The sequence below is a fragment of the Diaminobutyricibacter sp. McL0608 genome (genome assembly GCF_039613825.1).
Classification (GTDB): domain Bacteria; phylum Actinomycetota; class Actinomycetes; order Actinomycetales; family Microbacteriaceae; genus Diaminobutyricibacter.
Window position 1 is genome coordinate 452,466 of the sequence record NZ_CP154826.1, and the last position, 57,671, is coordinate 510,136.

Sequence of the window (57,671 nt, forward strand, 5' to 3'; positions counted from 1 at the left end):
AGCGTCCTACTCGTCCCGATTGAAGTCGACGATCTTGATGTCGGCTGCCTCGATCTCTCCATCGCTCAATTCGAGGCGACAAAATGGGCAGCGAAGGTCCCATTCCCACACTGGGTCGAGAAGTTCTTCGCCACCCGAGTAGTAGTGTTCGACATCAACGAGATTTTGGAACAAGCGCGCGGCGTTGCCACACGCTGGACATACGACTTGATCTACCTCGTCATAGTGATTCTCGAGCTCCGAGAATGTCGAAAGCAGGTCAGGATCGGGAGTGTTGCGAGTGTGCAGCCTCGCCATCGTTATGCGAAGTTCGACTCGGCTTTTCATTTCTTGGAGCGACAACTCCTGCTTAGTCAGAACTTCGGCGGGAAGGTCAATACCCGCGGCTATCAGTGCCCGCAACCATGAGGTCAGGCGGCCTACTGTGTCGACAATGCTGTAGGGGGCAATACCCATGTGGACTGCGGCATTTCGAGCTGCAAGTAGTTGTTTTGCGGAGTCCTTCACATCGACACCGAGCAGCAAGCAAGCTTTAGTAGCGGAGGCGCCGGCGTCGAGAGTCCGAATGTCCTTGAGCCCCTTTGGCGATTGGTTCGGGTCCATCACGGATTCCCAATGCTTAGCGTTGAACTGACCGTCTAGCACCAGCGTTGGATGGTGGCTCGCAAGGATGCTCTTACTTGAAAGCTCGACGCAAGCCCCCGCGTGCTCGGCTGCGACTAGGCGGGCGAATTCGTCGGCGGTTCCCTGATCGCAGGTCAGCACCTCAAGCGCATGCTTCGTGGCCACGTGCAGAAGGTGTTGCGCCAAGGGCGATGCGTCGAATGCCATTTGATCAAGATATCGGTCCAAATCGGCAGGATCACTGGCACGGACTCACTTCATCGTGCTCCGATCTTCGAACTATCACGTTGACGCTGAGCTGTAGGAGATCCGGTCTACGACCCAAGACCGTATTCAAGAGTCGGGGCGGACTTAGGCGACTGGTCACTGACGTTATCCGCGATGCAAAAGGCAGGCCGAATTGCTTTGTCTGACGACCCGGACGCCTTCACGACCGGGTCGACAAAAAGTCTCGAGCGGGGCGGCAACCCTGATCGCACTACGTAACCCTGACATTGGAAGAGACTGATCGTAGGGGTTGACCCCTTTGCGCGGCATGCGTCGCGAAGACTTTGATCACGCCAATTTCGCTTCGAGCTGCAGCGCGGCGCGGTGGTCGGGTGGACACTGGTTGCGTGAGTTTTGATGTGCCGGCGCCACGGCCTTGGGGCGCAACTGGACGTGAAGCGGTAGAGCTCTGTCGCGAGTGGATGCTCTATCTCGGCGCGGTCGACGCTCTTGTCGCCGACGGCCCGGCGAGTGAGGTTTGTGATCTATACAGCTCTCGCTACCTCGCCTGGGTTACGAGCCGTCGGGGGAACCTTGAAAGCGACGTTGTAGAACGGGCAGCAGCCAGCTGCGCAGCTGATGGCCGCCAAGCGTTGGTGTTCATCGCCGGAGGGGTGTTTCCCACGGTGCAAGACCGGGCCGACGCGCTGGCGGTAGGGCTGCTTCGCTTTGACGCGCGCGGCGGCGACCTTGACGGTGCGAACAGAGTCGGCCGTGATGTGGTTGCGAGCGGGCTCGTTGCGGCGTAGCGGCGACCCTCAGCTCAGAGCGGGACCGCTCGAATAGACTGGGGAGTCACTTGCAATCGGGCCCGTATCGGATTGAGCTGAGCGGTTGAAATCGGCACGTGCAGCCGCCCGCGACTTTTCGATTGTCTCCTCCACTACCCGACGCTGCATAGTCTCGACGAGTACGTTTCGAGCCGATCCTTCCGTCGGAGCTACGACGATCGCTACGTTGTTGGCGTTCCCTCTTGTCATGCCCACGTAGAGGCCAGCCGCATCGACACCGGGGCCGACCACTGACAAGTCGGTCGTCTCGCCTTGAACGCCGTAGACGGTCGTCGCGTACGCCAGGTGGAGGTGCGATCCTGCGTAATCATGAGTGATCCTTCTCAAGTCGGTCGAATCACTCGCGGACGCCAACAGCACGTGCTGTGAAGAGACGCTCTTCACCACCCAGTTCTGGCGGTTCTGGACGTCGGTAGTGCTGTCATTGCGGCGAGTCTGAACAATGTCACCGACGAAGAGCTGCTGTCCTCCCTGACCCGACACCGCCTCCGACGTCTGGACTGACCCGTCCGCGATCCGTCGAGCTTGGATCTCCTCGCTGACCGATTGTGCCTCGGCGTGCGTTGCAGTGACTAGCGCGATTGACTTACGTGCCCGCGCCGCCTCGAACCACGCGCCAACCATTGCAATGCGCGCGTCCACCTCGCTGTTCGAAAGCAGGACGTGGCCAGTACGGATCAACTCCTCCGCAGTACGCGCTGCCTCATCTTGGTCATCGGGCCGGCGCAGTCTGAGGCTTAGATCCGCCCACGCTGGGTCCCGGAATCGGTGAATTGTCAGGAGTTCGACTTGGCGCGTCGCGCGACGCCAAAAGAGGGCCATCGCGCCAGAGTGTCCGACCGGAAGTGCCTGGTGTTGATCTCCAACTAGTGCGACGCCCGCTCCTGTACGGCCGACGACATCTAGGAGGGCGTTCGCTGCCTCGAGATCCAGCATGCCAGCTTCGTCGACGACGATTCGATCTCCTGGTCGAATCGCGATTCGTGGACCGACGTACTTCGAACCTGCCGTTGAGTCGAACTCACCAACCCTGAGACAGGACCACTCCACGGCTCCAGCTTGGTTACTGGTCCATCGCCACCCGTAGTCGTGGAGTAGCTGGTGAAGTGACGACGATGCGCTCTCGGTTTCACGCCCTGCGACGGCGGAGGCCTTTTTCGTCGGAGCGACAATAATCATCTGGCGACCACTCCGACGGAGTGCGCCGCCGGCCACTTTGAGCATGGTCGTCTTTCCGGTCCCGGCGGCGCCAGAAATGGCCACGATTCGGTCCGAGCCGGCGATCGAGGACGCACCTTCCAACTGACCCTCGTCTAGCGTGCGATCCGGCTCGATCGCCCTCGCTAATGCTGAGATCTCGGCCTGGGGCGGCACGCTGCCGGGTGCCGAGAGGGTCTCGCTGCGTTGCGCGACTGTGGCCTTGAGCGTGGCGGTGGAGGTCGCCATTCGGCGCTTTACGTGAGCCGGAATGTTCGGCTCGGACAGGAGGGTAACAGTGTGGGTGCGCGTAGCCCGGGAAGCCACTTCGTCGACGACAGCGGTCAGTTGCTGACGCTCGGCGATCACGCCCGTACCTGCAATGGCTCGGATTGCTCCTGCTCGGACATCCATGTCGCTGAACCGACCACCCGTGCCGGTCGAACGGGTGTCCGCATCCACGACCGCTTTCGCAGCCAAGAGCTCGATGTCGAGATCTTCGATTGCCACGGATCGAGGAACAAGTTCACTCCGTGGCCGCGCAATATCAGGATCAGCATGATGTAGTTCGGCCGCGACGATCTCGGCCCACTTGCCTTCATCCAGATGACCTGGCTTGTTAGGCCGGCCGGCCGCCCATGCCCACTGTTCGATCTGGGTCAGCACAGCAGGGGAGGGCTCCTCGTTCTGATGCAGCTCCTTCCATTGACGCAGGTGGGCGGCCCTGTTCGCTTCGATCTGCGCAGACCGCTTCGATAGAGGACGCACCAGATGCTGCAACTGCTCGATTTCCCCGTCCGAGTTCAGGGTGAAGCCCTTCTCGGCCAGCGTCGCGATCCACGCCGGGTCGGTCCGCGAGGCGAGGTCACCTTCGGCGTTGACTACGTTCTGGAACCGCAGCGCTACGCGAGTATCAACATTCGACCACCTCCCGTCCTGACCTTGCACCTTCACATTCAGCCACAGATGGCGGTGCTTGTGCGGGTCCAACGACCGGGAGCGTTCGTGCCGCAATTCGACGACTTCGACCCTGGCGACGTCCTCCCGGATGCCGCCCTGCTTTCCCCGCCTAGCGTTGAGCTCGGACTGCCACAGCTTGATGATGCGATCCCGCAACCGATCCTGCAGATCCTCATACGCGGCCGCCAACTCCTGGTCCAACATCGCTGCGATCGAGAACGACTTCGGAGCGTTAATCGTCGCATCCAGGATCAGGTCCGCGACCGGCGACTCAAGGTCCCGGCCTCGACGCTTCGCTGTGAGCGGGTCGACCCCGTCCACCCAATCCTTAAGCTGGGAGCGGGTGAGCAGGTCGTCGCGGATGGCACCGTTCTCCACGATGTACCGAGTCATGACCGAGTCGGCGTAACCGGCCGCCGCGAGCACACCGTCTGCCGTGCGTGCCGTTAGCGTCGAGTCGCAGACTCCGTTGAAGGCGTACGCGATCGCCTGCTTCACACCCTGGGAAGCCTGTCCGCGTTTCCACCTGGCGACACCACCTCGCACACCTACACGTTCCCTTTGCAGGAGGGTTTTGGCGCGCAAATCGGGAACTCATCTCAAAGAGTGCCTACGTGCATTCGCTTCTAACCCTCGTCTATCGCTCTCGCATTTCTAACTCGTATCTTCCTTAGTCCTTCCTGTCTCCTGCTCTCCATCTCTTTCTTTGGATCTGTCTATTCCCTTGTCGTTCCACTTCGGCAGGCCCGGCCGCAAATTGCCCCCATTGGCAGGTTGGGCCAACTGGGTGCTACTCGTCTGAAGGCCGCGTCCAAGGTGCTCGACCGGCATAGGGCAACTGGGTGCTGCTCGTCCGCATCACATTGGGCGTAATTGTTTCCTAGCGACGTGTGAAGTCAAGGCAGTCTTGTGATTTGGTGCCTCGCGACATCTCCAGCAGGAGCACGCGAGAATCCTTGGCGGTCGATCCCAGGGTGCTTGGCTGAAGGTGTAACCCCCGCACTCATACAGAGCGGTCGCTGCGGACGTGGAACTAGTCAGGAACATTCACAACTTCGCGGCATCACGCGTCGCCGGTTTGTGCTTCCGTGGGGTAGTCGGCGAACGGGTACCCTCGTTCATTGATCTTGTGGTTAATCCAGAACTCGACGGCAGCGGATCGGCCGCCCGTATTGGCAAAGAATGGTTTTACAGTGTCGCCCACGGCCGCCGTTGATTTGCAGTAGCCAAGGATCAGGGCGGAATAGCCTTCGAGCGTCTGGCGTTCCTCGACGAATGCATGTATGGATGGAGTCCACACCTTGACTGGCTCCGACTGGCGTAGATTTTGCAACTCCCACGATGGTGCACTGGGGTCGGCGTGGTGCGAAACATCCAGGACGTCCGGCGCGCGGACAACCTGATTGAGAAATTCTTGGTCCACTTCCTGCACGGCGACAGCAACGTCGGGGGGGAGTGAGGCAAGGAACGGGGCAACGCGTCTGTAGGCATCACGAGCAACGGACAGTCGCACAGCCAGGAATAGCCTCATTGGCTCGTTATCGTTGTTCGCTATACAGACCTTGACCACGTGGTCTTCTGTGATCGGTCGCTCAGGGCAGCGTCCGATGAACTCAAGGTCGCGAATGAGATCCCTGCCATTGTTCGCAATCGTCATGAGATTTCCGCTCAGCGTTTGCATAACGGCGCGGACGCGTCGGCGCTCAGGAAGTACAACAACCAGCAGGTGAAAGAACCAACCGGTCAGAAACGCCAAGCAGACATCGTAGATGATGGGCAGGGTCCCTATTGGATGCAATCCGAAGAAGACGTCGAGCACCCAACTGATAACTACTCCAGCCGCCGCAAGGACCGCCAGCGCCGACACCATGTGACGAAGTAGATTCCCGTGCATGACAGCCTCACAGCCTCTTGCCATCGAAGTCGTAGGACTCAACATGCTGCCGCTTGCGGTGAGTGTTGGGCGATTCTACCCACTCGATTTTGACCTCGACGGTATATGGCGCGCCATTGTTCGTGATTTTCGCAGTGTGCCACGCGTACTCACCGCGTCGCATGATGCGCCCAAAGTCCCAGTCCGTGAACCCTTCGCTGTGCATGACCGGGCGTGGCCCGGCGACCACTTCCAACCCATTCGGATCGAGGTAGGGGTCCCAGCCTTCCCAGACGCTCCCCGGCTGTCCTTTAACACGTGAAGCGATTGACACCCGCTCGGCTTCACCTGGGCCCGCCTGGCGCACCTCAGCTCTCCAGATCTCCGAGCCGCGGTATTGACCAGGTTGTGACGACCAGTCGAACCCCCAGTGAGGTTTCGATGACGCCCGCTGCCGAGCGACCGAATAGCCGGACAGAAGTAGCGCAGCGACCGCGATCACTGACGTAACCCAGTCGGCTGTAGTCATAGGGAAAGCGTATCGGTGGCCCTATAGGTGAACTCAACTGGGCACAGCCGACGCCTTGCCTCGTCTTCGACAGTGACGGATGTATGAAGTGCAGCACGAATGAAAGCCGGTCTCGAACCATCACATGGTTCGAGACCGGCGCCGCTGTTACAGCGGCTACCACTTGCGGTCAGTTGCTGGTTCCGGGTCTACTTCCATCGACCCGATTGAACTGCCAATCACGATTCTCTCGACGTCGGAGAGCGAGTATCCCCAATCAGCCAATTGAGCAAAGTACGCCGCCTTCGCGACATCTGGGTAGCGCCAGGTGTTCTTGCTCGTGCTCGACTCGATGCCGCCGAGGACGACGGCGAGGCTGACGTGCTGCGCCGTTGTCGGGTTGCTTTCGAGGTATGCGGCGAGTTTGTCTCCGTTCCAAGAGCTGCCTCGTTCGATTCCGAGAAGCTCGTGTGCGAGGGCGTTTCCGCGTTCGGCGGCGGTTGCGACGTCGCGGCGATGGGTGGTGAGTCCTTGCGCGATTACCGTGTTCGCGTCCTTGGGCGGTGTCTTCCGTGCGAGGAATTCGGTGAGCCACTCGCGGCGGACGATTTCCGCGGACGCCCATGCCTTGTTGTTGGCGATCAGGGTCTTTCGTTCGGCTTTCTGTTCGTCGGTCATGGGGCCGCTCGCCGCAGATGAGTTGTTTGCTTTGCGGAATCCGGCTGCTTTGGGGTCTGCGAGGTAGTAGCTGACGGTTGCTTCGTCGCTGGTCCAGTAGACGGTGACGTACGCGGCCCGGCCCTCCGTATCCGCTATGAGTTCCAAGGTGGCCTTGGCCCCGTCGGCGGTGATCAGGTCGCGGATATTGGTGTAGTCGCTGTCGTGGTACCCGGGTTCCCGGTCGAGCACGGTGTATCCCTGCTCGGCGAGCGCCGCTTCGGCACTGGTTTTCAGTTGGGTCCGGCGGTGTTCGTCGCGGGCGCGCTGGGCGGCGTGGGCGAACTGCGTTGGGTCCGAAACCGCCACGTCAATCAGCTGGGCTCGGGCTTCTTCGTCGTCCTCGAATTCGATCAGGACGGCGGCTTGGTCGAGCGTGAGGGTGTGCTTCTGTATCGCGGTTGCGGCAACAGGGTTGTCCGCGACTGCGAGAGCGTTCTTGACGATGGCTTGCTTGGTGCTGGTGCGTTTGGCGATCGTTGGGATGCTGAGGCCTTCGAGGGCGAGCTGGTGGAATGCGGCGGCGCGGTCGCTGTCGGTGAGTGCTTCGCGCTGGTCGTTCTCAACCATCTGTTGCACGATCCGCTCGACGGTCGCGTCGTCGGCAGCGACGATGTAGGCGGGGATCGTGGACAGTCCGGCCTCCCTTGCGGCGAGGGTGCGACGTTGGCCGGCTCGGACGATCAGGCCGCCCTGCTCGTCTCGTCTGGCGAGTACGGGGGTGAGCACTCCGTGGTCACGGATGCTGGCGACGAATTCTTTGGTGAGTGGGCTGCTGGGGCGCACGTTGGCTTCGAGGGTGAGTGTGTTGGGGTCGACGTGCTCGATGGTTCCCTGCGTCGGGGTTTGGGTGTTCATGATTGGGTTCTCCCGTTCAACTTTGTTTTTGCCTGTCTGGCAAGAGAATCGATAGTGAGCGGGAGGGCCGTGAGTGCCGGGTCGTGGAATACCGGAGCGCAGCGAGGATATGCCGCGAAAGCCCGGAACGGTCGGCCTGGAAGCGAGCTACGGTGAACGGTCAGACAGGCAAAACGGCGCAGCCTTACGCTCCGTTCGCAGGTAGTGATCGATGCCGAGGGCGGGGTTTGACGTTTCGCGGGGTCCGGCCGCAAGGGCCGAACCCCGCGAAACTACGAATCTGCCCGGCGCCCTTGAGCCTTACCTAGAGTCGCCCGCGGCCGCCTGTTCTGCGTTAATCAGTCGCGACGCGGGTTGGCTCGAGGATGCTCATGATGGCGTGCACGGCGTGGAGGACGCGGGTGGCGGTGGAGGCGATCAGCGTGCTGTCCGCGTCGGCCCATCCGGCGATGTAACCGATGCTGTAGCCACTGGTGTCGAACCCGGTGAGCCCTGCGACGACGTAGGCGACGGATTCGGCTTCGGTTTCGGCAAGTCCGCGATGGTGGGCGTAGTCGGCGAGATTCTCGGTGTGGCCCAAGAGGATGTGCGCGGTCTCGTGGATCAGGGTTTTCGCTGCATGTTCCGGGGTCAGTGTGTCCTTGACCCCGACTTGACGTCGAGAGGGGTCGGCGTATCCGTTGAGACCACCGGCCAGGGGGCGACGGCTGATCGTCCACCCGGCAGTGCGGAGGTGGTCGGTGAGACGGTCGACGATTCCGAAGTCGTCGGTTCCGCTCAGCTCTTGGACAAGGGATGTTGGATCGGTTTCGCCTTCGATCGGGTCGGTTTGGGCGATGTCGAAGACGGTCAGAATCGGGAACCTGGCGATCGCCTTGTGCTCGGCTTCTTCGTTCTCGGCTGAGTCCGGGTGGTTGCCGGGGTTGGGTTCGGCGACCTTCTGGACGCGGTAGCCGAAGATGTGGATTCCGTGCTCGCCGGAGCGGACTTGTCGCCCTTTGCTCTGCCATGCCCGGTGCCCGGCAACGGCGGTGGCGTCCGGTCGTTGGCTGAGGATGAGAAGCACGTTGTTCAGGCTGTACTCGTGGAATGACGCGGAGAACTGCAGGAACTTGCGCCAGATGTCGGTGTTCCGCAGCATTTCGACCTGATCGATGATGCTCGCGTGCAGAGCTGCGGCGCGTGCTTTCTGCTCAGTGGCGCTGAACCTCCGTGCCCGTGTTGGGGATGTGGTTGTCATTGTTTCGTCTCCTTCGTGGACAACTGTTCTTTGTGCCGTCCGGCAAGGAGCATCGAAATGGAGCGGGAGCACCGGGAGTGCCGGCCGATTCCGGAGGAAATAAGCCCGTCAGGGCGCGTCCGGAATCGGCCGGAGCGGCAAGGTGCGGGAGCGAATTACGATCAACTGCCGGACAGGTCACAACAGACCCGAAAGGGTGCCGGCAGCGCAGCTGCTCAACTTCCGGTGTGCGTGCTGCCGAGCCGGCCAGCCGATCTCGCGGGAAATAGAAGGGTCGCCGGCGTGAGAGATCGTCTGGAAAGGTGACGTGCGCTCGCAGGAGCTTTGACGGAGCCGCCGATGGCGGCGCTGTTTCCACTGGTTTTGTGTGTCTTTCCGTCGGCCGATCGTAGCTCGTTCCCGGTTCTCCGTGCCGGGCTTTCGCGGCATATCCTCCCTCCGCTGTGCTCCGGTCCGGTATTCCACGGTCCCGGCACTGCGTCCCTTTCACTCGCTCTCGATCTCTTCGCCGGAAAGGCAAACAAAAGCTGTCGACCAGGGGAGTGAGTGGGATGCGGGTATTCATCATCGACACCAGAAGCATGGGGCCTGAACTGCAGGGAGGGATGATCGGGGTGGTCGGGTCCAGCAACCCGAGCGTCGAAGAGAAGGAAAAGTGCGTCGACATGGTGAGCCGGTATGCGAGGGATGGGTGGGCGATCGCCGCCGATCCATTCACGCCGATTGGCAGGTTGGCCGCCCTCACGGCGGAGGCGGCATGTGTTCCATTTGTTGCGTTCGAGCGGGCTGTTTCGGCAGGCGCAAGTCCGGTTGCGGTCATCCCATTTGATCCAAGTCAGCCAAGTCTGGGCTGATTCAGGGGAAGTCGGCCTAGTTTGTCCGGGTCTCGCCCTTCGTGACGGGAGTTGCGGTACGAACGCTCGCAGTCGTTGGACCCGCCCGAGCACCGCGATCTGTCGGTGAACGCAAAGGTGCAATGCGCGAATGTGTCGAGACAGTTGTGTTGCATGCGAAGGATGGGTGGTGGGCGATCGCGCCCTATCGAACTGGGTCGAGTCGGCGGTGATGACTGGAGGATTCTTCCGGAGGAGTGGCGCGAAGAGTGTCGGGATGGCGCTCGTTCTGTCGCTCCGGTGCTGGCCGCGTGGGCACGGAAACAACCCCCAAAGAAGCCGCCGAACTGGCCGTGAGCATAGAAGAACGCGCCAGGTGCCTATTGCGGGCGAGCGTGCTACGAGGTCGTAGCCCCGCCTTCGTGCTCTCGGTATACCCCAAGCCGCGTGAGGCGGGAACTGGCGGATATCCCCAGAGACGCCTTCGAGCAGAGGTTGGGTCGGGATCTTGGGCTACATCGTGTTCTTGGCCGCGTAGACGAACTTCGCGATCAAGGTCACATCCTTGACGCCTGGTGCCTTCTCCACTCCGCTCGAGACGTCGACTCCCCACGGGCGACAGCTCATTATGGCGGGAGTGACGTTCCCGGGATTGAGCCCGCCGGCGAGGATCCATTTGCCTCGCGGCGGTCGTAGTTTGAGGCGGGAGAAATCCCAGGTCTGGCCGGAACCCGGCGCGGGGGCGTCTAGCAAGAGAGCCTCTTCGCCCCAGCTTCCAACTGGGAGGCTTCCTCGCGCCTGTTCGGTGGTGGCGCGCCACAGCCGGCTGACGATCGTTCGCGCATCTCGAAACTCGGAAAGATCGTAGTTTCCACCGTGGAGCTGCAGGATGTCGGCGCCGATCTCTTTCGCCAAATGAGCAGCTTGAACCGCAGGCAAATCGTTTACGACGAGAACCTTCTGTGCGTTCGTTCCTACGTAGTTCGCGATCCTCTGCGCAGCTTCGATTGTCACATTGCGTTTGCTGCGTGCGCTGATAACTAGGCCGATTGCATCTGCTCCAGCATCAAGCGCTGCTCGTGTTGCCTCAATGGTAGAGAGTCCGCAGATCTTCACGAACACGTCGCCCCCAAGTGTTGTTTCGTCGACGGAATATGCCGAATGACTTTGGTCCCGTTCGGCGCTAGTCGCGTAGTGCATCGTTGGCTAGTTGAGGATCTATCGCGCGGTAGATCGATGAACGGGCCACCTAGCGCGTCGGCTCCCGCCGCCGCGGCGATCGCGATCGTGGATTCATTGATGCCACCATCGACTTGCAACCTAACCGAGGACTGCTGTGGCCGAGCTGCCCGGGACAGCATACGGATCTTCACGATGGCGCGAGCTATTGGTTAGGAAACGACGTACGGCTTGCCGCTAGCAGCGGGGCCGCGTACGCGCCCCACGAGACCCGCGACCGCGAAGATTGTGATGAGGTACGGCAGCATCAGGAGGAATTCGGATGGTACGGGCGATCCGATGACGCCCAGTACGTTTTGAAGGTTTGACGCGAATCCGAACAGTAGCGCTGCGAGTGTGGCTCGGATCGGATCCCAGCGTCCGAAGATCACCGCAGCCAGCGCGATGAATCCGGCTCCCGCGGTCATCTCCTTGCCGAAGGAACCCACGGAACCCAGGGTGAAGTAGGCGCCGCCGAACCCGACGATTCCTCCAGCCAAGGCGACGTTCCAGAATCGAGTTCGATTTACTTTGATCCCGACGGTGTCTGCCGCCTGTGGATGCTCGCCGACCGCTCGGAGCCGCAGACCCCATTTCGTCTTGTAGAGGCCGATCGTGACGGCGATGACAGCGAGGTACATCGCGTAGATGATGATCGTCTGATTGAACAAGGTCGGTCCGAGGACAGGAATGTGTGACAGCACCGGCAGCGCGATCCGTTCGAACCGCGGGGGAGTGTTCAGCGCTGAGGGGTCGGACGTCAGCGTCTGGGAGAACAAGAACGACGTGATCCCGATGATCAGCACATTCAGAACGACGCCGACGATCACCTGATCCACCAGGTACTTAATGGAGAAGGCTGCAAGGACGAAGGAGACGGATACGCCTGCAGCGGTTGCCCCGATCAGCCCAACATAAGGATTGTGCGTGAGTGATCCGAGCACTGCGGATACGAAGGCGCCGGCTAGCAGTTGCCCCTCGATGGCGATGTTGACGACGCCGACACGTTCGCTCACAACGCCGCCAAGCGCCCCGAAGATGAGCGGGGCGCTGAGGGAAACCGTCCCAAGGAGCAGACCAGGGATGGGGATCGTTTGTCCTGCTGATGTCCAGGTAAGGAAACCGAGAAGGAAAATCGCAGAAAAGAAGGAACTGAGGAGAGTTCCTATTTGGGGGTTCCAGTTCCGCGCCCAGTAGGAGGCGACGGTGAGGGCGAGGAGAAGCACGGCGACAACGGCCCCGGTGGTAGATGTCTGCAGCACGACGGGTGGTAGCTGAATGAAGTCGCTGGCCGTCGAGAGACGGAACGTCGCGTACCCTGCTCGCGAATACATGACAAAGAGGATCGTCGAGGTAACGGTGAAGATCGCGAACGCGAAAGTCGTCTTCCAACTCTGGACGCGTACTTGGCGCGGTTCGACGGCTTCGGTTGGCTTTGCCGAGGCGCTTTGGATGGTGGTGGTCATAGTGGTCATTTGTCTCTCGCTCACTTCGCTGCAGGCAGGGAACTTGTCCGCGTTGTCAGTTGCCGTCGTGTTGCGGCCGGGTTGGGTAGCCGGAAGGCCGCCCTGACGAGTGCTGGCGCGGCGATGAAGAGCACGATCAGCGCCTGGACGACGAGAACCATGTCTACAGGAATGTTGACGACGGCCTGCATTGAGAAGCCGCCCGCTTTGAACGCCCCGAAGAGGGTTCCCGCGATGAAAATCCCTATGGGCCGCGACCTTCCAAGCAGGGCCACGGTGATAGCGTCGAAGCCAATTCCGGCGTCGATCCCTGACCCGAATCCGGAGGTGACTGTTCCGAGGACTTGGGAGATGCCGGCCAGTGCCACAAGTCCGCCGGAGATGAGCATCGCGTAGACATACATGCGTTTGACGTCTATGCCAGCGACGCGTGCCGCGTTCGGGTTGGCGCCCACGGCGCGGAAACGGAATCCCAGCGCCGATCGGTTTAGGAGCCACCATACGAACACCGTTGCAAGGATGGCGAGCACGAATCCGAAGTGGAGGTTGAACTGGGGGCCGAACAGTGACGGCAGAATGGCCGAGGGTTTGATCGGCGCGGAGATCGGGTTGTTCGAGCCGGGAGCTTTGAGGATGGGGGTGCGAAGCAGGTACGACACGAGGTAGAACGCCACATAGTTGAGCATGATCGTGACGATTACTTCGTGGGCGCCGGTCCGTGCCTTCAAGAGTCCCGGGATGCCTCCCCAGAGGGCGCCGCCGATGATGCCCGCCAGGATGGCAATCGCAAGATGCAAACCCCACGGCAAGTTGAGCGTGAACCCTACCCAACCCGCACAGGCGACGGCGATTAGGATTTGCCCCTGACCGCCGATGTTGAACATGCCCACTCGAAACGCGACGCCTACACCGAGGCCGGCGGCGATCAGCGGTGTGGCAAAGGTCAGAGTTTCGGTGAAAGGTTTGATCTGACTGAGGAGGTCAGGTCGATTGGGATTGAAGATCGACCCTTGGAAGAGGGCGGCGTACGCACCCCCAACCGAGTTCCAGATCGCTGTGAAGGTGTCGCCTGGGCGGGCGAAGAAATAGCCGGAAGCCTGTTGGACCTGCGGGTTGGTCACAGCGATGAGGACCCCGCCGACGATCATTGCAAGAACGACTGACAGGATCGAGATCATCACGCTTCCGCCGACAATCTCGTTGAACAGCTGCCGTCCGCGTGAGGGAGGCTCGATAGGGATAGACGTCGAATTTGTTTCCCGGTGGTTCATGACACGGCGCTTTCGGTTTCGAGTTCTGGGGAGGTAATGCCGGCCATCATTTGGCCAATCACTTCCCGAGGGGTGTCACCGGGGACGATGCCAACTATTTGTCCGCGATAGATCACGGCGATCCGATCGGAAAGTGCGACGATTTCGTCGAGTTCAGTGGAGACGACCATGACCGCGACTCCGGCGTCACGTGTCTCCACGATGCGCTTATGCACGAATTCGATCGAGCCGACATCGATGCCTCGAGTTGGCTGAGATGCGACGAACAGTCGCAACTCGCGGCTGAGCTCGCGAGCGAGGACGACCTTCTGCTGATTGCCGCCCGAGAGTCGATCCACGTGCGTGTCGATACCCTGCGATCGAACGTCGAACTCCTGGGACTTCTCTTCCGCGAACGCTCGTAGGCGGGAGATTTGGAGGGTTCCGTATTTGACAAAGGGGGCGCCCTCGGAGCGGTTCAAGATGAGGTTCTCAGCGATGGAGAAATCGCCCACCAGTCCTTCGATCTTGCGATCTTCTGGGACGAATCCCACTCCCGCATCGAGCGTCTCCCTCACCGTACGGCCGAGAAGCTCCTGGCCGTTCAAAACGACGGACCCTTGTGCCTTGGCGCGCAACCCGAGCAGCGCCTCGGTGAGCTCTGTTTGACCGTTGCCCTGGACCCCTGCTATACCGAGGATTTCTCCCGTTCGAACCTGGAAGGAGACCTCGTCCACGACGACCTGACCTTTGTTGTTGACCACAGTGAGGTCCTTCACCGCGAGAGCAATATCTCCCGGCTCAGCCGGGTCCTTCGTCACGGTCAGTTCGACGGGACGGCCCACCATCAGCGAAGCGAGCTCGGCGTTCGATGCGCTTGGAGATGCTTCTCCCACCACCCGTCCGAGCCGGATGACGGTGATCCTGTCCGCGACTTCTCGGACCTCTCGTAGTTTGTGCGTAATGAACACGATGGACGTGCCGCGAGACTTGAGAACACGCATGATCCGCATCAACTCGTCGGTCTCTCGCGGAGTGAGTACTGCGGTTGGTTCATCGAAGACGAGGACACGGGCGTCCCGTGAGAGAGCCTTAATGATCTCCACGCGCTGCTGCACGCCTACGGGAAGGTCCCCCACGAGAGCATCGGGGTCGACGTCGAACCCGAAATGGTCGCTGATCTCGCGCACTTTCGTTCGCGCTGCGGCGAGGTCGAGACGCCCGGCAAAGCCGGTCTCTTCATTGCCGAGCATGACGTTCTCGGCAACTGTGAAGACGGGAATGAGCATGAAGTGCTGGTGGACCATCCCGATGCCGGCCTTAATCGCGTCACCGGGACCCGAGAAATACTGGACCTCATCATTCAGGAGAATCTCGCCTTCGTCGGCCTGGTACAGGCCGTAAAGGACGTTCATGAGGGTGGACTTGCCAGCGCCGTTCTCGCCCAACAGGCACAGGATCTCACCCGCGTCTACCTGCAGGTCGATATTGTCGTTCGCGGTCAGCGCCCCGAAGCGCTTCGTGATGCCACGGAGTTCGAGCTTCATTGCATTGCCAATCAGAAGTGGAGGAGACCAGCGGGCACGAGCGAGGGGGAGCTCGTCCCGCCGGCCCCTCGTGTTGGGACTTGGGCGCTATCCGACGGAGATTGAGCCGTCGATGATTCCCTGCTTGACCTTTGCCAACTCGCCCGCGAGATCCGGGGATACCTTGTTTTCGAAATCGTGGAACGGTGCGATGCTGACGCCGCCGTTTTTAAGGGTTCCGACGAACGGCTCGGCATTGAACTTGCCCTTTCCAGCGGTCGCGACAATGTCCTCGACACCAACAGCGATCCCCTTGAGCACCGAAGTCAGGAGCAGATTCGAGACCGACGGGTCGGTCTTGTACACATCCGTGTCAACCCCGATGAGTGCGATGCTCTTGCCCGAGTCGCGAATCGCCTGCCCGGCGCTCTGATAGATCGGTCCACCGACCGGGAAAAGGACGTCGGCTCCCTGATCGATGATCGACTGAGCGGTGGACTTGGCCGTTTCGTTGGCGGCGAATCCGCCCGTGAAGGAACCGGTCTGCGATCCTCTATTCCAGCCCACAACGCGGACGTTGGCGTTCTTCTGCTTGTTGTAGTAGCTGACGCCGGAGACAAAGCCGTCCATGAATGCGGTCACCGGGGGGATCTGGATCCCGCCGAACGTTCCGATCACGTGCGACCTGCTGTAGCTGGCCGCTGCGTAGCCGGCAAGGAAGGAGGCCTGCTGGGTTTCGAAGCTGATCGGCTTGACATTACGGAGCTTGATCGATGAATCATCGACGATTGCGTAGTCGATCTTCGGATTTGCTGTCGCCGAGGCTTTTGTTGCCTCAGCGAGCTGGAATCCGACGGTGACCATTATGTTGCAGCCCGAATCGGTCAATGCGGTGAGGTTCGACTGGTAGTCGGATTCCTGTGCCGATTCCACGATCTTCTGCTGAGCGCCAAGCGTCTTGGCTGCAGACTTGACGCCGTCCGCGGCGCCCTCGTTGAATCCCTTGTCGTTCAGGCCACCCGTATTGGCGACCATGCAGGGAAGGTAGTGGGATTTTGCGGCCTGTGCCACGTTCGATGGTGCTGCTGCGCACGCGGTGAAGAGCATGCTGACGGCGACGAGCCCGCCTGCAACCGTTAGTGCCTTTGAGAACTTCATTCCGATGCCTCTCTGCTTCGGGTTTGGACTTTGGACTATCAAGCCACGCCGAATTCTTTAGATCAACATTCAAATGATGTGCATTGATAAGCAAAATCAAATTATCTAGCAGTGCGCCATCCGGCTGGGGAGACCAGTCTTCTCAGCAGTTGAGTGACGGCTTAGGACGTGAATTGCTGCATGCTGGCCAGCTTTCGTGCGGCCGCGGCCACCTTGAGCACGGCCGCACGCGGCTCGTCCTTGTGGGTGACCATCGACATCGGAAGCGTGGCCGGTACCGTTAGCGGGCGAGCCACGAGCCCTTCTTCCAGTCGCAGCGTTGTTGCAATCGGGAGAAGGGCGAAGACCCGATTCTCGGCAATGAGATAACTACGGGGGCCCAGTACCAAGGCTCGGCCTGTCATCACCAAAGGATCGAGACCTCGCTCGCGACACAGGTCAAGTAGGGCATCGTAATAGGCCGGATCCTGTTCGCGCGGCCAGACGAGAAGTGGGAGATCCGAAAGTTGGGAAAGGTCGATCCTGGCCTGCTGCGCAAGGGGGTGGCGTGTGCTCAGTGCCACAACCATCGGCTCGTCGTACAGAGTCGAAACCTGGTATCCGTCGCCGACCTTGGGAAAGCGACCGATTCCCAGGTCACATTTGCCGGCCTCGATCGCGGTTGACAACTGGCCTGTATCGACGGGGAATTCTTCGACGGTGATGCCCGAGAGCTCTTCTACTGCACGCAAGAGCGCGGGGACGAAGTGGTCCATCGCGCTGGGGCTGGCGCCGAGGCGAACGGGTGTTTCTGCGTCGGCTCCAAGTCTGTTGGCAATGGCGTCGAGCGCTTTCCCGGCCTCGAGGAACCGCTTGACGAAGGGGAGCAGGTCGTCGCCGGCACGGGTGAGGGCTACCCGACGGGTGCTGCGATCGAAGAGTCGAAATCCCAGCCCTTCTTCAAGTCTGCGGATTTCTTGGCTCACGACTGCTTGGGAAACGTAGAGACTCTCGGCGGCCTTTCCGAAGTGAAGAAGTTCGGCAGCAACGGAAAAGTACTCGGCCTGCCTGCGGGTTATTTTCATAATGTTTTACTATATATCGCACCAGCTTGTTACTGGTTTGAAATAGTTCGTCGTCCTTAGGGTGGACCCACATCGCCAACGATTGGATCAACTCATATGGATATTTTGAATGTTTCGGAAGAGGTTGCGACTGCAGCCGCGGAAGGGCGCCCCGTCGTCGCGCTCGAGTCGACCATCTTCACTCATGGTCTCGTTCGCCCGCGGAACCTGGAAGTTGCTCTCGAGGCCGAGAAGCTGCTTCGGAGCCAGGGTGTGACGCCGGCAACGATCGGTCTCGTGAAGGGTGTTCCGACCGTCGGCTTGTCCACCGCCGAGATCGAAGCCCTTTCGCTTGCCGACGACGCGGTGAAGGTTAGTGTTCGTGACATCCCCACGGCCGTAGCCAAGAAGCTGAACGCCGGCACCACGGTTGCCGGCACAGCCCACCTGGCTCGCCTTGCCGGAGTCGAGGTCTTCTCCACTGGCGGGCTCGGAGGCGTTCACCAAGGTGCGCAGCACAGCTTCGACGAGTCTGCAGACCCCACCACACTTGCGGGCCTCGACATGGTTGTGGTGAGCGCAGGTGTGAAATCGATCCTCGACATCCCGCTCACATTGGAGCGCTTCGAGACGCTCAATCTCGCAATCGTCGGCTACCGCACCACCGACTATCCGGGCTTCTACCTCTCCGACTCCGGCTACGACATCGACTATTCGGTGGAGTCGCCGGAGGAGATCGCGGCTATCGTCCGCGCTCGCAACGCACTCGACATCAAGTCGACCCTTCTCGTTGCCAACCCCGTGTCGGAGGAGCAGCAGCTCGACCCCGTCGTTGCCGAGAGAGTGATCGCTGATGCCTGGAAGGCCGCGGGGGAACGAGGCACCCTCGGCCATGACGCGACGCCGTTCCTTCTCGACTACATTCAGAAGGCCACCAACGGCCGCAGCGTCGATGTGAACCTCGCGATCTACTACGGCAACGTCGCGCTGGGCGGGCAGATTGCGACAGCCCTGTCGCGACAGGGGTAGCAGCAAGCCGGGACGGGGGCTTTAGTGCTAGTTTTCTGCAGCCCCCGTCCCATTCTGTAAGAGTGAAACTGGTGGGCGGTTGGCGCCGGCCGTGGTGAAAGGGTGAATCTGTGTTGGTTGTGGTTGGTGACCTCGTCGAAGACATCGTTGTCTGGCGAACGGGATCTCTTCAGGAGGATACGGATAATCCCGCGGTGATAACGCGCGCCGGAGGTGGCAGCGGCGCTAACACGGCGGCAGCTGTCGCGAAAGACGCACCAGTCCGCTTCATCGGTCGTGTGGGAGAGGACGCGATCGGAGTTCACCTCGCCGATGCTCTTTCTGGCGAAGGCGTAGACGTCAGGGTTCAGCGGAGCGGGCGAACCGGCGCGATCGTGATCCTTGTTGATGAGAACGGCGAAAGGACGATGTTTCCCGATCGTGGGGCGAGCGTCGAGTTGTCGAGCATCGACGAATCCTGGTTCGAAGGTATGACCTGGCTGCACTTTACGTTCTATGGCTTCGAATCCGCATCGTCGGAGCAAGCGCTGCTTGAGGCTAGCAGGCTTGCACATCGGTGTGGGGTGCCAATCAGTGTTGACCTGTCGTCCGTTGCGGTCATTCACTCCCTGGGTCGAGTCAAAGTGTTGTCACTGCTTGACGAGGTTTGTCCATCCGTGATCTTCGCCAATCGCCAAGAGGCGCAGTCGGTTGCACTCCGTGAGCTGGCCGAATCGCTGGATGTGGTCTGCGTGATCAAGCAGGGGGTCGATCCAGTCTTGGTTCTTGACTCCGGGAAGGCCGAGCTGATCCCGACGGTGCCGGTCCCGAACGTAAAGGACACCACCGGCGCCGGTGACGCGTTCTCCGCAGGATACCTCCGAGCGGCGGTCGCCAACTTGTCGGCGGTGGATTGTGCTTTGGCCGGGGTGAAGGCCGCGGCAGAGGTGCTATCCCACCCAGGTGGTCGGGTGCTCAAAAACATCGAAAAGATTGCGTAGACCTCGCATCCAAAGCTTCCCGGTCGCCAGTGTCATGGACGCTGGCGGTCGGGAATCCATGTTCAGGGCAAGGCAGGGCACCCGCCTCGCAACACGACTACATTTGCGTTCAACATCGTGAGTTCGAATGAGCTAAGTGAGCCGACAGAACCCCAACTTCGTTGACCTTATTCGGAGAGGAGGGACTGCGACACTCGGCCGCTCGGCGCAGGGTTCGGCGATTTGTGGTTGCAACTGCTCAGTGGGCTTCAGCGGTTTTCTCGAGGCGACCCCTGTATCCGTTGTTGGGAATTGACCATCGTGTCCTGGGGTGCGCGGTCGCGGGGGCAGGCGCTTTGCCTGCGGTGTCAAGGTCGGACGAGATTGAAAGGCGGACTGGGCGACACATGACGGTGCTCCTCTGTCGTCTGACGACGACGTGCAGTAAGCGTTTCAAAATTGGCTCATGGGATCCCGCCTGTGCAACAGAGCATCATCATGTCCGCGACCTTCTGGGTGATACCTCATACCTGTACGAGGTCGCGCTCGCCGGCTCCGCTGGGCGCGACCGTGCAGTGGCTCGAGATGGCCACGCGGTTCCAGGCGTTGATTAGGATGACCAGCCACGAGACTGCCGCGATCTCCTGAGCCGTAAGTACCGCCTCGACATCAACCGTGTTGTGGACGCCGATCGGGCCGAGGGAGATATTCGTGAGCCGCTCGGCGAGGATGAGCGCAGCCTGCTCCTTGGCGCTGAAATACTGCGATTCCCACCAGGCCGCGACGACCGCGAGCCGGTCGGCGGACTCGCCCTTCGATATAGCGTCGCGCGAATGTAACCTCAGGCAGTAGGCGCAGCCGTTGATCTGTGAAGCCCGAATTCTGACGAGTTCGACCAACAGTGGGTCAAGTCCGGCTGCGGCAGCATTCGCTTGCGCCGTCGCGTCGAACGCAGACAGGCTCTGGTATGTGGCCGGGCTGGCTTTGCCGAGGTTGACGTGTGACAAGGTGGTTCCTGCTTTCCATTTTCGAATAGCGGTGGTGCGCAATGTGCGTAGGGAGCGAGTCCTTCGCTCTCAGGGAACGCCGCCAGCCCATCGAGCGTCGATGGCCGTCCCTCTTGTTCATGTGCCAAGGATGTAGTCGTAGAGGTCGTCGAGGGCATCCGAGACCATCTCCTGATTGGCTCGCCAGTAATAGGTACGGCCGGAGCCGCGGGGGTGCGTTGATCTGTGCCTTGAGATGAGGCCGGCGGCGGCGAGGGTTTTGAGATGGGCGAGTACACCATTTCGGGTAAGGCCGAGCTCAGCCATCACATGGCTGGTGGTGCAGTTCGGTAGGTGTGACAGCATCCGAAGGATTTCAACGCGAGTTCTCCCGGCGCTTACCAGAATGTACCCGGGAGGTAGATCGAGCGGCTCCAAAATGCCAGTCATGCGCTATAGTATATGGCATTGGCGCGGACAGGCGAGGACGTCTAGATGTGTTGACCTGGGCCGGTAGATCTCGAAAGGACCTTGATGCACCCGAACGTGTCAAGACAGCAGTTGGGGCGCAACTGACGTGGTAGCGATTCACATCCGCCATGCCGGGCATTCAACGCCTCGACAGTACAAATTGTTGAGTGGAACGCAAGCGCGAGTCTTGTGTGACATCAGCTCTGATATCGATCGGATCGCTAACTCGATGTTATTTGGTGAACGAGCGGGACGTCACCCGTCGGCGCGAGCCGGTGCAGCTGCGCTAACCATCTTGAGCAGGGGTGTCGGGCGGTGACGACTAGTGTGAATCATCTCAAGGCGACGAACTTGACTGGGGCGGTCGCTCATCACGCTGAGGGTCCAGTATGGTCTGAGGCGTGGGGCGGTCTTCGCTTTGTAGACCTAGATGCCGGGAAGCTTCTTACGTTCGATGGTGTCTCGGTCCACACCCTGCATATCAACCAGCCGATTGCGGCGTTTGTACGACCGCGAGCCTCGGGCGGTTACGTTGTCGCAACCGAACGAGGTATCGGCCTAGCCGAGGGTATGGACCTGGCTCCTTCGCGGTTCATCGATCTCTGGGATGACGCCTCTATCAGGATGAACGATGGCACGGTTGATCCGTGGGGGAGGCTTTGGGCCGGCGGGATGGCATACGACGCTCGTCCAGGAGCGGCGTCGCTTTTTCGCATTGATCCCGATCTCAGTTTCCGCCCCATTGTTGACGGAGTTACTGTCTCGAACGGCATCGGATTCTCGCAGAACGGTGAGCGGTGCTTTTTCGTAGACACGATGACCGGGCGCGTAGATCAGTTTGACGTTCTTGGCGGGGAACTCGCGAATCGCCGACCGTTCGTGACGTTCGATCGAGAACAAGGTCTGCCGGATGGACTAACGATCTCGGCTGACGGATCTGTTTGGATCGCCCTTTGGGGCGGTTCTTGCATTCACGGCTATAGTCCCGAAGGCGACCTGCACACAATCGTTGACTTACCAGTCGGCCAGGTGAGTGCATGCACGTTCGGTGGAGAGCAACTAAGGACTCTTTTCATCACAACCTCCCGACAAGGTTTGGCGGACGGAGTCGATTCGGAGGCAGGTTCTCTCTTCGCGGTCGAAACTGGGTATTCCGGTCTACCGGTGAGCGCTTTCCAGGGCTAGCTATTATTGATTAGCGCTATTCGACATCTGGCCCGGTGAAGGCTTCGATGCGATCAGCAGCCGCTTGGATGTGCTCTGCGATCGTTGCATCCAGGAGCACCTCATCATCGCCGGCAAGCGCCTCAACGATTGCGATGTGCGCTTCACTATGGCCTTGCATCTGCTCAATTTCGAGAAGCTTGTTCGCCATGCGCAAGAAGCCGTTCAATCGGCCGCGGAGTCGGGCAGTCAACTCCACGAGAAGTTGGTGCTCGCTCATCTCCCATAGCGTCTCGTGGAACTGCCGATCGAGCTCGAACATCGTGTCTCGGTCTCCAAGCGTCGCGGCTTTCGTCATTGAGGCCGTGATTTTCCGGAGTTGTTTCTCTGTCTTTGCGGTCCAGCGTTCTTGTACCCTTCGAGCAACAAATTGCTCAAGTACGATCCGAAGGCTCGTAATTTCTGCCAGATCTTTTCTGCTCAGGCTGGCAACGCGTGCGCCTCGGCGCGGCTCGCGTTCGATGAGTCGCTCTTCCGTGAGTATCGCAAGCGCTTCCCGCACGGGGATGTGGCTAACGCCGAGTCGTTCTGCAAGTTTCCGCTCGACGAGTCTGGTCCCAGGTTCAAGCTCGCCGTTTTGGATGGCCGCGCGCAGCTCGTCAATGACCTTAGTCGAGATGTTGTCTTCAGATAGGTTCCTGAGTGGCACCCGTTCTCCTTCCAACGGGCGCGACTCGGCAGCGCCGCGTTCACGTCCGGGCTACATGATATAGAAGATTGCGAGCCCAAGGGCGATGGATTGATATGTCCACCGTCCCCTTCGCAATACGGACCGACGCGCGCGACCCCGAATGCCGGGCCGAGGCTGTCGGGCGCGAATCTGCGACTTCGTTACGGCCGCTGCTTCAGTGTTTGTAACAGCAGCCGAACGAGATGCGGCCTCGGGCGAGCGCGCAATTCGCTCTAGCCCCGAACGCGTCAGCGGCGCCAACGGGTTGAGGAAAGCAAGATTCGCGTGGCGGTTGTTGCGGTGGAGTAGTCGCGTTCGACGCACGCGGCGGTGTCTATTTCAGGTCCCGTTGCCTTGTATAGCTGAGATCAATCTGGTTCGGACGTTGAGATCCGTTCGGCGGCAGTCCTAATGTGGTCAGCCATTGCTCTTCGCGCGATGTCTGGACTGCCGCTCGTGAGTGCTTCAACGAGGTCGTTGTGAGATTGCGCGTGAAGCTTCAACTCGGCTGAGCCCAGTGCTCCATTCGCGGCGAGAAGAAACCCGTTGATGCGCCCGCGAAGCTGCGAGGTGATTGACATCAGGCTGTTGTTGTTAGTCATCTCCCAAAGCGTCTCGTGGAACCGGCGATCGAGTGCGAACATCTCATCAGCCCTACCGTGTTGGGCCGCCACGGACATCTCAGTGACGATAGTTCGCAACGTCGCTTCACTTTGCGGAGTCCACAACACTTGAGCCCGCTCTGCGACATAGACCTCAAGGACAATTCGAAGGTCCGATATTTCAGCAAGTTCGTCGGCGGTCAAGCACGCCACGCGCGCTCCCCGTCGAGGCTCGCGCTCTACGAGTCCTTCCTCTGCGAGCCTAGCGAGTGCTTCACGGACTGGGATGTGACTAACGCCAAGCTGTACCGCCAGTTTTCGTTCGACCAGGCGTTCGCCTGGAGCAAACGTGCCTTCTTCGATTGCAGCCCTGAGCTCGTCCGCGACTTTGTCAGAGATATTTCGATCAGAGACGTTTCCAATCGCCATCGAAACCCCTCCGTTTCTCTCCTTGGATAGTCCGAGGCAGTGCAACCTTGCTACATGTTATAGGAAATGAACAGATGCGATCCCGCACAGGCCCATCCCCCTTGCTCAGGTCGTCCTCGGACGAAGCGTTCAGTGAATCGATGTCGGAGACTTGCCCGGCCGTATTAGAACTTGTTGGCGGATTGGGATAGAAACGGAGATATTGGGCCTTCCCTCTGATACTAATCTGCTATAGCATCTAGCATCAACGACTAGGGTGCAGACTCCCGGCCCCTAGCAATATCAGCTCAGACCTGAAGAGGTCACACAGTAAAGGACCGCCAAATGAAAACTGCGCTAACAAGGACGTCCGCGCTCGCACTGGCCGTGTTGTTCGCCGCCGCCGGCCTGAGTGGGTGTTCATCTGCCTCGGGTGGAGGCGCCTCGCCCGCTAGCTCGGCAGACATTGCAAAGGCGATGAATACGCCGACAACCCTCACATATTGGACGTGGGGTGCGGGGACCGAGTACGAGGTCGCGAAATTCGAAGCGAAGTACCCAAAGATCAAAGTGAACGTCGTAAACGTCGGAGTCGGGACCGCGGAGTATCAGAAACTTCGAGCAGCTATGAGTGCTGGCACAGGAGGCCCTGACGCGGCCTTCATCGAGTTCAACGAGCTGCCATCCTTCAGACTTACCGGCAGTCTGGTGAACCTAGCGCAGTTTGACGCCAATTCAGTCAAGCAGAAGTTCGTTCCTTTCGCGTGGGGCCAGGTTGCGGACTCCGCGGGCGTGTGGGCTCTTCCAGTCGGTTCTGGACCGATGGCAAGCATGTGGCGAACCGACATCCTTAGCAACGCGGGAATTGCAACCCCGCCGGAAACTTGGGATCAATTCGCTCAGGACGCGAAGCAGCTCAAATCGAAAACAGGTGCCGACATCGCGTCGCTAGATTCTGGCAATCCTGCCCAGCTGATTGGACTTCTTTGGCAAGCTGGGGCGCGTCCCTTTAGCTACGACGGAAAGAAGACCGTCGGTGTCGATCTCGATTCAGCAACAAGTAAGAAGGTTGTCGCGTATTGGCAGGGCCTGATCAAAGACGGTCTTGTTAGCACAGGCGCGGCGCTGACGAACGACTGGTATCAGAGTATCAACGGAGGGAAAATCGCCAGTTGGCAGACCGCGGCGTGGGGTCCGGGTGTTCTGCAGGGCGCAGCGGCAAGCACGAGCGGCAAGTGGACCGTCACCGCGCTCCCGCAGTGGACTCAGGGGGCAGATGTAGGAAGCAACTGGGGCGGTGGCGGAGACGTGATTCTGAAGAACTCCAAGAATCCGATCGCCACATACGAGTTTCTGAAATTCATCGATTCCGACGCCGACACCACGCTCCACGATGCCGTTGTTAATGGCCAGTCTCCTGTAACAGAGTCGACGCTCAACAATCCCGAATACACAGACGCTAAGTCTGCATTCCTCGGCGGACAGCAGGTGAACAAGGTCTACGCTTCGATCTCGAGGGCTGTCGGCTCTGACTTCGAATGGCCCCCGTTCATGGACTACGTGTCTTCCGAGTATGTCTCGACCGTAGGGGCCGCCATGACAAGCAACGGGGATATGGTTTCAGCCCTCAGCAAATGGCAGCAGAACGTGGTTGCTTACGCTAAGGATCAGGGCTTCACGGTCAAGTAGCGTCAGCCCAGGGGCGAGGCGCGGCTGATGACGCGCCTCGTCCCCAACTCGATTGGAGACACCATGGTTTCGACTGCGGTGGAAAAGTCGCGCAAGCGCAACGTCCTTCACGGCCCTCAAAGAAGAGCGGTTTGGGGTCTGGTGACACCGTTTCTCCTAGCATTCCTTGCGCTCTTCGTCTCGCCACTCGTCTATTCCGCGTACCTCAGCCTGTTCAGGTCCGAACTAGTCGGAGGCATTAGCTTTGCCGGACTCGAGAATTACACCCGGGTCCTGACCGATCCCAACTTCTGGTTTGGCTTCGGAAGAGTCGCCCTGATCCTGCTGATTCAGGTGCCGCTTGCGCTCGGCGTGGCAATACTCCTTGCGCTCATTTTTGACACCAATCGAGTGCGAGGCGGGAAATTTGCTCGGCTTTCCATCTTCTTGCCATATGCGGTTCCCAGCGTCATCGCAACTCTTATGTGGGGTTACATCTACGGGTCGAACTACGGTCTTGTCACGCAGATACTGAAGTTCCTCGGTCTCGGGCCAGTGGATCTCTTGAGCAGCTCCAACATCCTGGGGTCGATAATGAACATCCTGTCGTGGGAATTCATTGGCTACAACATGATCATTCTCTATTCCGCGCTGCGGGCGGTGCCGACGGACTTGTACGACGCTGCAGAGATAGATGGTGCCGGTCAATGGCGCATAGCTTGGAGTATCAAGCTGCCGGCAATCCGTCCCGCGATTGTGCTCACGATCATGTTCTCGATAATCGGGTCCTTCCAGGTATTCAATGAACCAAACTTGCTCAGTCTGCTAGCGCCGTCAGCAATCGGTTCGAATTTCACGCCCAATCTCTACGCCTACAACTCGGCGTTCAAGAACCAGGATGTGAACTACGCCGCGGCGATCGCATTTCTCTTGGGTCTGATAACCGTGATTGTTTCGTTCGCGTTCCAGACTGCGGCAAATCGAAGGGCATCGCGCTCATGATCGAGCAGACTTACAAATCGGTAAAGCCCGCGCCACGCGCAACGGACCGGTCAATACAGAGGCGAGCTCGCACGGCGGTGCGCGATAGGCGAAGTGCGATCCTAACGGTAATTGTCTGGACTACCTTGCTGTACTTCCTGACCCCGCTCGCCTGGCTTCTTGTCTCATCGACTAAGAGCAATAGTGAACTGTTCTCCACCTTCGGGCTCTCATTCGGCGGGCATCTGATCGAGAACCTCGGGAACCTATTTGTCTTCCAGGATGGCGTCTTCTGGAGGTGGATGCTCAATACGGTCGTCTACGCAGGCGCCAGCGCGGTCGTCGGGACGGTTCTGGCAACGGCATGCGGCTACGCGCTAGCGAAATTTGACTTCAGGGGGAAAACTGCGTTGTTCAGCGTCATCATCGGTTCGTTGATGATCCCGCTAACGGCACTGGCGATTCCCACCTACCTCGTGTTTAGTACAGTTGGGTTGACCAACAGTCCGTGGGCGATCATTCTTCCGTCGATCGTGAGCCCATTTGGTGTCTACCTGATGCGGGTCTACTCGTCTGAAGCGGTGGATGATTCGGTTCTTGAAGCCGGACGTATCGATGGCGCTTCTGAGTTCAGAATATTCTCTGGCATCGCCTTACCTGCGTTGGCGCCGGGAATGGCGACCGTCGCGCTCTTCATACTCGTGGCGACCTGGAACAACTACTTCCTACCGCTGATTATGCTCAACAGTTCTGAGCTGTTCCCGGTAACCGTGGGTCTCGCGCAATGGGAGGCGGCCGCAGGGGTAGCAACGTCGTCTCAGACTCTGTACTCCTTGGTTCTCACCGGATCATTCGTTTCGATCCTCCCCCTCATCGGATCCTTCCTCTTCCTGCAACGATTTTGGCAGTCCGGCCTGACCGCGGGAAGCGTCAAAGGTTGATCTCGAGCGGACCTGAAGGGTGATTTGAACTGTGTTCACATCGAGTAGCGGTCGCCCTCACTTCTGACCGGAATTGAGCTTCGGCAGAAGTATCGGACCACGAGCTCGTGCTTGACGTCAGCGTCGTCGTAGCGTCCATTTTCCTGTTTGATTTAGCAAATATTAGGGAGTCTCATGAATAGTGCCGTCCAACCCAGCCCCGACTATCGGATCCAAGGCCCAATTAGCCACAGAGGGAAATGGTTGGTCGACGCGACCGGACGAGTGGTTCAATTTCGTGGAATCAACCTCATGCGTAGGCTGCCTCCGTTTCTGCCGGAGCCATTCGGCGCAGAAGACGCACGTTGGCTTGCGGACCAGGGTTTCAATAGCGCTCGTCTAGGCCTGATGTACGAGGCCGTCGAACCCGAACTTGACACGTACGACGACCAATACATCGGGCGAATGGTCGAATACAGCAGATTGCTCGCGGACCACGGATTCTTCAATACGATCGACTTCCATCAGGACTCATTTGCCAGGCTCTTTGGCGGTGATGGCTTTCCTTCGTGGGCTGTCGCCAACGCACCGGATCTCGAAGAACGCTGGGCTCACCTCGCGGTCGCTTTCGATCAGATCGATTGTGGCCTGCTCAAGTTCATGCTTCAGATGGAGTTCAACCCGATTCTCCGTCGATCGTGGGACCATTTCTGGTCTAATGCGGAGCTTGAGAACGGGCGGGGCCTGCAAGACCAGTTCATCCGCGCTTGCGCACATGTTCTGAGCGCGTTTTCGAGCGAACAAGCGCGCCTGATCGGGTACTCGCCGCTAAATGAGCCGGTCGTCGGGAATCTTGTCGCGCCTTTGGGCGATCATATTGCGGCCCAGCGGGGACCGTTCTACCAGCGTTGGCTGGACGCAGCACGCAAAGTGGACCCGGACGGCCTTGTCTACCTCTTTAGCGATATCTTAACGGTCGCCGGGAACGGGAAACCCGACCCTGTAAACGTAAGGCACCTTGCTCACTCAGTCGTGGACGAGAACATCGGATTCGAGCGCCACCACTACAACGGTTCTTTCGGTGGAGGGGACCCCGTTTCGCAGCGTGCGCAGTACGAGGAAGATGAGGAGCTCGCCCGCGAGGTGGGCTTGCCTTTCGTGGTCAACGAGTTCTCTGCGAGTGACAATGACAGCAACACTGCGCGCGATGTCGACTACGCTGGCGAGCTCTTTTTGTCATGGATGATGTGGTCGTACTATCCGGAGGGAGAGATTTGCTGCTCGGATTCCGGGCTCCTTCTCGATGACTCCCTGCCGGCGTCCGACGATAACGTGAAGCCTGGTAAGGCGGATGCACTCGTTACGCCGTACCCGCAGGCCGTGGCGGGAACGCCACTTAGTTTTCATTTCGACAGAGACACGGCGACGATGAGCCTGGAGTACTCAACCGAAGCCGCTGATGCGCGTCTTCGTTCGGATGCCGCGACGGTGATCTTTGTCCCCAGGCGCGTCTACCCCACCGGCTACAGGGTGGAGGTCGAAGGCGCTCGAGTTATTTCCGATCCAACCGCGCCTTGGGTTGAGCTCCTCGCGAACGACACCTCGCTTTTGGTCTCAGTGCGCATCACTGGGAGGTCGGGCTCGTTCGTCGCCCTTCCGAGTGAATACAAACGGCCGTAGTCCGCACTTTTCTATGTTCGTCTGCGCAGGACAGGCGCTGCGTGTCCGGATCTTGCCATGAAGTATCAAGTCACGGCAGTGCCGGCCTTGACGTTGCCCAAAGCAACGCGGTGCGTGATTCATTCACTGGAGCCATGCCGGGTAAGGCCTTTGCCGCTCGGGTTGAGCGGGCGCTAAGTGCGTAGTCACTTTCCGTCCTTACGCACCACCGAGCGCGGACATTGCGACTCGGCCAACAGGGCCGATAAAGAGGGCGAAAATGCCCGTCATCAGTGGAACTGATCGCCCTGGCCGCGAACCAAGTGGGGACAATGGCGGGTTTTGCTATTGGCCCTTCTTGGAGCCGCGCTGTATTGTCTCGGTCGGCAACGCGCTCTATCTAGCGAACCATGACACAGATTCGCCGCGCACCGCTCGTACCAGGTCTCGTTCAAGCAGATACCCGGCAATATCGATGGCTGCGGTGGATCCCTCCCCGGCAGCAGTGATGACCTGTGCGCGAGGGTTCGAGATGTTCCCGGCAGCCCACACCCCTGTCATCGAAGTTCGGCCAGTCGAGCCGACGTCGATCCACGGTCCTCCTTCTGCTCGCACAAGATCCAGAGAAGCCACGGCGGCGTCGCGCGGTTCCATCATCGGCGCAACGAACGCAGTATCGTGCCTGACGTGACGGCCGTCCTCGAGGGCCAGCTCAACGCCGCGCTGCTTTGGATCCGAATCGCGGCCGATGTGCACGACAGGAGTCGAATCGAGCGCGACTCCAATTGCCTCCAGTCGCACACGCTGATCATCCCCGAGCGCAATCCCATTCGTGTAGAAAGCGACATCCTCGCTGTACCGTCGCATCAGCCCCGCCTGATGCACGGACATGGGGGCGTTCTGGCCCCCAATCACTGCTATCCGACTTCCCGCTACTTCTCTCCCGTGGCAGTGCGGGCAGTGATGCACAAGGTCTCCCCACAGCTCTTGGGCTCCGGGGATATTCGGAAGTACATCACGCAATCCAGTTGCAACGAGCATTGCCGGAGCGATCAGCTCGCTTCCGTCTTTGAGTACTACACGGAATTCGCTCTCACCGTGCCGCTCCGCGTGAGTCGCGTGAGCCTCGAGACTGCGGCCGCCGAAGCCAACCAGTTCCTCCCGTCCAGTCCGAAGAAGCGCCGACGGCTCCATGCCATCTCGAGATAGAAAGCCGTGCATGTGTGTCGCCGGCGCATTTCGTGGAGTCTGATCCTCAATCACGACCACGCGAGCGCCGGTTCGCGCCAGCACAATACCCCCGCTCAAACCCGCGGCACCGCCGCCGAGCACAATTGCATCCCACGTCATATTGAGTCTTCCTTCCGTTGTCCTCCCAGGGTCGAGGAGGAGGGATCACGGGCAAAGAATTCTTGCCAAAACGGCGACGAGTTCGCAACAGGCACCCGCGAGTACCCAGTGGTCAGTCGTGTCTGGCAAGTGCTGAGCGCTGGATGCTGATGATTCGTTGCCAAAACAGCATTGTCCCACGAATCCTTGGCATCAAACGCTAGATGCTATAGCATTTTCATATGACTAGAACTGTCTTGATAACGGACTATGACCTCCCGGGCAGCGTTGCAGAGGATGAGTTGGTCGCAGCTGGGCTCCACGTCAATCGCGCGGAAGAGACATCCGAGAGTTCGATTATTGAAGCGGGCGAGGGGGCATCAGGATTGATCGTCCAATGGGCACCGATCACTGCCCGGATTATGGATGCTCTTCCGGATCTCCGCGTGATCAGCCGATTGGGAATCGGTGTCGACATGATCGACATTCCAGCCGCAACCGCCCGAGGGATTGCTGTGGCTAACACACCCAGCTATTGCATCGAAGAGGTCGCCAGCCACAGCATTGCCATGCTGATGACCCTGGCGAGGGGAATCGCTGGCTACGATCGGGCCGTGCGCGATGGGAGCTGGAAGGCGACAAATGCCGCGCCCATGGCGGTTCGTCCGTCAAGAACTACGGTCGGGATTGTTGGGTATGGGCGGATCGGTTCTCTTGTGGCAAAGGGATGCGCGGCGCTCGGGTTCGCGGTAATTGTGGCAGATCCGTATGTGCCCTCGGAGCGAATCATCGCAGATGGTTTCCGTTACGTCACAAGGGAGGAAGCCATCGCATCCGCCGACTTGTTGAGTCTTCACGTCCCGCTTACCGATGAGACTTACCATCTCCTTAATGCAGGTTCCCTTGAGCGCATGAAGTTGGGCGCCGCCATCGTAAACACCTGTCGTGGCGCATTGATTGATGAGATTGCCTTGGCCAGTGCTGTGGAGTCTGGTCACTTGTCGGGGGCGGCGCTAGATGTGTTCGGAGCGGAGCCGCTGAGCTCGACAAGTCGGCTCCGAGAGGTTCAAGGTATTCTCCTGTCCCCACACGCGGCGTGGTATTCCCCTGAATCGCTGGTTGATCTTCCCCTACACGCTGCCGCGAACGTCATCCGCTTCCTTGCTGGAGAGGAACTATCCTCGACGATTGTCAATCCCGACTTTGGATCAGTCGCCGGCGTGAGCGCTCGAGGAGCACGATGAGGCTTCTCCGGCTAGGCGCCGCCGGCGCAGAAAGGCCGGCTGTCGAGGGAGACGATGGCGTCGTCTACGACGCGAGCGGAGTCGCTACTGACTTTGACGGCGACTTCTTCGCGAGCGGTGGTATTGCACGAATTCGTTCCGCGCTAGATGCGGGCTTCCTTCCTAGTCTTGCGGAGACCAAAGATCTTCGGATTGGTTCGCCGATATCGCGTCCTGCGGCTGTGATATGTGTCGGCATGAACTACGCAGCTCACGCGGCCGAATCCGGCTCCGCTCCGCCGGTCAGCCCGGTGATCTTCTTCAAGCACCCCAACACGGTCGTCGGCCCATTCGATGATGTCAAGATCCCGCCTGGTGCGACGAAGGTCGATTGGGAGGTTGAGCTTGCGGTGGTGATCGGCAGCCGGGCAAGCTATCTGCCTTCTCCGGCGGCAGCTCGGGAGTGCATCGCTGGATACGCGATTTCCAACGACGTCTCCGAACGTGACTACCAACTGGAGAACGGTCAATGGTCCAAGGGAAAGAGCTGCGAGACATTCAACCCGCTTGGGCCATACCTTGTACCACGTGAAGACATTGATTCCACCACACTGCGGCTCAGGTCAAGTGTAAACGGGGCGCTCAGGCAGGATTCGTCGACTGCAGACATGATTACGGGCGTTGATGAGCTCATCTGGCACATAAGTCAGTATCTTGTGCTCGAGCCTGGGGATGTCGTCAATACTGGGACACCCGAAGGGGTCGCGCTATCGGGACGTTACCCGTATCTGCAACCCGGCGACGAGATGTCTCTCTCTATTGAAGGGCTCGGCGAGCAGCGCTCAATTCTCGTCGATGGCCGGGACTGACGAGATGAACTGTTCGCCGAACCGCGACGCCGTCTCAGATCGAGAACTCCCGACGGAGCCATATCTGTGATGTGAGGCGCTTGGGCGGTTCGCTCGACGGGAAGGGAGCCGCTCGAGGCCGCCTGCATGCCTAAACACGGACTATCCGTCGTGCCCGAGCACAACATCGGTAAGTGGAGTCGAGCAGCACACAAGTATGGACCCTTCCGGTGGGGGCGTCAGCGGGTCCACTAGATACTCGACCTGTCCACTTCGCAGCCGCTGGGCGCACGTTCCGCAGACGCCGGCGCGGCAACCGGAGGGGACGGCCAAGCCGATCGATTCGATGGCATCGAGGAGCGACCCCACTGATGGGTTCCATTCCACAGACACCGCATGTTCAGGAATCTCCACCCGAAAGGGACCTTCGGCAGTCGGTTCGCGGGGAGGCTGTTCGATTGCGCCGGACGGTGAGAAAAAGACTTCCGAGCGAATGGATGTCGCTTCGAATCCTATGCCCATGAGGATTCTGCGCATCGACTGTTGGAAGGAGTCGGGGCCGCATATGTAGACAGTCGCGGAAGCGACCAGTTCGCCTACGCGTTCGAGGAGGTCTAGTGCTGTCGGGCGACGGTGGGTTGCCGCGTCGCTTGGGTGTGGGGGGCCGACCGAACGGGTGAGGAATAGCTCTGCTGAGGCGTCGGCGAGAGTTGACACCGCGGTGAGTACATCTCCCCACAGGGCAACGTCTTCCATCGTTCTGTCGATATGAATTACGCGAACAGGAAACAGGCAATCTTGGGCGGCGAGCGATCGAAGCATCGCAACTGAAGGTGTGATGCCGATCCCAGCGCTTAGGAATACGTTCGGACCCCCTTCGGAGCCGTTGGGCGTTACGTCGCCGAACGGACCGGTTATTGAGAGCTGCTCGCCGACCATGAATCGATTGTGTAGCTCCCGCGAAATCCGACCGTCCCTCTTGACGGAAATGCGAATCCGATCGTCTCGCGTCCCGGAAACGGTGTAGCAGCGCCAGCTGGGCGCGGCAACACCTGGCAAATGTACACGCACGTGTTGGCCTGGCTGAATGTCGCCCGCAAGTCCCTGAGGGTCGTGAAACCAGAAGCTCACGACACTGTCGCTCTCGACGACTCTTTCATCGACTAGAACCGAACGCGGCCACGTCGCGTTCGCTGGAGCAGTCTTCGACGGTGCAGCTCTTTCGCCGAAAACTTCAATTGACTGTCCGACCTCGATGCGACCCGGAGAAACGACTCGGGCATAAACCCCGCAATACATGTGGCCGAACTGTCCCGCGAGGAGGGCCGGAACGTTGAGATCGGATAACCCGGTCACGGGGTCAATTGTCGTCGCGCGGCACCGGTCAGTCGGTTGGAAAACTTCCATCTCGACTCCGCCTACCCGAATTCGCCGACCCACGAGATCGAATTCTGCCCAAGGCGCGAGGTCGTTTACATAAAGGTTCGCGCGGAAACGCCGGCGATCGACAACGCGACCTGACGCGCGCGCGAGCTCATCTAGCGTCGCGATATTGATGATCGACAGGTGCGCGCCAGGCCAATCCCAAAGTCCAACCTTGCTGATTGTTAGCTCTGCTGGGCCCATGGGGCCGGGCGGAAGGATTCGCTGAAGCACATCATTCGCCGCGTCGACGTCGCGGCCTAAGGCGACGGGGTCGTCGAGACGAATTCGGATTCGGGGGGCGGGATTCTTGCGAAGCGTTGTGGGCGGTCGCACGGTCAACACGGCCGGTTCGGCTGTGTCTGCCCCCTGCAATTCGGTTTCGAACACAACGAGTTCGGCGTTCTTTGCAACGTGGAAATACGCCTCACGCGGATTCCAGCCGTCCGCGAATCGCGAACCGCTCGTCCCGTTCGTGATCCCGAGGGCACGGTCATAACGCAGGCCCAAGCCAATGTTGAGCTGTGCGAATTCGCAAGGGACACCAGGAAGCCCCTTGACCGGGTAGCGAACGATCGACGAGAGGTGTGCCACATCGTCACCGTGCCTTCTCTGCCTAGGAATTGCCGGATCGTTCCGGCATTTCTGCGAATCTAACCGTAATTTGAGCGGCGGTCAACTGTTTCGACCCGGTCTCGGATAGATAAATTTGTTGGAGGAACTGTTGACGTCGACGTCGGATGGAGATACATTTCACGTCAATGCCGGAACGATCCGGCTAAGCTGGAAAACCGAAGCGTCAAACCCGTTCATGTCAGACCCGTGGGACTTGATCACACAAAACAATTGAGGAGTCTGCAACACATGCGAAAACTTATGTTCGTCGGATGCTTGCTTGCCGCATCCGTGATGCTGAGCGCGTGCAGCGCGACAGCAAATGATCCGAATTCGAGTAGCGAGGTGAAGAACGGCTACCTCGCAGTCGCGGACCCCGCGATCGACTCGCACGGAACGTTCACCGTTCAGCTCGACTATGACACCCAGGAAGCCAAGGGCCTCGATCCTCAAACAGCGACGCAGGCCCGTTCCTGGACCATCATGGGCCTGGTGTACGACACGCTTGTCCGCATCGGACCAGACTTTCAGTTTGAGCCTGGATTGGCCACGTCGTGGACAAACCCGTCGCCGACCACGTACGTGTTCAATCTGCGCAAGGACGCCGTCTTCAGTAACGGTCGAGCGATGACTGCCGACGATGTAGTCGGAAGCATTGAAAAATTGCAAAAGAGCGGCGGAGACTGGGCCCTCCAACTCGGACCGATTCAGTCGGTTGCAGCGACGGGCCAAGACCAGGTGACCATCACCCTTGCGCGCCCGTACACGGCGCTGCTTGGGGCGCTCGCGAATACACCAGCGAGCATCCTGCCGATGAAGGAAATCAACGACGGCAGCGTGGACATTACGAAGACAATGCTCGGGACGGGTCCGTTCCAGGTGACGAGCCATGTTCAGGATCAGTCCTGGACGTTCAGCCGGAACCCGCACTACTACGACGCAAAGAAGCTCGGAATTGACAAGGTAGACATCGGAATTGTCACGCAGGAGTCAACTAGGCTCGCAGCTATCCGCGACGGCAGCGCTGACTATGTATTCTTCAACAATGTTGACGCGCTTGATCAACTCGGTGGCACGCGAAATGCTCGCGTGGTCAACCAGAAGAACACCGACTTCTATTACCTGTTGATCAACTCGCAGCGACCCGGGTCGCCGTTGCAGAACAACGACGTTCGTTTCGCGATCAATAGCGCGATCAACAGAACTCAGATCTCCGACATCGCTCTCGCCGGACAGGCAGCGCCTACCGCAGTCACACCGAGCTCGCTCCCCGGAGCGTGCGCACCCGGCGGCCTTCCATCGGCGACGACTTCGACCGACTCGATCAAATCTCTCCTTGCGAAGGCTGGAGCGAAGAACCTCAAATTGACGATGTCTATCTACAGCTCGGAGCCTGCCCTTGCGCAGATTGCACAGGTGATCCAGCAGCAACTCGCCAAAGTTGGAGTGACGCTCACGATCCAGAAGTATGACCTTGCAACCTACGTTGACAGGCTCTACACCCAGCAGCCAGGAAATTTCGACCTGGGGCTCAGCTGGTACGCCGGTTACGGAGATGCTGCTATGGTCTCGCGTTGGTGGAATGGTGACCAGGCGAAATTTACGGCCGGTTTCATGAATAACGACCCCGACCAGAACGCGCTTATTGTGCAGGCTAGCGAACAACCTGCGGGGACGGAGCGCACTGCCACACTCAAGAAGCTGTGCGACACGGTGGACAAGAACTCGGAGATGATTCCGTTAGTGTCCAGGCCCGGGGTTATCGGCTATCGCACCGATAAGGTCAGTCCCACGATCAATACGAACGAGGGATACGGCAACATTCTGCGCAATATCGTGGAATTTCGTCTGAAGGGTACGGCGTAGGAGCGATGCGACTGCTTCGATGGTTGCCTGGGCGGCTTCTGAGTTCTCTGCTGGTGCTTGTCGGCGCGTCAGTGCTGATTTTCGCCGCGGTGAGAAGCCTCCCGGGCAACTACTCCGACATCGTGCTCGGCACCTTTGCAACGCCGAGTGCGAAGGCGCACCTAATCGCCGAGTACGGTCTGAACCGCTCACTTCCGGAGCAGTATCTGCTTTGGTTGGTGGCGGCGTTCAGGGGCGACTTCGGCTTCTCACTAGCAAGTCACCTTCCGGTGGTGCAAGAGTTCGGCTCGCGGCTACCGCTGACCATCACGCTCGCGTTGATGGCAATGTGCTTCACCATCGCTATCGGACTCCCACTCGGAATCTATGCGGGCACGCACTCTGCAGGTGGCCGCGGCAGCATCATCGGCCGGCTGTTGAGCAGCATCGGAATCAGCATGCCGGAGTTCGTACTGGGAAGCCTGGTTGTATTCCTCTTCTCACGTTTCGCGCTTGGCTTATCCGTCGGCAACGTTGTCTCCCCGACGACCGATTTGAGTCAGTCGATCGTCTCGCTGATCTTGCCAGCGGCGGTGCTCTCCGTTTTCGCCATTGCATCGACGGCGAGAACCGCAAGGGACGCGACTCTCTCAGTTCTCGTTGAACCGCATATCGGTGCCGCTGTAGCACGCGGCGAGTCAAAGCGATTCATCATCCGTCATCACGTGTTGCGCAACGCGGCCATCCCAGTCCTAACACTCACCGCCACCTTGACGGCATATCTTCTTGGTGGCGCCGTCATCGTCGAGAACGTATTCGATATTCCGGGGATGGGTTCGTATCTCGTACAGGCGCTTGATCGGCGCGACTACGCCGTAATCCAGGCCGGCGTCTTGATCGCGACGCTGGTGTTCGTGTTGATGAGTTTTGTTGTCGACATTGTTACCGGCCTGATCGATCCGCGAGTCAGCGTCGCATCGAAAGGACGACGATCATGATGGCCACGCTGAGCGTAGACCACGAGCACGGTCGGTCCAGCTGGCGACGCTCGATGCGCTACATCCGTTCGTTCGACGGCCTCGCGAAGGTGGCGATGGTCGTGCTCGGTCTGCTGTTCCTGCTTGCTGGGCTCGCAGCGTTGACGGGGCTCGGTGGCGACCCCACAGCCATCGTGGGTCCCCGCCTATCCCCTCCTGCCGCTGGTTGGCCTCTCGGAACGGACAGCCTCGGGCGATCCCTTCTCCCGCGTCTACTAGAGGGGATCGGGACAACTCTTCTACTGTCGACGGTAGCGGTCGTGTGTACAGCGATCATCAGCACGATCTTTGGGATCGTCGCAGGTTATCGAGGCGGTCGCGTGGCCGGCACCATTATGCGAGTCGGAGATGTGCTCTATGCCTTCCCCTCAATAATCCTCGCAATCCTGATCGCTGCGGTCATCGGCCCGGGACAGACCGCTGCACTTGCGAGCATCGTGCTCGTGACGGTGCCGCTGATGACGCGGATGGTTAGCGCGGCGTCCCGTGCGGTGACGCAACGCGATTTCGTCGACTCGGCAATCATCAGCGGTGTCTCGACACCTCGGATACTCACGCGTCACATCCTTACGAACGTTTCGGGAACCATCGCCGTTCAAGGAACATACGCGCTCTCGGTCGGGATCCTGGTTGAAGGGGGTCTGAGCTTCCTCGGCTACGGCGTGCAACTTCCGGATTCGTCCCTCGGCCTCCTCATCCAAGAGGGCACACTCTACATGGTCAAAGCGCCGTGGTTACTCCTTGCGCCCGGCATCGTGCTGGTCGCCGCCATCCTCTCCATTAACATCCTCGGGGACAGTCTCCGTGATCGATTCGACCCCCGCAAAGCGAGGCCCCTGGTATGACCGAGATTCTGAGGGTAGTCGACGCCGTTGTCGACTACTCGACCTCGACGGGAACCGTCCGAGCTCTGGATGGCGCCACGCTCGAAGTGGGACGCGGCGAGTTCGTCGGCGTCGTGGGCGAGAGCGGGTCTGGCAAATCCACGCTCGGCCTGCTGGTGGGCAAGCTCCTTCCCGCTATCGCACGAATTGACGGGATCGTGGAGGTCGACGGGGTATCCGTTCTCGATACGAGGCGGGACGAGCTGTTGAGGCTGCGACGTGAATGTCTGGGCTTCGTGCCTCAGGATCCGGTGGGCGCGCTCAATCCGACCCTTCGCATAGGCAAGCAGATGCGTCTCGCGCTCCACGGGCTGGCCGCGACGACCGACGAGTTGGTCGCGATGCTGGATCGCGTTCGGATTCGCGAACCTCGCAGAGTACTGCAATTGTTTCCTCACCAGGTCTCGGGTGGAATGGCTCAACGAGTCGCGATAGCGATGGCGATGGCGCGAAAGCCCCGGATCCTGATCGCCGATGAACCGACCGCTGCCTTGGACAGCAACGTTCGCGAAGAGGTAACCAAGCTGATTTTCGAACTCGCCCGGGAGAGTGGAACGACGGTGCTTTGGTTGAGTCACGACCTCAATGCAGTCTCTCGCTGGTGCGAACGGATCGTCGTAATGTACGGGGGCCGAGTCGTGGAGGACGGACCGGCTACTGCCGTGCTCGTCAATCCACGACACCCGTACACGGCAGCGCTCGCTTCATCTGATCCTGCGCGAATCGCACGCGGTGAACGCCTGTTGCCGATCGCAGGAACACCCCCGGTCCTCACCCAACAGCTTCACGCTTGCGCATTCCACACACGCTGCGCACTCGCAATCGATGCGTGTCGCAATGTGCGACCCGAACCGACCACGTTTGGAGGACACACAGTTCTCTGCCGGCGGGCCGAAGAGTTCGACCCCGATGCCGACCTTGCGGCGCTGATTTCCGAAGCACAAGTGGGTGTGGACCGATGAGTGATGTCGTTCTGCAGTTGGAGCACGTCACCACCGCCTTCACCAGCGGGTGGGGTCGCAGCCGTCGCGTGCTCAAGGCGATGGACGACGTAACCTTCGAGGTGTCCGCCGGAGAGACCGTCGGGTTGGTCGGTGAATCGGGTTCAGGCAAGACCACCACTGGCGCCGTTGCACTGGGATTGCGGAAGCCGAGCGCTGGCTCCGTGCGTTTCCTCGGTGAGCCGTTCGGGGGGCGTCGGAAACGGGCGGGCCTCATCCAGGCCGTGCTTCAAAACCCTCAATGGTCACTCAACCCTCGGCTTGCAGTCGGGGCCTCCATCGCCGAGCCGCTTTCGGCTCTCGACGGGTCGTCACTTCGCTCGCACCACAGCGAGGTCGAGCGGATGTTGAGCCAGGTGGGTCTCCAGCCTGCCTTCGCTACTCGGTATGCGCATGAGCTCTCCGGCGGTCAGAAACAGCGCATCGCGATTGCTCGAGCTTTGATTACCCATCCACGTTTCATCGTGTTCGATGAGGCTGTAAGCGCACTCGATGTCTCTGTCCAAGCGCAGATCCTCAATCTGATCGCTGATCTGCAAGCCGAACACGGTTTCGGAGCGCTCTTCATCTCCCACGACCTAGCCGCGGTGCGCTACGTGTCCCATCGCATCGCGGTGATGCAGTCCGGCTCGATCGTCGAGCTTGCCGAGACAGCTCATTTCTACGGAACGCCAACCCACGCCTATTCACGCCAACTCATGGAGGACTTGTGACGTCGCCAAAATCTACGCTCGCCGACTCAGGGCCACGGCTGACACCTCAGCCCGATTGGGGCGACCGCACTGGGAACGCGGAGGCCGTTCTCGAACCCGAATCGAGCCGGGGACGCGGCGAAATTGCATACGACTTTCCTGGAGTGCTCGTCGGCACAGCCGAGTATTCCGCCGGGCCAACCGGTGTCACCGTTGTCGCGATACCGGCAGGAGCGCGACTAGCGATCGACGCACGGGGCGGAGCTATCGGAATGAGCAACGGCTTCCAGTATTTCGCCCATGCAATCTGTCTGGCCGGCGGGTCGATTTATGGACTCGGCGCCGGTTCGGGCGTGGCCGATGCTCTGCGCCAGCGCATTGGCAACCGCGTCTCCGTTGATGACTTGCAACTGGTCTCGACAGCCGTGATTTATGACTTCTCGTCGCGAGCCAACGCTGTTGCCCCCGACGCAGCGCTCGGCAGGGCAGCTTTCGAGGCTGCGGTACACGGCAGGGTGCCGATCGGGCGCTGCGGTGCCGGGCGGAGTGCGTCTGCCGGCAAAGTTGACTGGAGCCGCTGCGAGTTCACTGGACAGGGAGCGGCCTTCCGCGAGGTTGGACAGGTCAAAGTCCTCGTCATCACTGTCGTAAATCCGGTAGGCGTCATCGTCGACCGCAATGGCTCCATCGTTCGCGGAAACTACGACGTCGCAACCGGTGAGCGTCGCGCTCCCGATCGGGACTACGCCGACGCCCTAAGTGGCGATTTTCCGGCACAGACCGGCAAAGGAAACACCACGCTCACAGTGGTCGTGACCAATGTCCGCCTCACCGACAAGGAGCTGATCCACTTCGGACGCCAAGTGCACAGTTCGATGAACCGAGGAATTCAGCCGTTCCACACCACGCACGATGGTGACACGCTATTCGCGCTTACCACGGACGAGGTGGACCTACCAGGTAGCTCAGCGATCGGCGATAACTCCGTCAACGCTATCGCCGTCGGCACCATCGCCGCGGAGGCCGCCTGGGATGCAGTACTGGAGAGTGCGCGGTGACCAAGTTCACAATCGAATCAGGAGATCGAATGGGCCAGGCTCTCTACGATGACTCGCTCCCGCACCGGCTGACGCCAGTCCCGGCGTTCGTAGAAGGAATCGGCAACGAAGACGTCGAACTCGTACCGGCGCACGGCCTCGGGCGCGACTCCGTCGAGTTCGACTTCCCGGGTGTCTCAGTTGGAACCGCCGAGTACGTCGAGGGTCCCACCGGAGCCACTGTTGTGTCGGTGCCAGCAGGAGCGCGCACCTCCGTTGATGCCCGAGGCGGCGCCATCGGAATCGTCGGTCGCTACGAGGACGTGAATAATGCGATCTGCTTAGCCGGTGGATCCGTCTACGGTCTCGCCGCCGCCGCCGGAGTCGAAGAAGTCCTCCTCGAACAGCATTCCAACCGCGTTGGCTGGGCGGACCTTCAGACGGTGGCGGGCGCGATCATCTACGACTTCGGCGCGAGAGACAACGCCATCAGCCCGGACGCTGCGCTCGGACGGGCAGCCTTGCTGGCCGCGCGAAGCGATCGAATTCCGGTAGGTCGAGTGGGCGCCGGTATTGCGGCCTCGGCCGGGAAGGTCGATTGGGCACGAGCAGAATTCACGGGGCAGGGAGCGGCGTTTCGTCGCATAGGCGACATCCGAATCCTCGTCCTGACCGTGGTCAACCCGGTTGGGGTGATCGTCGACAGGGACAGCACGATTATCCGAGGGAACTATGACACCAGGACCGGTACTCGCAGGCATCCGCTACTTGACTACGAGGCCGCCCTACAGGACGGCGTTCCGCCGACGGCAGTCGGCGGAAACACAACGTTGACAGTGCTCGTCACGAACGTGCGTCTCGATGACAAGGAGCTCAAACATTTCGGACGCCAGGTGCACAGTTCCATGCATCGTGGAATCCAGCCCTTCCATACCAACCACGACGGCGACACCCTGTTCGCATTGACGACCGACGAGGTTGAGCTCCCGCTGGCAGGATCCTCGCGTCTCGGCGCTAATTCGGTGAATTCGGTCGCGCTCGCAACCATTGCATCGGAAGTGGCCTGGGACGCGATCATCACGAGCGCCCAGTGATTGGGGAAGAGTCATGACTGTGATGAGGTTCACCTCGACCACCGCAGATCCGTTTAATCGAGGAGAAGAGCTCGGTCAATTCGGCGGTGAGCAGATCCGGTCGAATGTGAGGAGGTACGAGGAACTGTTTGACGCCGTTGGCGTCGGCTCGGCCGATCGGCGCGAGTATGGTGCGGACGCGATCGCCCGAATCACCGAATGGGCACCCGCCCTCGCAGCCGAATTGCGGGGCCTTTCGAACGGCTCAGGCGTTCCCCTGTGGCAACTCGGCATGCTGAATGCGCGTACCGAAATCCTCGCGATTGTCGGGGAAACGGGTGAAGGCGAGTGTTCAACAGTTGTCTACCTTCCTGCCAGGTCTGCACCGCGTACTGTACAGACCTGGGACTGGCACGACACGTCGAATCCGAACACTCTAGTCACCCGCCACATCACCGGTCGAGGCCGCTCTGTAACGTACTTCACAGAGTTCGGCCTGGTCGGCAAAATCGGACTGAACGACGCTGGAGTCGGGGTGCATTTCAACATCCTGAATCATGCAAGCGATGGCGACGGAATCGGCGTTCCCGTGCATGTCGTCGCACGTCGGGTACTCGACGAGGCCACAACACTCGATCAGGCACTTGACATTATTCAAAGCGCCTCGGTTTCGGCATCTACTGTACTTACCGTTGTCACATTTGACGGTTCTGAGTCGAGCGCTTCGAGCATCGAACTCAGCCCGATGGGCGCCGCAGTGGTGAAGCCGACCGGCAACCTCCTGGTACACACGAACCACTTTCTCGACAAAGACCTGGCGCGCGGCGAAATGTCCCTCGCAAAGTCGAGTAGCTATCCGCGGTTTGCGCAGCTCCGTGCCCGGCGAGCGGACCTTGAAGCCACAAGCGGCATCGAACGCGCTCGCGGAATGCTGGTACACGATGTTGATGGTGCTGCGGTGTGCTGTCACCCGGATCCGGCCATGCCGTTCTACCATCGCTGGCAGACCCTTCTGACGATCGCCCTCGACCTTGAAGGCGCGCGTCTACAGTTTCACGAGGGCGGCCCGTGCACGGTGACGGAGGAGTCGTGGCAGACATTTTGAGAATTGCCCGCGCGGCAGGGACAGCCGCCAAAAGGGAGGAACCGGCGTGAGCGCGGCAACAATTGTCGATGTAGCCAGGGCGGCAGGCGTTTCCAAGACGACAGCATCTGACGCGCTCAGCGGGCGAGGGCGCGTGTCCGACGCGACTCGAGAGGCCGTGTCGTCCGCGGCGGCACGACTGGGCTACACCATCAACAAGTCGGCACGATCGCTGCGTACGGCAACAACCGGCGCGATCGGTCTTTATGTTCCTCAGGTGCTCTTCCGCTCGGAGTACTACCTTTCGTTCGTCTACGGCGTTGTCCGCCAGGCCGCCGATGCGGGCTACGACGTGACGCTAATGGCGGGAACCGAGCCCGTGCCGGCGTATGCACCTCATGTGGACGGGCTTGTCTTGTGCGACCCGGTGGACAGCGACCCAATGGTTAACCGGCTGATGGCTACGGGACTGCCGGTCGTTACGTGCGAGCGATATCCGGGCGACGTAACCCCTGCTGGCGTCGTGTGGTCTGATCATGGTCGTTACGTTTCACAGGTCTTCGATCAAATGGCCGAGGCCGGATCGAACCGCCTCGCACTGCTTGCCTCGACGACAGTGTCGGATTGGGCTCTCACGATTCAAGAGACATACCGCGCCTGGTGCGAGAGGTCCTCCAGAGAGCCCTTGATGATCGAAGTCCCGTTCGGCGCCGACGTGACCACGCTCGTAGAAGCGGTCGACGTGCTTCTCGACAACAATCCAGACGTCGATTCTCTGGTTTGCGCGGCGGACGGGGTCGCGGCCGCAATCATGCCGTCCATCGTGAGACACGGCTTCACCATCGGCGACGACTTCTTGCTCGCATCGTGTGTCGACAGTTCGGCAATGGAATTCGCCCATCCACCGATCACGGCGATCGACACAAAAGGGGGTGACGCGGGTGCCGAGTGTGCACGACTGTTGTTTGACGTTCTTAGCGGTGCAAGCGAATCGGGAACCGTGCACGAACTGGCGCTCGAAGTACACACCCGATCTTCAACCAAACGGCGCATCGCCTAGTTTCGGAGTGCGGTGCTCCGGAGGACGTTTTTGCGGGAAGGACGCGACTCAGGACATCGTGACGATTGTGTCACGGCATCAGTAATGGTTGCAGGCGGTTTGGTGATGACAGGGCTTCGTCGAAGTCGAGTGATTGGCCCATCCCAGCGTCGTGGCGCTCTCGTCAGAGTCAATTCGCGAGATATGAAAAGACCCAACGTGAGGAGTCCTGCGTGATCGAGTTTCACCAACTGTGACGGAGTTCTGGAGTGTCCCCTTCGCCGGTGAGGTGGTATCCGCCGCCGAGGGGATGGCACTATTTGTGAATCCCGAGCTCGATGAGGAAGCGCGCGTTACTGTGTTGTGGTCCTCGATTGACGGAGGGGCATCGATAGCGCTTAGCCCCGCGATCGCGAAGACAATCGGCATCAAGCGGGTGGACGCCATCTCGGCCCTAACCGAGGCCGGAGTCCGTTCCGCGCTCATGGCCGCGGGCATCATCCTTCATGGCGCCGACAACCTCTTCTATCTACTCGATTCGGCAAAGACCGCACTGATCGCGGAGGCTGATTCGCCACATGTGCGTCGACTAACGGACGCGGATGCGTCCCATTTCAACGCCTTCCTAGACGGCGCGTCCGAGCAGGACCTCAATGACGCCCAAGTCGAACTGGATCATTGGGCCGTGTTCGGAGCGTTCGGCGATGATGGAGCGCTTGTCAGCGCGGCCAGCATGTATCCCTGGCGCGACACCATGATCGCCGACATCGGTGTGCTCACTCTCGATTCGGCTCGCGGGCGCGGACACGCTCGGAGCGTGGTCCGTGCGCTCTATAGGCATGCGCTTGGCTTGGGACATGAACCGCAGTACCGCTGCCAACTCGACAACACGGCGTCCGTTGCTCTGGCCCGGGCCTCCGGTCTGAGCCTGTTCGGAAGGTGGGAGGTCGTTTCACCCAATCATAACGAGGAGAGCGACCGCGACGACACCCTCTGATTGATTCGAACTTGTCGAGGCGGTCGGATCGGCGAGGGAGCTACATGGGGAGAGTGCTAGCTGAGGTCGATCACTGAGATGAGCCGAAGCCTGTCCTGCGGTCCATTAGTGGCCAGCGCCACCAACCATTTCGTCCGTGCTCACTGTGGCCTTTGGGCGAGTTGCCCGAGGGCGAATCGTCGATGCACCCGCCCCTCGAGGTTTGCCGCGAGCCAGGGGTGGGTGATGTTACTGATGGAGCGAACGGCACCCAGGGTCCGGGTGAAGTCACGCCTAAAGAGGCGTCTTGCTCCCTCCCTGCGAGTGGACAGTGCTACGGATGAGGATTGTGCGTTGAGACTACTGCTCCGGCAGTGTTTTCCCCACTGGCCGGGCTGGCCGGCTGGAGCCGCTCGCTGCTGGGGAGCGGTCGGGCCAGTCCCTCTTCACGAATGAGAAGGTCCTCGAGTGTTTCTCGTCGCACAGCGAGACGAGCAGAGCCGTCGTTGCAGAACACTACGGGTGGCCGGAAAGCAGCGTTGTAGTTGTTCGACATTGTGTACGTGTAGGCGCCGGTGGCCGGCACCACGACCAAATCACCGGCCTGGGCAATCGGCATCAATCCGTCCTGCACCAGGACATCGCCCGACTCGCAGTGGTGGCCTACGAGATCGCTCCTCTCCAAGCCACCCTCGTGACCGATCAGCCAAGGCTGGAATCGCTGGTTGTATAAGGACACCTCGAGGTTATCTCCCATGCCGCCGTCGACCGCGACGTGAGTTCGTGAACCGCGCTTTACCGTCACCACTGTGTAGAGGGAGACAGCAACGGGCGCGACCATCGAGCGACCCGGCTCGACCATGAGACTTATGTCCTCGCCGAGAAAGCGATGGGCGCTGTCCACCAGGGTTTCGGCCCACGAGTCGATGCTGACCGGCGGATCGTCGCTGGTATAGCGCGATGCTAGCCCGCCTCCGAGATTGTAGACAGGGAAGCGGGGAAGCTGGGAGAGGGCAGCGATCTCGGCTCGGAACTGATCGAGGTCGAAGATCTGTGATCCGATGTGCGCGTGGAGTCCGTCCAATCGCAGGGCGGGTTCCCTTTGGATGCGCTTGATCATGTCGGGAGCCTGATCCATCGAGACACCGAATTTGGAGCCGACGTGACCGGTGGCGATCGCATGGTGCGTGTGTGCGTCTATGCCGGGGGTAACTCGAAGCAGCACGGGTTGTGGGGAAGTCGCGGCTTTGGCGATTCGTTCCACATCGTGCAGGTTGTCGATCACGACGTGGCCGATGCCGTTCTCGACCACTGTTCGGATCTCGTCTTCGGTTTTGGCGTTTCCGTGCAGCAGCATTCGGTTGGCCGGAACACCGGCCGCCAAAGCTATTGCAAACTCGTTGCCTGAAGCCACGTCAAAAGAGAGACCTTCCTCTGAGAGAAGGCGGAGGATCGACGCTGACGGGAATGCCTTAGACGCGAAGTGGATCTGGGTGTTCGCGTGACGCGATCGGAACGAGTCCAGGAACTGTCGAGCTCTCGCGCGTAACGCGGATTCGTCGACGACGAGGGCGGGTGTGCCGAATTCAGCAGCAATCTCGCGAAGCGAGCAGCCGCCCACCACCAGATCCCCCTCAGCTGCAAGGCGTGTGCCCGCCGGGAACAGCTCAAGGTCGGGCGCTGCGGTCTCCCGGGCTTTGCGTTCGTCGGTCACTCGTCGATTTGTCAACGTGGACCGTCCCTCTCCGTCATGCGTTCCACACCTGTTTCGATCGGGTACGAGGTCGCTTGCCGGAGGCCGGAAGCGGAAGCCGTTTTGTCCGGCTACTTGTCACTATTGAAGAGCCGCAGCTGGAGGGCGAGGACAATGCGGGTATCAGGGTCATCGAGGTCGATCAGCTCGCCGATCCGGCGTAGCCGATGTCGAAGTGTGTTCGGATGCAGGAAAAGGAGGTCGGCAGCCTTAGGAACGTCGTAGTGGTTCGCCACCCACACGTGGAGGCTGCGACGATACTCGGTGCCCTGTGATTCGTCGTGGCGAACGAGCAGTGACAGCGGCTCGCCCAAGAGACCGGGGTTCGCGCTGACCCATGCGTAAGCCGACTGAAGGAACATTGCCGCGGCCAACTGGTCGTGACGCACGACCATCCGGTCTGTCACGTATGGGCCGTGCAGAGCGCGTAAGGCTTCGTCGGCCTGTTTCGCGGCGACGGGGATCTGGATCAACGATCCGGCGGTTCGGCCGAACCCTGCGCGCCATGCCCTGCCGCCTAGCTCTCCGACGTTGCTGAGCGTGTTAGCGACGAGCTTGGTCATAAGGGGTGACTCGGAGCCGATCGCGACGATCGCATAGGCGCGACCATTCGCGACTCCGACCACATACCGCAGGCGATACGAGGTGAGGGCGGCTCGGAGAAGATCCGCGATGTGCTGGGTTGCGAAGGCGTCGGCGGGCTGGTCGATTGAGCCGATCGAGACCACAGTCAGCGGCTCAGTACGTTGAAGCCCGAATGACGCGGCGATCTGTCCGGCGGGGTCGATGCCGCGCAGGAGTTGGCTTAAGATTCGTCCCGGTGTCGTCGTACCTCATCGGCCGCCAGGTTGATCCGGGCGAGGTGTGGCGCCGCTGCTCGGGCAGCCTCGGCGAGGGTCTCCGCGGCTTCGAGTTTCAGTGGCCGGTCGCCCTGCACTACCCAGATGGAACCTAACGCCTGACCGTGGGCACGCACAGCCATCGCTAACCGAGGAAGGTGTTCGTGCGGTTCGTGGCTCCATATCGCTGCTTCTGAGCGCATGACCGACAGATACTCTTCCGCATCTGCGGTGTACCTCGGGACTCGGCGGCGCAAGATACCCTCCATGCGCTGGTCGTCGATCCGCTGACCTTCGATCGTGGAGTATGCAAGCACTCGCATTGATAGATCCTCGATGGCTACCGCACCGCCGATGTCAGCGGCGAGCTGGTCGGCGAGTGTGAACAGGTCGTCGAACTGCGTCTCGCCCGGGCTGCACGCCGCGTGCAAAGTGCTGATCAGAGTGTAAAGCTCTCCCCAGGTCAGGGCCGGATCGACCGCCAGCAGCGCCACCCCGGCCGCGTGAGCTGCGGCGATCAGCTGCGCGGACTCGGAATCGGCCACCCTAACGGCCATCGCAGAGGCTCCGGCGCGGGCCGCGTGGTCGAACAGCTGAGCTGGGGGATGCCCGGGGACGAGAAGGATCATGCCATCGAAGGCCGTGCCGGGGTCGGCTGGATCGTAGATCACGGGTGTGGTCACAGCGACGTCTCGCCCGTGGGGCAACGCCAACGGGTTGAGCCCTCCGGGACCTAGAGCGTCGAGGAGCGCCCCGACTGTCACTCGACTCGCGCTCGTCATTTCTGTCCTGGACGGAGCACGAGCCCTTCACGTCCGCCGACGAACTCGCCGCGATCCACGACGACTCGACCTCCAAGCAGAACCCATTCGACTCCGACTGGTCGCTCCGCGGGCCGCTCGTATGTGCCCGCGTGACCGATCCGTGCAGGGTCAAAGACACAAATGTCGGCTACGGCGCCGTTGCCCAGCCAGCCGCGAGCGGCGAGCCCGAATTGGTCAGCGGTGGCGGACGTGATCTTTCGGATCGCCTCGCCCATCGCAACGACGCCCCGTTCACGAACGTACTCTCCGAGAAAGGTCGGGAATGTTCCAAAGGTTCGCGGATGGTTCGGCCCGAACGGCAACCCGTTGTCGGAACCGACCGAGACGAGTGGGTCGGACAGGAAAGTGGTGACGTCGTCCTCCCGCATCGTATGCAGAACGGTGTCCGCGTGCGGGTCGCGACTGACGATGCTACACAGCACCTCCCACGGGTCGTGATCGACCACGAGGTCGGAAAGCCGTCGTCCTGCAACCGCAGGGTCAGCATGGGTTAGGATCTGCAGGTCTTCGGGATGGAGCTCGCGCCAGAGCCCCACGCCGGTTCCGTTGTCGGGGTCCTCGGCTAGAAGCCGCAAAGCCGCACGCTCCTCCCGGTTGGCCAGACGCTTCAGTAATTCCGTGTCCCCGCCCTCGCACGCTGTAGGGGGTAACACGGCGACCAGGTCCGTACTGCACGCGGTGTACGGATACACGTCGGCCAGCACGTTGACCCCGGACCGGCGAGCCTCGACAATCTTTTCCAGAAGCAGTCGCGCAGAGCCGTGCATCCGATGACCCGACGCTTTGCAGTGCGAGATCTGCAGGCGCAAGCCGGCGGATCGGGCGATGGAGATGGCCTCATCCACCGCATCGAGCAGTCCTTCGCTCTCGCTTCGCATGTGGGTGGCGTATGTGCGGCCCCAACGTCGTGCGACCCGGGCAAGCGTGTTCAGTTCGAAACGATCGGCATAGGCGCCAGGCACGTACTCCAGTCCGGTCGACCAGCCGACAGCACCGGCGTCGAACGCCTCGGCCGCGAGGTTACACATCCGGTCCAGCGCGCCGGGTGGAAGGGCGGAGTCGAGGCCGCCGACGGCTACGCGCAAGGTGTTGTGCCCGACAAGCGCGGCGATGTTGTTGGTGGGCCCGGCCGCGGATGCGGCGTCGAGGTAGTCGCCGAAGCTCGCGAACACGTGTCCGTCGGTTTCTAGTGCAACGATCTCCTCCGTAGACGGATCGCTCGGACCGCAGGAGAACCCGCAATTGCCAACGATCTCCGTAGTGACCCCCTGGAGTAACTTGAACGGCTGTGCCTCGTCGAGAAACGGGACCGTGTCGGAGTGGCTATGCGGATCCACGAACCCTGGTGCGACTGCCAGGCCTGTCGCGTCGATCGTCTGGCGCGCGGCACCAAGGTCCCGACCGACCGTGATGACGCGGCCTCCTCTGATCGCCACGTCGGCCGAGCGGCCCGGACCGCCGAAGCCGTCGTAAACTGTGCCTCCGCGGATCAGAACGTCATACATCCCGGCCCACCACCCGCTGCTGGGTCAGATGTACTGTCGTTGAGCCAGCGATCAGCGTGATGTCGTCCGCATCTCCATCCACGTGAATTGAGCCGAAATCGGCCTGGAAGATCGACGTCGACCCGGCGGTACCGAATGGGCGCAGGGTCACGGACGGAAGGGTGTCGTTGCCAACAGTCCAGGTCCCGTTGCCTTGGTTCTGGATGACGATAGACCCGCCCCGGAACTGTTCTCGATAGCGTCCGGCGGGGTCGACCCCCGGGCGGGTACCCGGCATGATTCGTCGGAAACGCGTCAGCGGATCGAATTCCGCGGTCACTTCCAGAGTCTCGTCGACGAGCCGGACCGAGCCGAACCCCAGCGCGCTCTGCCAGCTGCCGTCGGCTGTCGGCGCGAACGGCTCCGGCTCGCCCGCGACGATCAGGTCGATTCCGCCATCTGGGCGGAGGCACACGTCGATGGCGCGGTTAGCTTGCTTCGAGTACCACGGGCCGGTGAGCCCCTGGGAATCCGTAGCGAGCCGCAAGGCCCGCCACGCAAGATCCATCGGTCCGAGGTCGTCGCGATTGCTGAACACCGCGACGCCGACGCCGGATGCGGGATCGGTCAATGAGTACGAGGTGTAGCCCCACATTGATCCGCTGTGGCCGTATGCGGCAACGCCTCCGACTGTTTCGTGCGAGATGCCCATCCCGTAGCTCGTCACAGTGCCGTCAGCGAAGGTCGAGCGAGCCAGCAGCTGATCCCGGATGTCGGCTCCGAGAACACGACCGTCGAGAAGGAAGCCGTGCCAGTTGGCGAAGTCACCAATTGTGGCAAACAGGTCGCCGTCCCCGTCGACGCAGCGCAGGGTCGCGCTTCTGGTTCCATCGTCGCCCATCTCGTGACGAATGAACCCCCCACCGTCTTTCGGTGAATAGCTGAAGGCCATACCTGGGATGACCTGACCGATATCCCGCTTGTAGGTGCTCTCGCGCATGTCAAGGGGCTCGAGTACGGTGGCGGCGATGAGGTCGGGGAAGGCTGTCCCGGTTTGCCGCTCCAGGGCCAGCGCAGCCACGACATAGCCGGTGTTCGAGTAGGAGATCGCGGTGCCAGGCAAGAAATCGGGTTCCGTGAGCGTCACCAGCAATTCCAGGAACACATCGACTGACGAGACGGTCGCTGGTGGAATCCCGATGACGTCGCCGACGGTCAGATAGTCGGGGAGCCCCGAAGTGTGCTGCAAGCAACGGCGAAGCGTGACGCCATCGAATGCAACCTCGGGCACAAGCCCTCGTATATCAGCATCGAGATCGACAAGACCATCGCGGGCGGCGATCAGAACCGTCGCCGCCGTCAGTTGTTTGCTCACCGAGGCGATATCTGTCGGCGTGGCCGTGCTCATGGGTACCCGGTGTTCGAGGCTGGACAAGCCGGCTGCAGCGGAGGCGATCATCACACCATTGCGGTAGACCCCGATCGCTGCTCCCGGCTCGTCCTCAGAGATGCGGTAGTCGAGAAGGTGGTGCTGAAGGCGCCCCGACAGGTCCCGCCCCGCGACACCGAGTGTCGCCTCCACGGCGTTATCGCATTCGACCCCCAGCACGGGTGAAATATCCTCGTGGCTCGACATTCTCTTCTTCTCCTCGTTGACTCGTCGGCCTCTGAGCCGATCTCGATCTTGTTCGGGGGGCCGGTGTGGTCATCTTCCCGTGTCCGCATGCCACCGGCTTGATCCTGCGGGACAATACTGGTCATCCGAATTCTGGCGCCCCCGCCAAAGCGACGACCTCCGTCTTGAGTTCGCTAGCCGTCGGCAACCAGCACGCCGCGTGATGTCCGGAACCCGGTGCCGGCGACGGGGGGGACTCCTGCATGCAGAGCGACGCTACGCCGGCTTTTGCGGCGGCTCCGCCCAGCAGTGCCGGACACCGAGGGTTCAGACTGCATCCGGTGGGGATCCGCGAAGGATCGGGCACCTCGCCACGCAAAACGATCGGAACCTTGTGCTCGACCTCGGGAACAACCGAGAGTAGAGCCTGGGTGTAGGGATGCTTTGGCGAGAGCAGTACCTCTTCCGTTGTGCCCTGCTCAACGATGCGGCCGAGGTACATGACCGCGATTCGGTCGGCAATGTTCCATGCCAGCCCGAGGTCGTGCGTGACGACGAGCACAGTGAGGCCGAGATCGTCGCGCAATTGGAGCAGAAGGCTGAGGATTTCACCGCGGATGGATGCGTCGAGACTCGACACCGGCTCATCCGCAACGAGCACGGTCGGCTCCACTGCCAGGGCGCCCGCGATGAGAACTCGCTGACACTGACCGCCTGAGAGTTCGTGCGGGTAGGAAAGGAAGAAGCGCTCGGGTGGGCGAAGTCCGGCTCGTGCGAGCGCTCGTGCGACCAGATCTGTCTCGGTTACCTCGCCGCCGGCACGGTTGGTCCGCTGCACGATGTTGTGGATGCGGATACCCTCGGCGACGGACTCGTAGACGCTGTGCTTCGGGTTGAGCGCTCCGATGGGATCCTGCATAACAAGCTGGACCTGTCTGCGATAACGCCGCAACGCAGCGGTCGAGTACTCCAAAGCGGACCCGTTGTACTCCACGACGCCCTCCGCCGGGCGTTCGAGGCCGAGAAGTGTTCGGCTTAGGGTGGTCTTCCCGCTGCCTGATTCGCCAACGAGTGCGATGATCTCGCCGGCGTTGAGATCGAGGTCGACCCCGTTGACAGCGACTACTGGTGAACCGCCCTGCCTGGCCGGGAAAACGACGCGGACGTCGCGGGCACTCACGGTCGCTGCGTTCATCGGACAACTCCCTGCTCAAGTTCGCCAGCACGGAGGCAGGCGACTTCGCGTCCTGGTTCGATTGGTGCGAGCATGGGGGACACTCTTCGGCAGACGTCGCTTGCTGAAGGGCAACGCAGATGAAATGTGCATCCTGATGGAAGCTCGCCGGGGTCGGGCGGATCGCCTGGGAGGCCAGCCGGGGCATATCGCGCGGCGGGGTCCCCCACTAGAGGGAAGGCACGTGCTAAGGCTGCTGAATATGGGTGGTGAGGTTGACCGAAGACTTTCGCCGCCGGTCCCTCCTCTACTATCCGTCCGGCGTACATCACGGCGATCCGGTCGCATGCCGAACTCAGGACGGAGAGGTCGTGGCTGATCAGCATGAGCCCGAGGCCGAGCTCGTGCACGAGATCGGTGAGTACCTTCATCACCTGCGCCTGCACCATGACGTCGAGAGCGGTGGTTGGTTCGTCGGCGATGATGAGCTGCGGGCGGCAGGCGAGGGCCATCGCGATCATCACCCGCTGTTTCTGGCCCCCGGAGAGCTGGTGAGGATAAGAGCGTGCGCTGGAATTCGGGAGGCCCACTTGCTCGAGCAACTCGCTGACGCGGGACTTTGCGGTCGACTTCGAGGCGCTGGAATCGTGGAGGAGGATCGGCTCAGCGATTTGTTCGCCCACACGCTGCACCGGATTCAGCGAGTGCATTGCACCCTGGAAAACCGTCGAAGCCTCAGCCCAACGCAGTGCCCTCAACTCTCCCCAGCGTGCTACGTTGACGTCCCGACCGTGCACGAACACTTGACCCGTGACCCTTGCGCTCTTTGGATGCAACCGGAGAACCGTGCTGGCCAACGTGGACTTGCCGCACCCCGATTCGCCTGCGATCCCGAGGCTTTCGCCGGCATTGAGCACGAGGTCTACTCCGCGCACGGCCGGGACGTCGCCCCGAGCCGTCTTGTATGTCACGTTGAGGTCGTGGATTTCGAGAAGTGCGCTCATCAGCGGTCCTTCAGTTTCGGGTTTACAATTTCTTCTAGTGCCTGGCCGACGAGGGTGAAGGCGAGCACAACCAGTACAACGCAGACGCCAGGCGGAATAATGAGCCACCATGCTCCGAGCGACATGGCGCCGTTCGAGAACGCCGAGTCCAGCATTGTTCCCCAGGACACGTTCGTAGGATCGCCAAGGCCGAGGAACGACATCGTGGTCTCGGCCAGGATGGCGCCAGCAACTGTGAGCGTCGTATTGGCGAATACGAGGGGCAACACATTTGGGAGTACATGGCGTCCCATCAGGTGCCAGCTGCCGCTGCCGAGCACGCGGGCGCGCTCCATGTAGCTCCGCTCTTTGATAGAAAGTGTCTGCGCCCGGATCAGGAGGGCTGTGCTCGGCCAGCCGGTCACTCCGATGACGATGATGATGGTGGTAAGGGAGCCGCCGAGCAAGGTCGCCAGCACGAGCGCGAGTGGTAGGAATGGGATAACTAGGAACCACTCGGTGAACCGGAACAATAGTCCGCCCACCCAGCCTTCGAAGATCGCCGAAGCGATTCCGATCACCGTGCCGATGACCATCGAAATCAGCGTCGCCGTGAGGCCGACAAGCAGAGACACTCGTGCGCCGTAGATGAGAAGAGTGAGCACTGACCGGCCCGCGTCGTCAGTTCCGAGCCAATACTCGGAAGAGGGTGCGCCCATGATGGGTCCGGTGGCCTCAGTAGTCTTCAGGCCGTTCGGATCGGCGAGGACCGGCGCTAAAACGGCGACGGCTGCGAAGGCGACCAGAATAAAGAGGCCGAGCATCCCGAGGCGGCGTCGACGGAATTCCTGCCATATTCGAGCTGCGGATGCCTTGCGCAACTTCCAGATCACTGCGCGCGGGCTGAGTTGTGTTTGCGAGATGGATGTCATAGCTTCACCCGGGGGTCTCTAACGGCGTAGAAAAGGTTTGCGAGGAAGTTCGCGATGACGACCACGGTCGAGAACATGAGGAAGGTCCCTTGCAGCATCGGTATGTCGGGGATGCGCAGAGCGTCCGAGGTCAGTAGTCCGAGTCCCGGAATCGAGAAGACCGTTTCTATGGTGATCGCACCGCCCACCGAGAATGCAAGATCGAGCGAGATCATGGTCATGACGGGAAGCATTGCGTTGGGCGCCGCGTGTCTGCGTCGAACAAGTGCATCGGGCAACCCTTTTGCGCGTGCCGTCTGGAGATAGGGTTCCCCCATCTCGTCGAGCATCGATGACCGCATCACGATGGAGTACTCCGCGACGTAGGCGAGGGTCAGCGTCAACACAGGAAGCGTGAGGTGCCAGGCCTCGTCGATGACGCCGGCGAATGACCACGGATTCATACCTGGAGAATTCAGCCCACCGATGGGAAACAGGCCCGGGAAAGATCCGAAGCCAACGGCGAGCAACATGAAGAGCAGCAGTCCGAGCCACCAGTCCGGCATCGCGTAGACGATGATCGTACCTGTCGTGGAGACTTTGTCGAACGCCCGTCCGCGGTACCACGCTGCACGTTTTCCTATCCACAGCCCGATGATGATCGCCAACACAGTCGAGGTGCCGACCAGTATGAGGGAGGGCCATAGCCGTTGCAGGATCATTGACGCGACGGGTTCTCCGTACTCGTACGAGACGCCAAGGTTGCCAGTAAAGATGTTGGTCAGATATGTCCAGAACTGTTGGGGGAGCGGCTGATTGAGACCCAAACGCTCGGCGATGAGATGTATCTGTTCCGGAGTGTTCGCGCGCCCGCGCGCGAGAGTCCGCTCGGGGTGAGGGTTGATGACGCGGAACAGGAAGAAGTTGACGACGAGGATGAAGAAGAGCGTTACTGCGGATCCGAGAGCCCTCCGTCCGATGAAACCCCACGACAGCGTCCGCCGTGCGCCGGCAGTGCGGGCCAGTCGACTCCGGTTCGCCAGAGCCGGAGCCTCAGGGGCCGCGCTCATTCGCGGTCTCCGGCCGTCGCCTTGCCGCGTCGTCTCGCGAAGGCCCATCCGGCCGCAATGAGCACCGCCAGCCCGGCACCGACGATGGCGATGAGATTCGTGTTCTCTGTGCTGCCACTCGAGCCCTTCAACGCGATGGCCGAGCCGTGGGCGTCGACGTTTGGTGCAACAGTCAGGTAGCTCGCGGCGTCGAGGAGGAGTGAGCCGTTCGGCATTGGTTTCGGGTTCAGCCCGTGGAAGCGATCGCTCCGGTATGCCTGCTCCGACATCGGATACACCGTGAGAAGGTACGGGGCGTCCCGGTAGAGAATCGCTTGCATCTTCTTGATCTGCTCGCTGCGTTCCGCCGGATCGAGCTGCTGCTTCTGGGCGGTGTAAAGCTTGTCGTATTCGCTGTTGCAATACCAGGAGTCTGAAAGCAGCCCGCGCTGGCCGCAGGTGAAATAGATAAGCATCGCGTCCGGGTCCTCTGCATAACTCCAGCCCCACTCGAATATGTCGTAGTCGCCGGACAAAATGACGTTCTGCAATTTGGTGCTATCCATCGACGTGACGGTCGAGTCGATGCCGAGGTTGCCGAGCCATTCCTTTAGGAGTTCCATTGTGGTGAGCGACGAGCTGTCCTCTGGTCTGGCTATCAACCGCAGCGGCTCCATCGGCGCCCCGTTGGGTAACCTGAGCTTGCCGTCGTGGCCGCGTTTGTAGCCGGCGGCTGTGAGAAGTTCCGCCGCTTTCGCCGGATCATAGCGGGGCGCGTCCGCACGGGGTGGTTCCCAGACAAATTTCGAGAAGTCGGGTGTGACGACCGTCGTGGCAGGCTTGGCACCGCCCATGAAAGCGAGCTTGGCGATCTTCGCGCGGTCGATTGCCGTGTTGAGGGCATACCGAAACTTCGGATCGAGGACAGCTGGATTGGGATCCCCGATACGCGCTCCCGTCTTCGTGTCGATTGATCCTGTGTTGAATGCGATTTCGTCGAAGACGCCCGATTGGATGGCGGGCCAACCGGTGATGCCCGGCCGACTGGCGAGCGCCCTGACTTGCAGTGGCGACAAGCCGTCAGCGAAGTCGATCTCGCCTTTCACCAGCGCCTGGACCTCAGTGTCCAGGGCTTTGAAAACCCTGAACCGGAGCGTGTCGATCTTCGGCCGCCCTCCCCAATAGTTCGGGTTCGCCTCGAGTTGATAGGTCGAACTACCCGCCGCACCAGCGACGAGCCGGAAGGGTCCTGAGCTGACAACATTCGGAGGCGTGTTCGGGAAAGACGTCAGCTGGCTATCGCTGATATGTGACCAAACATGCTCGGGGATGATAGGTATCGGTATTGCTGGAAGGGTGGCGTTTGGGTGGTCGAGATGGAGCAGGACAGTCTTCTCGTCGGGGGCAGTCACTTTGGTGACAGATGTGAGGAAGTTGCCCCAGTTCGCTTGGGCAGGACCGCCGGAGATAACCCGGTTGAGGGTGTAGGCGACGTCTTTCGACGTCAAAGGCTTCCCATCTGACCACTTGAGGCCGGAGCGGATGTGGTAGGTCCAGGTCAGTCCATCAGCTGATCTGGACCACGATGTCGCTAGCCGTGGTTGTAGTGAGAGGTCCTTGTTTGAGTCCTGGGTCAGGCTGTCGTACATGAGGTCGTACACAAGGGTGGCCGAAGACTCAATGCCCAGCAGAGGGTTGAATGAGTCCACCTGGCTGGTCGTCCCGACGGTGAAGGTCGTCTTGCCTATTGGCGGCTCGGTGGCCGCCGTAGCGGAAGAAACGGGGATGCCCATGACGAGAGCCAACATTGCGGCTAAACCCGCGATAA

Annotated in this window: 50 protein-coding genes (1 of these 50 only partly in view); 21 read left to right on the forward strand and 29 right to left on the reverse strand. The window is 60.5% G+C overall.

The annotated features are described in order from the left end of the window. Window position 1, forward strand: partial view of a HigA family addiction module antitoxin gene (locus AAYO93_RS02185; RefSeq protein WP_345763384.1) — a 1-nt sliver only. 1,100 nt of this gene lie to the left of the window's left edge; a 1-nt sliver of its 1,101-nt coding sequence is all that appears in the window; its start codon lies beyond the left edge, outside the window; only part of the stop codon is in view: it crosses the left edge, with 1 base visible at window position 1. Window positions 2-6: 5 nt separating this feature from the next. On the opposite strand, the gene AAYO93_RS02190 is transcribed toward AAYO93_RS02185, so the two are convergent. The 6 genes from AAYO93_RS02190 to AAYO93_RS02215 form a co-directional block, all read right to left on the reverse strand. After that, on the reverse strand, window positions 7-831 hold the full coding sequence (locus AAYO93_RS02190; RefSeq protein ID WP_345763385.1) for a hypothetical protein: 825 nt from the start codon (window positions 829-831) through the stop codon (window positions 7-9). Between the two features lie 818 nt (window positions 832-1,649). Continuing rightward, window positions 1,650-4,337 carry an AAA family ATPase gene (locus AAYO93_RS02195; protein ID WP_345763386.1) on the reverse strand — a complete coding sequence of 896 codons (2,688 nt, stop codon included), beginning with the start codon at window positions 4,335-4,337 and terminating at the stop codon, window positions 1,650-1,652. A gap of 565 nt (window positions 4,338-4,902) precedes the next feature. Then, on the reverse strand, window positions 4,903-5,709 hold the full coding sequence (locus tag AAYO93_RS02200; RefSeq protein ID WP_345763387.1) for a hypothetical protein: 807 nt from the start codon (window positions 5,707-5,709) through the stop codon (window positions 4,903-4,905). A 31-nt stretch (window positions 5,710-5,740) separates the two neighbouring features. Beyond that, on the reverse strand, window positions 5,741-6,241 hold the full coding sequence (locus tag AAYO93_RS02205; RefSeq protein ID WP_345763388.1) for a hypothetical protein: 501 nt from the start codon (window positions 6,239-6,241) through the stop codon (window positions 5,741-5,743). A 156-nt stretch (window positions 6,242-6,397) separates the two neighbouring features. Then, the gene (locus AAYO93_RS02210; protein WP_345763389.1) at window positions 6,398-7,795 is read right to left on the reverse strand and encodes a ParB/RepB/Spo0J family partition protein; all 1,398 of its coding nucleotides are present in this window, start codon (window positions 7,793-7,795) and stop codon (window positions 6,398-6,400) included. 334 nt (window positions 7,796-8,129) lie between these two features. Then, window positions 8,130-9,035 (reverse strand): ArdC-like ssDNA-binding domain-containing protein, encoded by a 906-nt coding sequence (locus tag AAYO93_RS02215; protein WP_345763390.1) that lies wholly within the window; start codon window positions 9,033-9,035, stop codon window positions 8,130-8,132. 551 nt (window positions 9,036-9,586) lie between these two features. Here AAYO93_RS02215 and AAYO93_RS02220 point away from each other — a divergent pair. Continuing rightward, on the forward strand, window positions 9,587-9,889 hold the full coding sequence (locus AAYO93_RS02220) for a hypothetical protein (protein WP_345763391.1): 303 nt from the start codon (window positions 9,587-9,589) through the stop codon (window positions 9,887-9,889). 492 nt (window positions 9,890-10,381) lie between these two features. On the opposite strand, the gene AAYO93_RS02225 is transcribed toward AAYO93_RS02220, so the two are convergent. The 7 genes from AAYO93_RS02225 to AAYO93_RS02255 form a co-directional block, all read right to left on the reverse strand. Continuing rightward, window positions 10,382-10,990, reverse strand: a complete 609-nt coding sequence (locus tag AAYO93_RS02225) for a phosphoribosylanthranilate isomerase (protein WP_345763392.1) — start codon at window positions 10,988-10,990, stop codon at window positions 10,382-10,384. Continuing rightward, a complete protein-coding gene (locus AAYO93_RS02230; protein ID WP_345764946.1) occupies window positions 10,981-11,229 on the reverse strand; it encodes a hypothetical protein in 249 nt (82 codons plus the stop codon). The genes AAYO93_RS02225 and AAYO93_RS02230 overlap by 10 nt, the downstream gene beginning before the upstream one ends. Window positions 11,230-11,259: 30 nt before the next feature. Beyond that, window positions 11,260-12,552, reverse strand: a complete 1,293-nt coding sequence (locus AAYO93_RS02235) for an ABC transporter permease (protein ID WP_345763393.1) — start codon at window positions 12,550-12,552, stop codon at window positions 11,260-11,262. Between the two features lie 20 nt (window positions 12,553-12,572). Then, window positions 12,573-13,823, reverse strand: a complete 1,251-nt coding sequence (locus AAYO93_RS02240; protein ID WP_345763394.1) for an ABC transporter permease — start codon at window positions 13,821-13,823, stop codon at window positions 12,573-12,575. Then, the gene (locus AAYO93_RS02245; RefSeq protein WP_345763395.1) at window positions 13,820-15,349 is read right to left on the reverse strand and encodes an ABC transporter ATP-binding protein; all 1,530 of its coding nucleotides are present in this window, start codon (window positions 15,347-15,349) and stop codon (window positions 13,820-13,822) included. The genes AAYO93_RS02240 and AAYO93_RS02245 overlap by 4 nt, the downstream gene beginning before the upstream one ends. A gap of 87 nt (window positions 15,350-15,436) precedes the next feature. Further along, window positions 15,437-16,486 (reverse strand): BMP family lipoprotein, encoded by a 1,050-nt coding sequence (locus tag AAYO93_RS02250; protein WP_345763396.1) that lies wholly within the window; start codon window positions 16,484-16,486, stop codon window positions 15,437-15,439. A 161-nt stretch (window positions 16,487-16,647) separates the two neighbouring features. Next, window positions 16,648-17,550: a LysR family transcriptional regulator gene (locus AAYO93_RS02255; RefSeq protein ID WP_345763397.1), complete on the reverse strand. Its 903-nt coding sequence runs from the start codon at window positions 17,548-17,550 to the stop codon at window positions 16,648-16,650. Between the two features lie 96 nt (window positions 17,551-17,646). Between AAYO93_RS02255 and AAYO93_RS02260 the strand changes: the two genes are divergently transcribed. Next, window positions 17,647-18,558: a pseudouridine-5'-phosphate glycosidase gene (locus AAYO93_RS02260; RefSeq protein WP_345763398.1), complete on the forward strand. Its 912-nt coding sequence runs from the start codon at window positions 17,647-17,649 to the stop codon at window positions 18,556-18,558. A gap of 110 nt (window positions 18,559-18,668) precedes the next feature. Beyond that, the gene (locus tag AAYO93_RS02265) at window positions 18,669-19,538 is read left to right on the forward strand and encodes a carbohydrate kinase family protein (protein ID WP_345763399.1); all 870 of its coding nucleotides are present in this window, start codon (window positions 18,669-18,671) and stop codon (window positions 19,536-19,538) included. A gap of 503 nt (window positions 19,539-20,041) precedes the next feature. On the opposite strand, the gene AAYO93_RS02270 is transcribed toward AAYO93_RS02265, so the two are convergent. Continuing rightward, complete coding sequence (locus AAYO93_RS02270; protein WP_345763400.1) at window positions 20,042-20,524, reverse strand: carboxymuconolactone decarboxylase family protein; 483 nt, start codon at window positions 20,522-20,524, stop codon at window positions 20,042-20,044. A gap of 117 nt (window positions 20,525-20,641) precedes the next feature. Further along, window positions 20,642-20,953 carry an ArsR/SmtB family transcription factor gene (locus AAYO93_RS02275; RefSeq protein ID WP_345763401.1) on the reverse strand — a complete coding sequence of 104 codons (312 nt, stop codon included), beginning with the start codon at window positions 20,951-20,953 and terminating at the stop codon, window positions 20,642-20,644. A 348-nt stretch (window positions 20,954-21,301) separates the two neighbouring features. Here AAYO93_RS02275 and AAYO93_RS02280 point away from each other — a divergent pair, with 348 nt between their 5' ends. Beyond that, complete coding sequence (locus AAYO93_RS02280) at window positions 21,302-22,159, forward strand: SMP-30/gluconolactonase/LRE family protein (RefSeq protein WP_345763402.1); 858 nt, start codon at window positions 21,302-21,304, stop codon at window positions 22,157-22,159. Window positions 22,160-22,175: 16 nt separating this feature from the next. Here the strand turns inward: AAYO93_RS02280 and AAYO93_RS02285 are convergent, their stop codons facing one another. Both AAYO93_RS02285 and AAYO93_RS02290 read right to left on the reverse strand, forming a co-directional pair. Beyond that, the gene (locus AAYO93_RS02285) at window positions 22,176-22,847 is read right to left on the reverse strand and encodes a GntR family transcriptional regulator (protein WP_345763403.1); all 672 of its coding nucleotides are present in this window, start codon (window positions 22,845-22,847) and stop codon (window positions 22,176-22,178) included. A 389-nt stretch (window positions 22,848-23,236) separates the two neighbouring features. After that, window positions 23,237-23,899, reverse strand: coding sequence for a GntR family transcriptional regulator (locus tag AAYO93_RS02290; protein WP_345763404.1), 663 nt, complete (start codon window positions 23,897-23,899; stop codon window positions 23,237-23,239). A gap of 324 nt (window positions 23,900-24,223) precedes the next feature. On the opposite strand from AAYO93_RS02290, the gene AAYO93_RS02295 reads away from it, so the two are divergent. The 4 genes from AAYO93_RS02295 (at window position 24,224) to AAYO93_RS02310 (ending at window position 29,127) form a co-directional block, all read left to right on the forward strand. Beyond that, the gene (locus AAYO93_RS02295) at window positions 24,224-25,567 is read left to right on the forward strand and encodes an extracellular solute-binding protein (RefSeq protein WP_345763405.1); all 1,344 of its coding nucleotides are present in this window, start codon (window positions 24,224-24,226) and stop codon (window positions 25,565-25,567) included. A gap of 27 nt (window positions 25,568-25,594) precedes the next feature. Beyond that, the gene (locus AAYO93_RS02300) at window positions 25,595-26,548 is read left to right on the forward strand and encodes a carbohydrate ABC transporter permease (RefSeq protein WP_345763406.1); all 954 of its coding nucleotides are present in this window, start codon (window positions 25,595-25,597) and stop codon (window positions 26,546-26,548) included. Beyond that, window positions 26,545-27,468, forward strand: a complete 924-nt coding sequence (locus AAYO93_RS02305; RefSeq protein ID WP_345763407.1) for a carbohydrate ABC transporter permease — start codon at window positions 26,545-26,547, stop codon at window positions 27,466-27,468. Before AAYO93_RS02300 ends, AAYO93_RS02305 begins: the two co-directional genes overlap by 4 nt. Before the next feature lie 291 nt (window positions 27,469-27,759). After that, window positions 27,760-29,127, forward strand: a complete 1,368-nt coding sequence (locus AAYO93_RS02310) for a glycoside hydrolase family 5 protein (RefSeq protein WP_345764947.1) — start codon at window positions 27,760-27,762, stop codon at window positions 29,125-29,127. A 375-nt stretch (window positions 29,128-29,502) separates the two neighbouring features. Here the strand turns inward: AAYO93_RS02310 and AAYO93_RS20155 are convergent, their stop codons facing one another. Next, entirely contained in the window at window positions 29,503-30,456 is a 954-nt protein-coding gene (locus tag AAYO93_RS20155) for an NAD(P)/FAD-dependent oxidoreductase (protein WP_434056664.1), read from the reverse strand. A 221-nt stretch (window positions 30,457-30,677) separates the two neighbouring features. Here AAYO93_RS20155 and AAYO93_RS02320 point away from each other — a divergent pair, with 221 nt between their 5' ends. Both AAYO93_RS02320 and AAYO93_RS02325 read left to right on the forward strand, forming a co-directional pair. Beyond that, window positions 30,678-31,679 (forward strand): C-terminal binding protein, encoded by a 1,002-nt coding sequence (locus AAYO93_RS02320; protein WP_345763409.1) that lies wholly within the window; start codon window positions 30,678-30,680, stop codon window positions 31,677-31,679. Continuing rightward, complete coding sequence (locus AAYO93_RS02325) at window positions 31,676-32,527, forward strand: fumarylacetoacetate hydrolase family protein (protein WP_345763410.1); 852 nt, start codon at window positions 31,676-31,678, stop codon at window positions 32,525-32,527. The genes AAYO93_RS02320 and AAYO93_RS02325 overlap by 4 nt, the downstream gene beginning before the upstream one ends. Before the next feature lie 141 nt (window positions 32,528-32,668). Here the strand turns inward: AAYO93_RS02325 and AAYO93_RS02330 are convergent, their stop codons facing one another. Then, window positions 32,669-34,522 carry an MOSC domain-containing protein gene (locus AAYO93_RS02330; RefSeq protein WP_345763411.1) on the reverse strand — a complete coding sequence of 618 codons (1,854 nt, stop codon included), beginning with the start codon at window positions 34,520-34,522 and terminating at the stop codon, window positions 32,669-32,671. Between the two features lie 366 nt (window positions 34,523-34,888). Between AAYO93_RS02330 and AAYO93_RS02335 the strand changes: the two genes are divergently transcribed. From AAYO93_RS02335 to AAYO93_RS02380, 10 genes are all read left to right on the forward strand, one after another. Next, window positions 34,889-36,409: an ABC transporter substrate-binding protein gene (locus AAYO93_RS02335; protein ID WP_345763412.1), complete on the forward strand. Its 1,521-nt coding sequence runs from the start codon at window positions 34,889-34,891 to the stop codon at window positions 36,407-36,409. A 71-nt stretch (window positions 36,410-36,480) separates the two neighbouring features. After that, window positions 36,481-37,386, forward strand: coding sequence for an ABC transporter permease (locus tag AAYO93_RS02340; RefSeq protein WP_345763413.1), 906 nt, complete (start codon window positions 36,481-36,483; stop codon window positions 37,384-37,386). Then, the gene (locus AAYO93_RS02345; protein ID WP_345763414.1) at window positions 37,383-38,270 is read left to right on the forward strand and encodes an ABC transporter permease; all 888 of its coding nucleotides are present in this window, start codon (window positions 37,383-37,385) and stop codon (window positions 38,268-38,270) included. The genes AAYO93_RS02340 and AAYO93_RS02345 overlap by 4 nt, the downstream gene beginning before the upstream one ends. Further along, window positions 38,267-39,271, forward strand: a complete 1,005-nt coding sequence (locus tag AAYO93_RS02350) for an ABC transporter ATP-binding protein (protein ID WP_345763415.1) — start codon at window positions 38,267-38,269, stop codon at window positions 39,269-39,271. Before AAYO93_RS02345 ends, AAYO93_RS02350 begins: the two co-directional genes overlap by 4 nt. An 80-nt stretch (window positions 39,272-39,351) precedes the next feature. Then, a complete protein-coding gene (locus tag AAYO93_RS02355) occupies window positions 39,352-40,023 on the forward strand; it encodes an ABC transporter ATP-binding protein (RefSeq protein ID WP_345763416.1) in 672 nt (223 codons plus the stop codon). Window positions 40,024-40,166: 143 nt separating this feature from the next. Then, window positions 40,167-41,060 carry a P1 family peptidase gene (locus AAYO93_RS02360; RefSeq protein ID WP_345763417.1) on the forward strand — a complete coding sequence of 298 codons (894 nt, stop codon included), beginning with the start codon at window positions 40,167-40,169 and terminating at the stop codon, window positions 41,058-41,060. Between the two features lie 29 nt (window positions 41,061-41,089). Next, the gene (locus AAYO93_RS02365; RefSeq protein WP_345763418.1) at window positions 41,090-42,133 is read left to right on the forward strand and encodes a P1 family peptidase; all 1,044 of its coding nucleotides are present in this window, start codon (window positions 41,090-41,092) and stop codon (window positions 42,131-42,133) included. A gap of 22 nt (window positions 42,134-42,155) precedes the next feature. Further along, entirely contained in the window at window positions 42,156-43,217 is a 1,062-nt protein-coding gene (locus AAYO93_RS02370; protein ID WP_345764948.1) for a C45 family peptidase, read from the forward strand. 46 nt (window positions 43,218-43,263) lie between these two features. Then, window positions 43,264-44,256, forward strand: coding sequence for a LacI family DNA-binding transcriptional regulator (locus tag AAYO93_RS02375; RefSeq protein ID WP_345763419.1), 993 nt, complete (start codon window positions 43,264-43,266; stop codon window positions 44,254-44,256). A gap of 232 nt (window positions 44,257-44,488) precedes the next feature. Continuing rightward, on the forward strand, window positions 44,489-45,232 hold the full coding sequence (locus tag AAYO93_RS02380) for a GNAT family N-acetyltransferase (RefSeq protein ID WP_345763420.1): 744 nt from the start codon (window positions 44,489-44,491) through the stop codon (window positions 45,230-45,232). A gap of 313 nt (window positions 45,233-45,545) precedes the next feature. Here AAYO93_RS02380 and lysA read toward each other — a convergent pair whose 3' ends face one another. The 10 genes from lysA to AAYO93_RS02430 all read right to left on the reverse strand — a co-directional run bounded on the left by lysA (window position 45,546) and on the right by AAYO93_RS02430 (window position 57,636). Next, window positions 45,546-46,925 carry a diaminopimelate decarboxylase gene (gene lysA, locus AAYO93_RS02385; protein WP_345763421.1) on the reverse strand — a complete coding sequence of 460 codons (1,380 nt, stop codon included), beginning with the start codon at window positions 46,923-46,925 and terminating at the stop codon, window positions 45,546-45,548. A gap of 110 nt (window positions 46,926-47,035) precedes the next feature. After that, window positions 47,036-47,776: a PucR family transcriptional regulator gene (locus tag AAYO93_RS02390; protein ID WP_345764949.1), complete on the reverse strand. Its 741-nt coding sequence runs from the start codon at window positions 47,774-47,776 to the stop codon at window positions 47,036-47,038. Further along, on the reverse strand, window positions 47,770-48,348 hold the full coding sequence (locus AAYO93_RS02395; RefSeq protein WP_345763422.1) for a hypothetical protein: 579 nt from the start codon (window positions 48,346-48,348) through the stop codon (window positions 47,770-47,772). The genes AAYO93_RS02390 and AAYO93_RS02395 overlap by 7 nt, the downstream gene beginning before the upstream one ends. 233 nt (window positions 48,349-48,581) lie before the next feature. Then, window positions 48,582-50,132 carry an N-acyl-D-amino-acid deacylase family protein gene (locus AAYO93_RS02400; protein ID WP_345763423.1) on the reverse strand — a complete coding sequence of 517 codons (1,551 nt, stop codon included), beginning with the start codon at window positions 50,130-50,132 and terminating at the stop codon, window positions 48,582-48,584. Then, window positions 50,125-51,747 (reverse strand): serine hydrolase domain-containing protein, encoded by a 1,623-nt coding sequence (locus AAYO93_RS02405; RefSeq protein ID WP_345763424.1) that lies wholly within the window; start codon window positions 51,745-51,747, stop codon window positions 50,125-50,127. Before AAYO93_RS02405 ends, AAYO93_RS02400 begins: the two co-directional genes overlap by 8 nt. Window positions 51,748-51,868: 121 nt before the next feature. Continuing rightward, window positions 51,869-52,921: an ABC transporter ATP-binding protein gene (locus tag AAYO93_RS02410; RefSeq protein WP_345763425.1), complete on the reverse strand. Its 1,053-nt coding sequence runs from the start codon at window positions 52,919-52,921 to the stop codon at window positions 51,869-51,871. Further along, complete coding sequence (locus AAYO93_RS02415; RefSeq protein WP_345763426.1) at window positions 52,918-53,904, reverse strand: ABC transporter ATP-binding protein; 987 nt, start codon at window positions 53,902-53,904, stop codon at window positions 52,918-52,920. The genes AAYO93_RS02410 and AAYO93_RS02415 overlap by 4 nt, the downstream gene beginning before the upstream one ends. Further along, window positions 53,904-54,815, reverse strand: coding sequence for an ABC transporter permease (locus tag AAYO93_RS02420; RefSeq protein ID WP_345763427.1), 912 nt, complete (start codon window positions 54,813-54,815; stop codon window positions 53,904-53,906). The genes AAYO93_RS02415 and AAYO93_RS02420 overlap by 1 nt, the downstream gene beginning before the upstream one ends. Next, window positions 54,812-55,864: an ABC transporter permease gene (locus tag AAYO93_RS02425; RefSeq protein WP_345763428.1), complete on the reverse strand. Its 1,053-nt coding sequence runs from the start codon at window positions 55,862-55,864 to the stop codon at window positions 54,812-54,814. The genes AAYO93_RS02420 and AAYO93_RS02425 overlap by 4 nt, the downstream gene beginning before the upstream one ends. Beyond that, window positions 55,861-57,636 (reverse strand): ABC transporter substrate-binding protein, encoded by a 1,776-nt coding sequence (locus tag AAYO93_RS02430; RefSeq protein ID WP_345763429.1) that lies wholly within the window; start codon window positions 57,634-57,636, stop codon window positions 55,861-55,863. The genes AAYO93_RS02425 and AAYO93_RS02430 overlap by 4 nt, the downstream gene beginning before the upstream one ends. Window positions 57,637-57,671 lie beyond the last annotated feature (35 nt).

Bases quoted from the DNA above. Each gene is read 5' to 3' on its own strand.
- AAYO93_RS02345 (WP_345763414.1), top strand. From the start codon at position 37,383: ATGATGGCCACGCTGAGCGTAGACCACGAGCACGGTCGGTCCAGCTGG.
- AAYO93_RS02365 (WP_345763418.1), top strand. From the start codon at position 41,090: ATGGGCCAGGCTCTCTACGATGACTCGCTCCCGCACCGGCTGACGCCA.
- AAYO93_RS02355 (WP_345763416.1), top strand. From the start codon at position 39,352: ATGGACGACGTAACCTTCGAGGTGTCCGCCGGAGAGACCGTCGGGTTG.
- AAYO93_RS02220 (WP_345763391.1), top strand. From the start codon at position 9,587: ATGCGGGTATTCATCATCGACACCAGAAGCATGGGGCCTGAACTGCAG.
- AAYO93_RS02300 (WP_345763406.1), top strand. From the start codon at position 25,595: ATGACGCGCCTCGTCCCCAACTCGATTGGAGACACCATGGTTTCGACT.
- AAYO93_RS02370 (WP_345764948.1), top strand. From the start codon at position 42,156: ATGAGGTTCACCTCGACCACCGCAGATCCGTTTAATCGAGGAGAAGAG.
- AAYO93_RS02260 (WP_345763398.1), top strand. From the start codon at position 17,647: ATGGATATTTTGAATGTTTCGGAAGAGGTTGCGACTGCAGCCGCGGAA.
- AAYO93_RS02415 (WP_345763426.1), bottom strand. From the start codon at position 53,904: ATGAGCGCACTTCTCGAAATCCACGACCTCAACGTGACATACAAGACG.
- AAYO93_RS20155 (WP_434056664.1), bottom strand. From the start codon at position 30,456: ATGACGTGGGATGCAATTGTGCTCGGCGGCGGTGCCGCGGGTTTGAGC.
- AAYO93_RS02240 (WP_345763394.1), bottom strand. From the start codon at position 13,823: ATGAACCACCGGGAAACAAATTCGACGTCTATCCCTATCGAGCCTCCC.
- AAYO93_RS02420 (WP_345763427.1), bottom strand. From the start codon at position 54,815: ATGACATCCATCTCGCAAACACAACTCAGCCCGCGCGCAGTGATCTGG.
- AAYO93_RS02305 (WP_345763407.1), top strand. From the start codon at position 26,545: ATGATCGAGCAGACTTACAAATCGGTAAAGCCCGCGCCACGCGCAACG.
- AAYO93_RS02400 (WP_345763423.1), bottom strand. From the start codon at position 50,132: ATGTATGACGTTCTGATCCGCGGAGGCACAGTTTACGACGGCTTCGGC.
- AAYO93_RS02215 (WP_345763390.1), bottom strand. From the start codon at position 9,035: ATGACAACCACATCCCCAACACGGGCACGGAGGTTCAGCGCCACTGAG.
- AAYO93_RS02310 (WP_345764947.1), top strand. From the start codon at position 27,760: ATGCGTAGGCTGCCTCCGTTTCTGCCGGAGCCATTCGGCGCAGAAGAC.
- AAYO93_RS02275 (WP_345763401.1), bottom strand. From the start codon at position 20,953: ATGACTGGCATTTTGGAGCCGCTCGATCTACCTCCCGGGTACATTCTG.
- AAYO93_RS02320 (WP_345763409.1), top strand. From the start codon at position 30,678: ATGACTAGAACTGTCTTGATAACGGACTATGACCTCCCGGGCAGCGTT.
- AAYO93_RS02245 (WP_345763395.1), bottom strand. From the start codon at position 15,349: ATGAAGCTCGAACTCCGTGGCATCACGAAGCGCTTCGGGGCGCTGACC.
- AAYO93_RS02230 (WP_345764946.1), bottom strand. From the start codon at position 11,229: ATGCTGTCCCGGGCAGCTCGGCCACAGCAGTCCTCGGTTAGGTTGCAA.
- AAYO93_RS02410 (WP_345763425.1), bottom strand. From the start codon at position 52,921: ATGAACGCAGCGACCGTGAGTGCCCGCGACGTCCGCGTCGTTTTCCCG.
- AAYO93_RS02350 (WP_345763415.1), top strand. From the start codon at position 38,267: ATGACCGAGATTCTGAGGGTAGTCGACGCCGTTGTCGACTACTCGACC.
- AAYO93_RS02325 (WP_345763410.1), top strand. From the start codon at position 31,676: ATGAGGCTTCTCCGGCTAGGCGCCGCCGGCGCAGAAAGGCCGGCTGTC.
- AAYO93_RS02200 (WP_345763387.1), bottom strand. From the start codon at position 5,709: ATGGTGTCGGCGCTGGCGGTCCTTGCGGCGGCTGGAGTAGTTATCAGT.
- AAYO93_RS02250 (WP_345763396.1), bottom strand. From the start codon at position 16,486: ATGAAGTTCTCAAAGGCACTAACGGTTGCAGGCGGGCTCGTCGCCGTC.
- AAYO93_RS02430 (WP_345763429.1), bottom strand. From the start codon at position 57,636: ATGGGCATCCCCGTTTCTTCCGCTACGGCGGCCACCGAGCCGCCAATA.
- AAYO93_RS02295 (WP_345763405.1), top strand. From the start codon at position 24,224: ATGAAAACTGCGCTAACAAGGACGTCCGCGCTCGCACTGGCCGTGTTG.
- AAYO93_RS02405 (WP_345763424.1), bottom strand. From the start codon at position 51,747: ATGTCGAGCCACGAGGATATTTCACCCGTGCTGGGGGTCGAATGCGAT.
- AAYO93_RS02235 (WP_345763393.1), bottom strand. From the start codon at position 12,552: ATGACCACCACCATCCAAAGCGCCTCGGCAAAGCCAACCGAAGCCGTC.
- AAYO93_RS02255 (WP_345763397.1), bottom strand. From the start codon at position 17,550: ATGAAAATAACCCGCAGGCAGGCCGAGTACTTTTCCGTTGCTGCCGAA.
- AAYO93_RS02190 (WP_345763385.1), bottom strand. From the start codon at position 831: ATGGCATTCGACGCATCGCCCTTGGCGCAACACCTTCTGCACGTGGCC.
- AAYO93_RS02290 (WP_345763404.1), bottom strand. From the start codon at position 23,899: ATGGCGATTGGAAACGTCTCTGATCGAAATATCTCTGACAAAGTCGCG.
- AAYO93_RS02425 (WP_345763428.1), bottom strand. From the start codon at position 55,864: ATGAGCGCGGCCCCTGAGGCTCCGGCTCTGGCGAACCGGAGTCGACTG.
- AAYO93_RS02205 (WP_345763388.1), bottom strand. From the start codon at position 6,241: ATGACTACAGCCGACTGGGTTACGTCAGTGATCGCGGTCGCTGCGCTA.
- AAYO93_RS02210 (WP_345763389.1), bottom strand. From the start codon at position 7,795: ATGAACACCCAAACCCCGACGCAGGGAACCATCGAGCACGTCGACCCC.